Annotated in this window: 47 protein-coding genes, 1 pseudogene and 1 riboswitch; of the genes and pseudogenes, 23 read left to right on the forward strand and 25 right to left on the reverse strand. The window is 62.9% G+C overall.

All coding sequences use genetic code 11. The features are described from left to right. Positions 1 to 376 (forward strand): annotated as a pseudogene (locus AC1D0Z_RS03550) (hypothetical protein); the annotation flags it as partial. A 124-nt stretch (positions 377 to 500) separates the two neighbouring features. Here the strand turns inward: AC1D0Z_RS03550 and AC1D0Z_RS03555 are convergent. Together AC1D0Z_RS03555 and AC1D0Z_RS03560 are read right to left on the reverse strand one after the other, a co-directional pair. Next, complete coding sequence (locus AC1D0Z_RS03555) at positions 501 to 1,073, reverse strand: adenine phosphoribosyltransferase (protein ID WP_477656909.1); 573 nt, start codon at positions 1,071 to 1,073, stop codon at positions 501 to 503. Positions 1,074 to 1,267: 194 nt separating this feature from the next. After that, entirely contained in the window at positions 1,268 to 3,262 is a 1,995-nt protein-coding gene (locus AC1D0Z_RS03560) for a monovalent cation:proton antiporter family protein (protein ID WP_477656864.1), read from the reverse strand. 115 nt (positions 3,263 to 3,377) lie between these two features. Between AC1D0Z_RS03560 and AC1D0Z_RS03565 the strand changes: the two genes are divergently transcribed. Genes AC1D0Z_RS03565 through AC1D0Z_RS03580 form a run of 4 tightly spaced genes read left to right on the forward strand, consistent with a single transcriptional unit; the run spans position 3,378 to position 6,562 of the window. Further along, the gene (locus AC1D0Z_RS03565) at positions 3,378 to 4,370 is read left to right on the forward strand and encodes a KpsF/GutQ family sugar-phosphate isomerase (RefSeq protein ID WP_477656865.1); all 993 of its coding nucleotides are present in this window, start codon (positions 3,378 to 3,380) and stop codon (positions 4,368 to 4,370) included. Positions 4,371 to 4,412: 42 nt separating this feature from the next. Continuing rightward, complete coding sequence (locus AC1D0Z_RS03570; protein WP_477656866.1) at positions 4,413 to 5,009, forward strand: KdsC family phosphatase; 597 nt, start codon at positions 4,413 to 4,415, stop codon at positions 5,007 to 5,009. Beyond that, entirely contained in the window at positions 5,006 to 5,755 is a 750-nt protein-coding gene (gene lptC / locus AC1D0Z_RS03575; RefSeq protein WP_477656867.1) for an LPS export ABC transporter periplasmic protein LptC, read from the forward strand. Before AC1D0Z_RS03570 ends, lptC begins: the two co-directional genes overlap by 4 nt. 30 nt (positions 5,756 to 5,785) lie before the next feature. Further along, positions 5,786 to 6,562 (forward strand): SDR family oxidoreductase, encoded by a 777-nt coding sequence (locus tag AC1D0Z_RS03580; RefSeq protein ID WP_477656868.1) that lies wholly within the window; start codon positions 5,786 to 5,788, stop codon positions 6,560 to 6,562. Positions 6,563 to 6,712: 150 nt separating this feature from the next. Here AC1D0Z_RS03580 and AC1D0Z_RS03585 read toward each other — a convergent pair whose 3' ends face one another. From AC1D0Z_RS03585 to AC1D0Z_RS03600, 4 genes are all read right to left on the reverse strand, one after another. Next, positions 6,713 to 7,177 carry an RNA recognition motif domain-containing protein gene (locus tag AC1D0Z_RS03585; protein ID WP_477656869.1) on the reverse strand — a complete coding sequence of 155 codons (465 nt, stop codon included), beginning with the start codon at positions 7,175 to 7,177 and terminating at the stop codon, positions 6,713 to 6,715. A gap of 637 nt (positions 7,178 to 7,814) precedes the next feature. Next, positions 7,815 to 8,066 carry an anti-sigma factor family protein gene (locus tag AC1D0Z_RS03590; protein WP_477656870.1) on the reverse strand — a complete coding sequence of 84 codons (252 nt, stop codon included), beginning with the start codon at positions 8,064 to 8,066 and terminating at the stop codon, positions 7,815 to 7,817. A 14-nt stretch (positions 8,067 to 8,080) separates the two neighbouring features. Beyond that, the gene (locus tag AC1D0Z_RS03595) at positions 8,081 to 8,647 is read right to left on the reverse strand and encodes a sigma-70 family RNA polymerase sigma factor (RefSeq protein ID WP_477656871.1); all 567 of its coding nucleotides are present in this window, start codon (positions 8,645 to 8,647) and stop codon (positions 8,081 to 8,083) included. Positions 8,648 to 8,802: 155 nt separating this feature from the next. Continuing rightward, positions 8,803 to 10,005: an ammonium transporter gene (locus tag AC1D0Z_RS03600; protein ID WP_477656872.1), complete on the reverse strand. Its 1,203-nt coding sequence runs from the start codon at positions 10,003 to 10,005 to the stop codon at positions 8,803 to 8,805. Between the two features lie 150 nt (positions 10,006 to 10,155). Next, a riboswitch (yybP-ykoY riboswitch) is annotated at positions 10,156 to 10,342 on the forward strand. Between the two features lie 4 nt (positions 10,343 to 10,346). Here AC1D0Z_RS03600 and AC1D0Z_RS03605 point away from each other — a divergent pair. From AC1D0Z_RS03605 to otnI, 10 genes are all read left to right on the forward strand, one after another. Next, entirely contained in the window at positions 10,347 to 10,910 is a 564-nt protein-coding gene (locus AC1D0Z_RS03605) for a TMEM165/GDT1 family protein (protein ID WP_477656873.1), read from the forward strand. Positions 10,911 to 11,149: 239 nt separating this feature from the next. After that, complete coding sequence (metX, locus tag AC1D0Z_RS03610; protein ID WP_477656874.1) at positions 11,150 to 12,379, forward strand: homoserine O-acetyltransferase MetX; 1,230 nt, start codon at positions 11,150 to 11,152, stop codon at positions 12,377 to 12,379. After that, positions 12,376 to 12,984, forward strand: a complete 609-nt coding sequence (gene metW / locus AC1D0Z_RS03615; RefSeq protein WP_477656875.1) for a methionine biosynthesis protein MetW — start codon at positions 12,376 to 12,378, stop codon at positions 12,982 to 12,984. Before metX ends, metW begins: the two co-directional genes overlap by 4 nt. A 195-nt stretch (positions 12,985 to 13,179) precedes the next feature. Next, the gene (locus AC1D0Z_RS03620; protein WP_477656876.1) at positions 13,180 to 14,124 is read left to right on the forward strand and encodes a chromate resistance protein ChrB domain-containing protein; all 945 of its coding nucleotides are present in this window, start codon (positions 13,180 to 13,182) and stop codon (positions 14,122 to 14,124) included. Next, the gene (gene chrA / locus AC1D0Z_RS03625) at positions 14,121 to 15,470 is read left to right on the forward strand and encodes a chromate efflux transporter (RefSeq protein ID WP_477656877.1); all 1,350 of its coding nucleotides are present in this window, start codon (positions 14,121 to 14,123) and stop codon (positions 15,468 to 15,470) included. Before AC1D0Z_RS03620 ends, chrA begins: the two co-directional genes overlap by 4 nt. 11 nt (positions 15,471 to 15,481) lie before the next feature. Further along, positions 15,482 to 16,390: a Fe-Mn family superoxide dismutase gene (locus AC1D0Z_RS03630; protein WP_477656878.1), complete on the forward strand. Its 909-nt coding sequence runs from the start codon at positions 15,482 to 15,484 to the stop codon at positions 16,388 to 16,390. Positions 16,391 to 16,400: 10 nt separating this feature from the next. Beyond that, positions 16,401 to 17,327, forward strand: a complete 927-nt coding sequence (locus AC1D0Z_RS03635) for an amidohydrolase family protein (RefSeq protein WP_477656879.1) — start codon at positions 16,401 to 16,403, stop codon at positions 17,325 to 17,327. Positions 17,328 to 17,346: 19 nt separating this feature from the next. After that, positions 17,347 to 18,384 carry a Cj0069 family protein gene (locus AC1D0Z_RS03640; protein ID WP_477656880.1) on the forward strand — a complete coding sequence of 346 codons (1,038 nt, stop codon included), beginning with the start codon at positions 17,347 to 17,349 and terminating at the stop codon, positions 18,382 to 18,384. 129 nt (positions 18,385 to 18,513) lie between these two features. Next, entirely contained in the window at positions 18,514 to 20,388 is a 1,875-nt protein-coding gene (locus tag AC1D0Z_RS03645; protein WP_477656881.1) for a SulP family inorganic anion transporter, read from the forward strand. Positions 20,389 to 20,391: 3 nt separating this feature from the next. Beyond that, positions 20,392 to 21,225: a 2-oxo-tetronate isomerase gene (gene otnI, locus AC1D0Z_RS03650; RefSeq protein ID WP_477656882.1), complete on the forward strand. Its 834-nt coding sequence runs from the start codon at positions 20,392 to 20,394 to the stop codon at positions 21,223 to 21,225. Between the two features lie 15 nt (positions 21,226 to 21,240). On the opposite strand, the gene alkB is transcribed toward otnI, so the two are convergent. The 4 genes from alkB to AC1D0Z_RS03670 form a co-directional block, all read right to left on the reverse strand. After that, the gene (alkB, locus tag AC1D0Z_RS03655) at positions 21,241 to 21,894 is read right to left on the reverse strand and encodes a DNA oxidative demethylase AlkB (protein WP_477656883.1); all 654 of its coding nucleotides are present in this window, start codon (positions 21,892 to 21,894) and stop codon (positions 21,241 to 21,243) included. Positions 21,895 to 21,932: 38 nt separating this feature from the next. Next, positions 21,933 to 22,658, reverse strand: coding sequence for a 2OG-Fe(II) oxygenase (locus tag AC1D0Z_RS03660; RefSeq protein WP_477656884.1), 726 nt, complete (start codon positions 22,656 to 22,658; stop codon positions 21,933 to 21,935). A 98-nt stretch (positions 22,659 to 22,756) separates the two neighbouring features. Continuing rightward, positions 22,757 to 23,179 carry a Cu(I)-responsive transcriptional regulator gene (gene cueR / locus AC1D0Z_RS03665; protein ID WP_477656885.1) on the reverse strand — a complete coding sequence of 141 codons (423 nt, stop codon included), beginning with the start codon at positions 23,177 to 23,179 and terminating at the stop codon, positions 22,757 to 22,759. After that, positions 23,176 to 25,614, reverse strand: a complete 2,439-nt coding sequence (locus AC1D0Z_RS03670) for a heavy metal translocating P-type ATPase (protein WP_477656886.1) — start codon at positions 25,612 to 25,614, stop codon at positions 23,176 to 23,178. Before AC1D0Z_RS03670 ends, cueR begins: the two co-directional genes overlap by 4 nt. A gap of 161 nt (positions 25,615 to 25,775) precedes the next feature. On the opposite strand from AC1D0Z_RS03670, the gene AC1D0Z_RS03675 reads away from it, so the two are divergent. Together AC1D0Z_RS03675 and asd are read left to right on the forward strand one after the other, a co-directional pair. Then, complete coding sequence (locus AC1D0Z_RS03675) at positions 25,776 to 25,964, forward strand: heavy-metal-associated domain-containing protein (protein WP_477656887.1); 189 nt, start codon at positions 25,776 to 25,778, stop codon at positions 25,962 to 25,964. A gap of 73 nt (positions 25,965 to 26,037) precedes the next feature. After that, complete coding sequence (gene asd / locus AC1D0Z_RS03680) at positions 26,038 to 26,892, forward strand: archaetidylserine decarboxylase (protein ID WP_477656888.1); 855 nt, start codon at positions 26,038 to 26,040, stop codon at positions 26,890 to 26,892. Here asd and AC1D0Z_RS03685 read toward each other — a convergent pair. Continuing rightward, positions 26,883 to 27,740: a DUF72 domain-containing protein gene (locus tag AC1D0Z_RS03685; RefSeq protein ID WP_477656889.1), complete on the reverse strand. Its 858-nt coding sequence runs from the start codon at positions 27,738 to 27,740 to the stop codon at positions 26,883 to 26,885. The two genes, asd and AC1D0Z_RS03685, sit on opposite strands and share 10 nt — an antisense overlap. A 224-nt stretch (positions 27,741 to 27,964) precedes the next feature. On the opposite strand from AC1D0Z_RS03685, the gene AC1D0Z_RS03690 reads away from it, so the two are divergent. Beyond that, a complete protein-coding gene (locus tag AC1D0Z_RS03690; protein ID WP_477656890.1) occupies positions 27,965 to 29,440 on the forward strand; it encodes a M20 family metallopeptidase in 1,476 nt (491 codons plus the stop codon). Between the two features lie 88 nt (positions 29,441 to 29,528). Further along, positions 29,529 to 30,446, forward strand: a complete 918-nt coding sequence (locus AC1D0Z_RS03695; protein WP_477656891.1) for a lysophospholipase — start codon at positions 29,529 to 29,531, stop codon at positions 30,444 to 30,446. An 89-nt stretch (positions 30,447 to 30,535) separates the two neighbouring features. Here AC1D0Z_RS03695 and AC1D0Z_RS03700 read toward each other — a convergent pair whose 3' ends face one another. From AC1D0Z_RS03700 to AC1D0Z_RS03710, 3 genes are all read right to left on the reverse strand, one after another. Beyond that, positions 30,536 to 31,783, reverse strand: a complete 1,248-nt coding sequence (locus AC1D0Z_RS03700; RefSeq protein WP_477656892.1) for an MFS transporter — start codon at positions 31,781 to 31,783, stop codon at positions 30,536 to 30,538. Then, complete coding sequence (locus AC1D0Z_RS03705) at positions 31,780 to 32,538, reverse strand: 16S rRNA (uracil(1498)-N(3))-methyltransferase (RefSeq protein WP_477656893.1); 759 nt, start codon at positions 32,536 to 32,538, stop codon at positions 31,780 to 31,782. Before AC1D0Z_RS03705 ends, AC1D0Z_RS03700 begins: the two co-directional genes overlap by 4 nt. A gap of 99 nt (positions 32,539 to 32,637) precedes the next feature. Beyond that, a complete protein-coding gene (locus tag AC1D0Z_RS03710; RefSeq protein WP_477656894.1) occupies positions 32,638 to 33,819 on the reverse strand; it encodes an aminoglycoside phosphotransferase family protein in 1,182 nt (393 codons plus the stop codon). 117 nt (positions 33,820 to 33,936) lie between these two features. On the opposite strand from AC1D0Z_RS03710, the gene AC1D0Z_RS03715 reads away from it, so the two are divergent. The 3 genes from AC1D0Z_RS03715 to rsmA all read left to right on the forward strand — a co-directional run bounded on the left by AC1D0Z_RS03715 (position 33,937) and on the right by rsmA (position 38,653). After that, on the forward strand, positions 33,937 to 36,348 hold the full coding sequence (locus tag AC1D0Z_RS03715; RefSeq protein WP_477656895.1) for an LPS-assembly protein LptD: 2,412 nt from the start codon (positions 33,937 to 33,939) through the stop codon (positions 36,346 to 36,348). Continuing rightward, entirely contained in the window at positions 36,341 to 37,759 is a 1,419-nt protein-coding gene (locus tag AC1D0Z_RS03720) for a peptidylprolyl isomerase (RefSeq protein ID WP_477656896.1), read from the forward strand. The genes AC1D0Z_RS03715 and AC1D0Z_RS03720 overlap by 8 nt, the downstream gene beginning before the upstream one ends. A gap of 123 nt (positions 37,760 to 37,882) precedes the next feature. Beyond that, positions 37,883 to 38,653 carry a 16S rRNA (adenine(1518)-N(6)/adenine(1519)-N(6))-dimethyltransferase RsmA gene (rsmA, locus tag AC1D0Z_RS03725; protein ID WP_477656897.1) on the forward strand — a complete coding sequence of 257 codons (771 nt, stop codon included), beginning with the start codon at positions 37,883 to 37,885 and terminating at the stop codon, positions 38,651 to 38,653. 240 nt (positions 38,654 to 38,893) lie between these two features. Here rsmA and AC1D0Z_RS03730 read toward each other — a convergent pair whose 3' ends face one another. From AC1D0Z_RS03730 to AC1D0Z_RS03780, 11 genes are all read right to left on the reverse strand, one after another. Next, entirely contained in the window at positions 38,894 to 39,343 is a 450-nt protein-coding gene (locus tag AC1D0Z_RS03730; RefSeq protein ID WP_348050784.1) for a barstar family protein, read from the reverse strand. A gap of 55 nt (positions 39,344 to 39,398) precedes the next feature. Further along, positions 39,399 to 39,716, reverse strand: coding sequence for a guanyl-specific ribonuclease (locus tag AC1D0Z_RS03735; protein ID WP_477656898.1), 318 nt, complete (start codon positions 39,714 to 39,716; stop codon positions 39,399 to 39,401). Positions 39,717 to 39,971: 255 nt separating this feature from the next. Further along, positions 39,972 to 42,302: an NADP-dependent malic enzyme gene (locus AC1D0Z_RS03740; RefSeq protein ID WP_477656899.1), complete on the reverse strand. Its 2,331-nt coding sequence runs from the start codon at positions 42,300 to 42,302 to the stop codon at positions 39,972 to 39,974. 240 nt (positions 42,303 to 42,542) lie between these two features. Further along, on the reverse strand, positions 42,543 to 43,259 hold the full coding sequence (locus AC1D0Z_RS03745) for an ABC transporter ATP-binding protein (protein WP_477656900.1): 717 nt from the start codon (positions 43,257 to 43,259) through the stop codon (positions 42,543 to 42,545). Then, positions 43,252 to 44,043 (reverse strand): ABC transporter ATP-binding protein, encoded by a 792-nt coding sequence (locus tag AC1D0Z_RS03750; RefSeq protein ID WP_477656901.1) that lies wholly within the window; start codon positions 44,041 to 44,043, stop codon positions 43,252 to 43,254. Before AC1D0Z_RS03750 ends, AC1D0Z_RS03745 begins: the two co-directional genes overlap by 8 nt. Beyond that, positions 44,040 to 45,014 (reverse strand): branched-chain amino acid ABC transporter permease, encoded by a 975-nt coding sequence (locus AC1D0Z_RS03755; RefSeq protein WP_477656902.1) that lies wholly within the window; start codon positions 45,012 to 45,014, stop codon positions 44,040 to 44,042. The genes AC1D0Z_RS03750 and AC1D0Z_RS03755 overlap by 4 nt, the downstream gene beginning before the upstream one ends. Beyond that, a complete protein-coding gene (locus tag AC1D0Z_RS03760; RefSeq protein ID WP_477656903.1) occupies positions 45,015 to 45,887 on the reverse strand; it encodes a branched-chain amino acid ABC transporter permease in 873 nt (290 codons plus the stop codon). A 95-nt stretch (positions 45,888 to 45,982) separates the two neighbouring features. Further along, positions 45,983 to 47,155, reverse strand: a complete 1,173-nt coding sequence (locus AC1D0Z_RS03765; protein ID WP_477656904.1) for an ABC transporter substrate-binding protein — start codon at positions 47,153 to 47,155, stop codon at positions 45,983 to 45,985. Positions 47,156 to 47,411: 256 nt separating this feature from the next. Then, positions 47,412 to 48,398, reverse strand: a complete 987-nt coding sequence (locus AC1D0Z_RS03770; protein ID WP_477656905.1) for a PDR/VanB family oxidoreductase — start codon at positions 48,396 to 48,398, stop codon at positions 47,412 to 47,414. Positions 48,399 to 48,507: 109 nt separating this feature from the next. Further along, positions 48,508 to 49,302: a GntR family transcriptional regulator gene (locus AC1D0Z_RS03775; RefSeq protein WP_477656906.1), complete on the reverse strand. Its 795-nt coding sequence runs from the start codon at positions 49,300 to 49,302 to the stop codon at positions 48,508 to 48,510. A gap of 18 nt (positions 49,303 to 49,320) precedes the next feature. Beyond that, positions 49,321 to 50,415: an aromatic ring-hydroxylating dioxygenase subunit alpha gene (locus AC1D0Z_RS03780; RefSeq protein WP_477656907.1), complete on the reverse strand. Its 1,095-nt coding sequence runs from the start codon at positions 50,413 to 50,415 to the stop codon at positions 49,321 to 49,323. Positions 50,416 to 50,575: 160 nt separating this feature from the next. On the opposite strand from AC1D0Z_RS03780, the gene AC1D0Z_RS03785 reads away from it, so the two are divergent. After that, positions 50,576 to 51,562: 5-methyltetrahydropteroyltriglutamate--homocysteine S-methyltransferase (locus tag AC1D0Z_RS03785; RefSeq protein ID WP_477656908.1), on the forward strand; the 987-nt coding region annotated here is incomplete at its 3' end.

Consider the following 51,562-nt stretch of genomic DNA (forward strand, 5'->3'; position numbering starts at 1 on the left):
GTACTGGCGCCTGGATGAAATGGCGGGCGTGGCCAAACAGGCGGTGGCTCCTCCGCAGGCCCCGGTGGTGGCGCCGGCACCCGTGGCGCCGGTTGCACCGGCTGTACGCGCTGAAGCCAATGTGGAAAGCCGGGCTCCGGCAAAACCCGCGACGCCGCGCTATGAACCTATTCAGGCTGATGAAGTGGCTGCTTTCAAGCAAGCCCTGGTTGCTGCATCGGCGCAGGGCCCCGCAACTCCACCGGAAAAAGGGGTCAAGGTCCACAGCGGGCCGCGCTCGTACACGTTGTTGACTGGCTTTGAAGACACGGAAATGCCGCCGGAATTCAATACTTCGCCAGCGCTAAGCAGCACGCAATACGGCGATCTCAACTAAGCCAGGTTGCCTTGAGATATTCGATAAACAGGCCGTAAGCCCAATAAACATGAGCGCAAGCAGCTATAGATTTTATAGCAAAGCTGCTTTTCGCCTGGCGGGCTTCAAGCCCGGGATTTGCGGCTCAATGTCCCGAAAAATCAATCAAAGTGAACAGTGGCAGCCCCGCTGCCTGCAGTTTTTCTGACCCGCCGAGCTCGGGCAAATCAACAATCGCCGCTCCCTCGGTGACGGTAGCGCCCAGTTTTTCCAGCAGCCGTTTGCCGGCCATCATGGTGCCACCCGTCGCGATCAAATCGTCGATCAGCAATACCCGGTCACCCGGCTTGACGGCATCGGTGTGCAATTCCACGGTGGCGCTTCCATACTCGAGCTCATAGGTTTCCTGCACGGTTGTGAACGGCAGCTTGCCTTTTTTGCGAATCGGGACAAAGCCAACGTTCAACTCGTAGGCGACGACAGCGCCCAGGATGAACCCGCGCGCATCCAGCCCCGCCACCATGTCCGGCCGGAGGCTGCCGTCCATGTAGCGGTGCACAAAAGTGTCGATCAGCACGCGGAAAACCTTGGGGTTTTGCAGCAACGGCGTGATGTCCCGAAACTGCACGCCAGGCGCGGGCCAATCAGGCACCGTGCGGATATGGTTTTTCAGGTATTGGCTGACGGTCTGGTGAGTAAGGTTGTGCAGATCAGGCATGGTCATCCAGGATGGGTAGGGTTGGTTGTCCGTATTGTGCCGCCAGTACTTGCGACGAAAGCTTGAACACCGGCAAAACGTCCTCACCACCTCACCAATGCCCAGTTTCTGCTGCAAGCGCTGACGAAGCGTTGGCAATGTCATGGGGCCGCGCTCTTTGCGGCGGAGCGGGGTTGACCTTCGCAGCCAGCTGTTCAGGCGATGCGGCCGCGCAGGAGTTTTTCTTCTGCCATTGCCAACGCTTCGGGCTTGCCGGACAGTACCAGCGTATCACCGCCCTCCAGCAAGGTTTCCTCATTCGCAGGCACTGCCTTGCCATTGCCGCGTCGCAGGCTGACCACCCGCACACCGCCGCCCCCCAGTGCCAACGCGCTCAGGGGCTTGCCTGCAGCCCGGGCGCCCAGCGGCAAGGTGACGTTGGACAGGCGCTCCTGTTCCAGCTCGTTGACCGTGTCGTCGTCGGCGCCGCGAAAATAGCCGCGCAGCAGGTTATAGCGGGCGTCGCGCTGGTCCTGCACGACACGGATCACGCGGCGCATCGGCACGCCCACCAGGGCGAGTGCGTGGCTGGCCAGCATCAGGCTGCCTTCGATGGCTTCGGGCACAACCTCTGTTGCGCCGGCTGCCTGGAGTTTTTCCAGGTCATGGTCGTCCACCGTACGCACAATCACCGGTACCGTTGGCGCGTGGGCGCGTGTATTGGCCAGCACTTTGAGCGCGCTGGGTGTGTCCAGGTAAGTCACCACCACTGCGCTGGCGCGGGCCAGGCCTGCGGCCATCAGCGCCTGGAGCCGCACGGCATCGCCAAACACGACCGAGTCGCCTGCAGCTGCGGCCTGCCTTACCCGGTCTGGGTCCAGGTCAAGCGCCATGTACTGGATGCCTTCGCGTTCCAGCATGTGGCCCAGGTTCTGGCCGCAGCGGCCGTAGCCGCAAATGATCACGTGCTTGTTGGCATTGATGGACTTGCGCGCAATGGTGGTCATCTGCAGTGACTGCTGCAACCACTCGCTCGAAACCAGCTTCATCACAATGCGATTGCTGTACATGATGATGAATGGCGTCGCCAGCATGGACAGCACCATGCTGGCCAGAATGGGGTTTAACAGTGCGGGGGGCACCAGGTTGCTTTGCTGGGCCAGCGTGAGCAGCACAAAGCCGAATTCGCCCGCCTGGGCAAGGTACAGGCCGGTGCGCAGCGATACGCCGGCTGTTGCACCCAGCGAACGCGCCAGCGCGGTAACCAGCACCAGCTTGAAGAGTACAGGCAAGGTCGTCAGCAACAGCACCAGCGGCCATCGTTCCAGCACCAGCCGCCAATCCAGCAGCATGCCGATGCTGATGAAGAAGAGGCCCAGCAAGACATCGTGAAAGGGCCGGATGTCGGTTTCAACCTGGTGTTTGTATTCCGTCTCGGAAATCAGCATGCCGGCGATAAAGGCGCCCAGTGCCAGGCTCAGCCCGGCGCGTTCAGTCAGCCAGGCCAGCGCCAGCGTTACCAGCAGGAGGTTCAACACAAAGAGTTCTTCACTCTTGCGGCGGGCAACCAGGGTCAGCCACCAGCGCATGATGCGTTGCCCGCCGGTGAGCAACAAGCCAACCAGCAGGGCTGCTTTCAGTCCTGCGATGGCCAGCGCCATAAACAAGGTATCAGCAGGTGCCCCCAACGCCGGAATCAGCACCAGCAACGGTACAACGGCCAAGTCCTGAAACAGCAGCACGCCCATGACGCGCTTGCCGTGTTCGGACTCGAGTTCAAGCCGCTCCGATAGCAGCTTGACCACAATGGCGGTGCTGCTCATGGCGATGGCGCCGGACAGCGCCAGCGCAGTCTGCCAGCCCATCTTCCAGAGACCGGGGGCCATGCTGGCCAGGAACAGCGAACCCACCGTGGCCAGCACGATGGTCAGGGTAACCTGCAGCAGGCCAAGGCCGAAGACGTGGCGGCGCATGGAGCGCAGCTTGGGCAAATTGAATTCGAGCCCGATTACAAACATCAAAAACACCACGCCGAACTCACCCAGATGCCGGACACCGTCGGAATTTTGTGCCAGCGCCAATGCATTGGGCCCAATGACCACGCCGACGGCCAGGTAACCAAGCATGGGCGGCAGTTTGAGCGAGCGGCACGCGACCACGCCCAGCACGGCAGCCAGCAGGTACAACAAGGTCAGTTCAAGCGCGCTCATGCGCTGATGGTAGCCGAGGATATTGCAGGGCCAAGGCGATTTGCAGGTGGCAATTGCTCATCGACGCGACGATGTGCCGGCAGGAGGGGTTTGCCCGCCTCTATAGAATGCAGCCATGAGCCTTGACGCCGTGAATTTTGATGCCGAACAGGCGCTGAGCCTTGCCAGGAAGACTTTTGAAATAGAAGCCGCCGCAGTGCTCGGCCTGGCGGGACGGTTGGGCAGCGAGTTTGCCCAGGCTGTCGCACTGATGCTGGAATGCCGTGGTCGCGTGGTTGTCATGGGCATGGGAAAAAGCGGCCATATCGGCCGGAAAGTTGCCGCCACGCTCGCCTCCACCGGAACGCCTGCCATGTTCGTGCATCCGGCTGAGGCCAGCCACGGCGACCTGGGCATGATCAAGGCCATCGATGTGGTGCTCGCGATCTCCAACAGCGGGGAGAGTGCCGAGTTGACGATGATCCTGCCGGTGTTGAGCCGTCAGGGCGTCCCGATGGTGGCCATTACCGGGGGCATGCAGTCCACACTTGCCCGGCATGCACGGGTGACGCTCGACAGCAGCGTGGCGCAGGAAGCCTGTCCGCTTAACCTGGCACCCACTGCCAGCACAACCGCGCAGCTCGCCCTGGGTGATGCGCTGGCCGTGGCCCTGCTGGATGCGCGCGGTTTCAGGGAAGAAGATTTTGCCCGTTCCCACCCCGGAGGCGCGCTCGGCCGGAAGCTGCTGACGCACGTCCGGGATGTGATGCGCAGCGGCGACGCCGTTCCGCAGGTGCAGGTCGGCACCAGCTTTACCGACCTTATGCGTGAAATGAGCGCCAAGGGACTTGGAGCCTCCGCCGTGGTGGATGGCACCGGGCGAGTGCTGGGTATATTTACCGATGGCGACTTGCGCCGCCTGGTTGAAAAAGGCGCGGATCTGCGCAGCAGCAAGGCTGGTGACGTGATGCATGCCAATCCGCGCACGATACAGCCGGACTCGCTGGCCGTCGAGGCCGTTGCGCTGATGGAGCAGTATCGGATCACCAGCGTGCTGGTTGTGGACGGCGAAGGGGTGTTGTGCGGGGCGCTGAATACGAACGACCTGATGCGCGCCAAAGTAATATGACCTTTGCCTGCGTTATTGGGCCTGCGGCGAAACGATAAATAGATGGCTACTCCGACACTGAGCTTTCCGCCTGAAACGCTGTTGCGCGCGCAAGGCGTCAAGGTGGCTTTTTTTGACGTGGATGGCGTGCTCACGGATGGGGGCCTGTATTTTTCCGAGTACCCCGACGGTCATGAGCTTGCCTCCGCGTCCGGTGGTTACCGGGCCTCCGGTGAGATCCTCAAGCGCTTCAACACGCTGGATGGCCACGGCCTCAAGCTGCTTCAGAAAGCCGGTATTACCCCCGCCGTCATCACCGGGCGCGATAGCCATGTGCTGCGCGCGCGTTTGCAGGCGCTCGGTGTTACACACGCCCATTTCGGCACGGAGGACAAGCGCCCCGCCGCCGAGCTCATACTGGATGCCCTGGGTTTGGACTGGAGCGCTGCTGCGGCCATGGGTGACGACTGGCCTGACCTGCCTGTGATGTCCCGTGTGGCATTCAGTTGCGCGCCAGTCAATGCGCACGCAGAGGTTCGTGTGCTTGCCCATCACGTGACCCAATCGCCGGGCGGCCACGGCGCGGCACGCGAGTTTTGTGATGTGCTGCTGGTTGCCAGCGGGCGCTATGCCGGGCTGCTCCAGGAGTACACGCAATGAGCACCGCGGCGGTCAAGCGGGATGGTGCTATCGGGCATATGAGGAACCTGTGGCGGCGTTTTCTGCGCGTCTGGGACAGCATGGCCATTTACATGCCGCTGGTGATGATGGGCGTGTTGGCGCTCGGTACCTACTGGCTTGTGCGTAATACGCCGATCTTCAGCACACCGGAGGTGGCCAAAGAGGCCAGCCATGACGTGGACTACTTCATGCGCAAGTTCACGGTCAAGACTTTTGACGAAGGGGGCCAGCTCAAGAGCGAAATCTACGGAGCCGAGGCCCGGCATTTCGCCGACACCGACATTCTGGAAATTGACCAGGTTCGTATCCGCAGCATTGGTGTGGAAAAGCGTATCACGACGGCGACCGCCAACCGGGCCTACACCAACGGTGATGGGTCGGAAGTGCAGTTGACCGGTAACGCTGTGGTGGTCAGGGAAGCAAGCCAGGATGCAAGCGGCAAGGAAACACCGCGCATGGAATTTCGCGGCGAATTCCTTCACGCCTTCCTGAATGAAGAGCGTGTGAAGTCACACAAGCCGGTTTTGCTGATTCGCGGCACGGACCAGTTCACGGGTGACACCTTTGCCTATGACAACCTCGACCAGGTGGCCGACCTCAAAGGGCGTGTTCACGGCATCCTTGTCCCGCGTTCGGCTGCCAGCGCTGCGGGTGCCGGCACCTTACCGGTCCTCACGCCAGCAGCGCCTGCCAGGCCGGCGAGCAACGCACCGTCGCCCCGCTAGCGCGGCGTTCCTCAACCAAAGGCTGCCATCATGTCCAGACTCGTATTCATCACCGGTGCTTCCAGCGGCATCGGGCAGGCATTGGCACTGCGGTTCTATTCCGCAGGCTACCGCCTGGCACTGGTTGCACGCAGAACCGCCGAGGTCCAGGCTTGGTCGGAGGCCAATGGCATCAGTGCGGGCCGCTACCAGATCTACGGTGCCGATGTATCCGACATCGACAGCATCGTATCCGCCGGCGAGGCCTGCATCACGGCCCAAGGCGTGCCCGACGTGGTGATTGCGAACGCGGGTATCAGTATCGGCATGGACTCCGCCGTGCGTTCAGACCTCAAGGTCATGGCCCAGACTTTTGCGACCAACAACATTGGTGTTGCGGCCACCTTTCACCCATTTATATCCGGCATGGTGTCGCGAGGCACCGGCACACTGGTCGGCATTGGCAGCGTGGCGGGCATACGGGGCCTTCCTGGCCACGGCGCCTATTGCGCAAGCAAGGCTGCGGTTATCAGCTATTGCGAAAGTCTGCGTGGCGAGCTGCGTCCCAGCGGCGTGAAAGTGGTGACGATTTGCCCTGGCTACATCGACACGCCGCTGACCCGCGAAAACCGCTACGCCATGCCGTTTTTGATGAAGGCCGACACCTTTGCCGAAAAAGCATTCGCCACCATCCAGGCTGGGCGTAGCTACCGGGTGATTCCCTGGCAAATGGGTGTGGTGGCCAAGCTGTTGCGCTTGTTGCCCAATACGGTGTTCGACAAGGCTTTGTCTGGCCGCGCACGCAAACACCGCCAGGGCGAAAGCTGAGGGATGGATGCCTTGCGTTCTGCGCTATCAAAACAGGAGCTGCTTGCGCCCGTGAATTTGGGCGCTACAAAGCAAAAAGGCCCCAGAACCGAAGTTCTGAAGCCTTTTTAGCGCCTTCAACCAGTGGTTGAAGAGGGGGTTATGCAGGGCTTAGTAGCCGCCGCGTCCACCACCACCGCCGCCACCGGAACGGCCACCGCCGCTACCGCCGCCGCCGTAGGGGCTACGGAAACCGCCATCACTGCCGCCGCCACCGGAACGGCCACCGCCGCCACCATAGCCGCCGCCGCCGGAGCGATCACCGCCGCCGCCACCGTAGCCGCCACCACCGCCGCCGCCGAAGCCGCCGCTACGTGGAGGACGTGCCTCCATGGGACGTGCTTCGTTCACGACAACGCTACGGCCGCCCAGAGGCTGGCCGTTCATGCCGTTGATAGCTGCCTGGGCTTCTGCATCGCTGCCCATTTCGACAAAGCCAAAGCCTTTGGAGCGACCGGTGTCGCGTTCCATCATGACTTTAGCGCTGGTAACAGCGCCGAATTGGCCAAAAGATTGTTGCAGGTCTTCGTCACGCACCGAGTAAGGCAGGTTGCCGACGTATAGTTTGTTGCCCATGAAGGGACTCCTCTAAAACACAAAAACAAAAGCGATGGGGTCCCGAAAGCACAACAAATCTTGATACGTACCGCTGTAGCGCGCGAAACTGACCGATCACCTAACGTGTGCGAATAGTGACATTCGCACCAGCATATTATGCGTCAGTTATCAAAAAGACAACCAACTAGCGTTACTACCTAGTGCCCCGCAGCCCGCATAAACAGGGGCTCTCCGGGCTTGTTTACGATTTGGCTGCCAGCGTGTCGGCTGCCGGCGCGGCTGCAAAAGGTAATCCAAAGCACTTCTTATTGAAGATGGCTCAATGAAATACCGGCGGTGAAATTTTGGCGCCGCCTATGCTGGCGCTCAGAAACAAGGTTTATAAATGTCCTGAATTTATGGCCTTTATTAATAAGTTAGCACCTACTGCCATTGCTGTGTCGCTTCAAAAATGGGAACGGACGGGGAAAAGCCGTGTCCTGCATCTACCGCGTGATCGCCGCGAACCAGCTAATCCAGGATGCGCTCATTAAAGCCATAAGCAGGAGGCTTGGCGCGTGCGTGGAAGGCAAATAGTTACACAAAATTGCAATGATTCATCCCGCAGCGCGTCCGTTCGCTGAACGTATCGCCGTGTTCGCCTGCTGGCAGGCCATTACTTGGGCCGGGTATCGGGCGGCAATCCAGTAGAACCAGTCTCAGCAAGATCCGAATAGTTGCGCCACTGCTTCATCGCGGCACGCATGGTCAGGATCTGGTTCTCAAACTTCGGGCAGGCATCGCAAGCCAGGAGATGCAGCTTGAGCGCAAGATGGTCGGGCAAACGCAGGGTCTGGTCTTCCCGCGCGATCAGCAAGGCCGCAGCCTCTCGGCAAGTGCGTCTTAACAGGGTAATGCGGGGTTTCACGTGAAGGGACCGTATCAAGTGCTGTGTTTGCCAAACCAGTGGATATTCAGGCATTCCTGCAGGCGCAGGCGAGCCCGGTGCAACTGGACATAAAGGTTAGTCGGTGTGAGGGAAAGTTCCTTACAGACTTCCTGCGAGGAAAGCTCCAGCCACTCACGCATCAGGAACAGCCGTCCCAGTGCAGGCGGCAAGCGCTCCAGGCATGCGTCCAGTACCTGAAAGAACTGAACCTGCTGCAGGGTCTGGTCCGGATTGCCCCAGTCGTTAGGCTGCTCGGTGAAATGCCCATCGGCCTGGAAAGAAAGCCGGTCGAGCTCGTCACCGTCTTCCTCGCCGCGGGTATCCGGCACTGCCACCATGCGTGCATTGCTGCGGATCAGGTCAATGACCTTGTGCTTGAGAATGCCCACGAGCCACGTCTTGAGCTGGGAGCGGTTGCCGAAGGACTGCGGTTTGGACAACGCCGCCAGCAGTGTTTCCGACACGGCGTCCTCGGCCCATTCATCGTTGCGCAATTGCAGGCGCGCAAAGCGAAGGAGGTAGACGCGGTGTTCAACCAGCTGCTCTTCAAAGGTAACCATGGCAGAAGTCTAGCGGCAGGTGTGGCATCGTGCGTCGGTACACGGCGAAATTTTTGCCTGAGGCCGAAGCCGGTGCGCAGGAGAATGAAAACCGGCTGTAGCCCAATACCAGCAAGCGCCAGCAGCTATTAAATAAATAGCAAGAGCTGCGTGTGCTACCAGTTGACTTCGCGGTCGGGTGTGGCCCCGATGCGGTGGACAGACAAATCGGCGCCTTCAAATTCTTCTTCCTGGCTTAGACGGAGGCCCACTGTGGACCTCAAAATCCCATAAACAGCCAGGCCTGCCAGCGACGCCCAGGCCACACCCATTGCGCTGCCTATCAGCTGGGCGCCAAAGCTCACCCCTCCCAGGCCACCCAGCGCCTGGCTGCCGAAAAGGCCGGCCGCGATGCCGCCCCACAGGCCGCACAGCCCATGCAGCGGCCAGACGCCCAGCACGTCGTCAATTTTCCATTTGTTCTGCGTCAGTGTGAACATCACCACAAACACGCCACCGGCGATGCCGCCTGTTACCAGCGCGCCCAGCGGGTGCATCAGGTCTGAGCCTGCGCACACAGCCACCAAACCCGCCAGCGGGCCGTTGTGCACAAACCCCGGATCGTTTTTGCCGAAGGCCAGCGCTGCCAGCGTTCCGCCGACCATGGCCATCAGCGAATTGACGGCGACCAGGCCGGAGATTTTGTCGATGGTTTGCGCGCTCATCACGTTGAAGCCGAACCAGCCCACCGTCARWATCCAGGCACCCAGCGCCAGAAAAGGAATGTTSGAAGGCGGRTGSGCCGACACGGCGCCGTCCTTGCGGTATCGGTTGCTGCGCGCGCCCAGCARAATCACCGCCGGCAATGCGAGCCAGCCGCCCACCGCATGGACCACGATGGAACCCGCGAAATCATGGAACTCGGCACCGGTCAGCGCCTTGATCCAGGCCTGCACGCCGAAGTGCTGGTTCCAGACAATCCCCTCGAAGAATGGATACACGAAGCCCACAATGACGGCTGTGGCGATGAGCTGCGGATAAAAGCGCGCCCGCTCGGCGATGCCGCCTGAAATAATCGCCGGGATCGCTGCGGCAAAGGTCAGCAGGAAGAAGAACTTGACCAGTTCATAACCATTCCTGGCGGCCAGCTGTTCTGCGCCGACAAAGAAATGCGTGCCGTAGGCCACACCATAGCCCACCACGAAATACACGACGGTGGACACCGAGAAGTCCACCAGGATTTTGACCAGGGCATTGACCTGGTTCTTCTTGCGAACCGTGCCCAGTTCCAGAAAGGCAAAACCGGCATGCATGGCCAGCACCATGATGCCGCCCAGGAGGATGAACAAGGCATCTGAGCCCTGTTTTAGTGCTTCCATAAGTCCCTCTTGTGATGAAAATGCTGTTTATTGGTGCGATTTCCTAGAAAATCCCGAAATCGCACCAAAGACAAGCAAGAAATGCGCCCCAATCGTGCGGGATGGTGGTCGCGCGCACCATTTCAGCCGGAGCGCCCCTTTAGCTACGCACATATAATGGGGTCTGTCATTGGGGAGTAGCCAGCCTTTCAATCCTGAAAGGGGCTTGCGTCAACAGACTTGTTCCTGCGGAACATGGCGCAAGCGGTCTTCGGATCACGCGAGACCTTTGACTGCACAGCCTCCGCTTCAGGCCGGGGATGCCGTGCAGTCATGGGTTTTGTCCGGCCGGAGTCTTTTGAATGGAAGCTTTCCTCGTCTCCACGGGCATCGTCGCCCTCGCCGAAATGGGCGACAAGACGCAACTCCTGGCACTCGTACTCGCGGCCCGCTTCAAAAAGCCCTGGCCCATCGTCGCGGGCATCCTGATCGCTACCCTGGTCAATCACGCGCTGGCCGGCGCCGCCGGCGCTTGGGTCACCACCCTGATCGGGCCGCAAATGCTGCGCTGGATCTTGGGTGCCTCGTTCCTCGCCATGGCAGCCTGGATGCTGGTGCCCGACAGGCTCGACGCGCAAGAGGATGAAAAGCCGCCGCGCTACGGTGTGTTCTTCACCACCGTGCTGGTGTTCTTCCTGGCCGAGATGGGTGACAAGACACAGATCGCCACCGTCATGCTGGCCGCACGCTACGACGCCATCGCCAGCGTGGTCGCCGGTACCACCCTGGGCATGATGCTGGCCAATGCCCCGGTGGTCTGGCTGGGCGAGCGCGTGACGCGCCTGGTGCCACTGCGTGCCGTGCATATTGTCTCGGCGCTGATCTTTGCCGGGCTTGGGCTGGCAGCGCTGCTGATCAAGGCCTGAGCGGATGCATACAGAATTCTTAAACCCAGCATGAGACGCGGAACCGGCTTTGCCGGGCCGCAGGCGGGCGGCCCCCTCGGGGGGCAGGGAGTGACACGAAGTGCGCGACCGTGGAGGTATACTTCTTTCAGCGCCGATTTGCTCAGCTTGCGGGCGCTTAAAAAGTACAGCTAAAGACGACCTCCAGAAACCCGGACTCGCTTTAGCGATGCCGGGTTTTTTGTTTTGCAGGTGATTCCTTGACACTTATTGCCACCCCGCTCAGCATGCATTTTGTCGACGCGCTGCCGCTGCAGAGCGGCGCTTCGATACGCGCCTACGACCTGAGTTATGAAACCTATGGCGAACTCAACGCCGACAAATCCAACGCCGTCCTGATTTGCCACGCGCTCAATGCCTCACACCATGTGGCAGGCGTGTACCTGGACGCGCAGGGCCAGCCCATTGCCAAATCCGAAGGCTGGTGGGACACCATGATTGGCCCTGGCAAGCCAGTCGACACTGACCGCTTCTTCGTCATCGGTGTCAACAATTTAGGCTCCTGCTTCGGCTCCACCGGCCCCATGCAGCCCAATCCCGATACACAAGAGCTCTACGGCGCCGACTTCCCCGTCGTCACGGTGCAGGACTGGGTCAGCGCGCAAGCCCGCCTGCTCGACCGCCTGGGCATACAGACCCTGGCGGCCGTGATGGGCGGCAGCCTGGGCGGCATGCAGGCCCTGGCCTGGACGCTGCAATACCCGGACCGCGTGCGCCACGCCGTGGTGGTGGCCAGCGCGCCCAACCTTACCGCGGAAAACATCGCATTCAACGAAGTGGCCCGCCGTGCCATCGTGACCGACCCCGATTTCCACGGCGGCCATTTCTACCGCCACGGTGTGTTGCCTAAACGCGGCCTGCGCATCGCCCGCATGATCGGCCACATCACCTACCTGAGCGACGACGTGATGAATGAAAAATTCGGACGGCAGCTCAGGCAGGTGATTACCAACGTGGGCGCCAGTTTCTCCGCCGGGCCGCCCCAAGGAGAAAGCGTCCCCTCGGGGGGCAGCGCAGTACGCGAAGCGACAAGCGTGGGAGCTTATAAGTACACCACGCAGGACATCGAGTTCGAAATCGAAAGTTATCTACGCTACCAGGGCGACAAGTTCAGCGAATATTTTGACGCCAACACCTATCTGCTGATCACGCGGGCGCTCGACTACTTTGACCCCGCCCGTGCCTACGGCGGCAGCCTCACCAAGGCGCTGGCCCATGTGACGGCCAAGTTCCTGCTGGTGAGCTTCACCACCGACTGGCGCTTTTCCCCCGCGCGCAGCCGTGAAATCGTCAAGGCCCTGCTCGACAACCAGCGCGACGTGAGCTACGCCGAAATCGACGCGCCACACGGTCATGACGCGTTTTTGCTGGAGGATGAGCGCTATCTGGGTGTGGTGCGTTCCTACTTCCAGAGCAAGGTGGCCGCATGAATATCCCTGTCGAACTTAACGTGCCGCCTTCGCCCGACCTGCTATCGATCGCACGGCTGGTGCCGAATGGCTCCCGTGTGCTGGACCTGGGCTGCGGTACCGGCGAAATGCTCGACTACCTGATCCGCGAGCGCGGCTGTTCGGGCTACGGCGTGGAGATCAACGACGCCAACGTGCAGGCCTGCGTGGCGCGCGGCGTCAACGTTATCCAGCTCAACCTCGAAGAAGGCCTGGCGCTGTTCGGCGACAGCTCGTTCGATGTCGTGCTACAAATCGACACCCTGCAGCATCTGCACAATGCTGAAACCATGCTGCGCGAAACCGCGCGCGTGGGCCGTGCCGGCATCGTCGTGTTCCCCAATTTCGGCCATTGGCCGAATCGTCTGGCGGTTGCACGAGGCCGTATGCCCGTGACCAAGGTGCTGCCCTACCAGTGGTATGACACGCCGAACATTCGCGTCGGCACGCTACAGGACTTCGAAGCGCTGGCGCTGCAGAACCAGCTGGAGATCCTCGAGTCCTTCGGCCTGCAGGACGGCCGCGAAGTCCGCTTCTGGCCGAATGCCCGCGCCAGCCGCGCGGTGTTCAAGTTCAAGCGTGAGTAGCGCTGGCGCTGTCTGATCGCTAACGCGGCTTCGGCCAAAAGCAGAACCCGCAATTCCGCGCAATTCCGAATGGGTCGACCGAAATTCTGACCGGCACCGCGCGCCTTCAAATCGTGCTGGGGCATATTGCGACGTTTTCAGTACAAACGCAGCGCCCCTCTTGTAACGTTCATCACGTTGTGAGATGATTGCTTCATGACTGACTGGTTGATCCTTACCGCAACACTGCCGACCACCCCAAGTGGCCTGCGAGTCCGGGTGTGGCGCGCACTCAAAGCCACAGGAGCGGGCACGCTTCGGGAGGGGGTCTATGTCCTTCCGGCCACCGCGCCCTCCGCCCTAGCCCTCCGGGAACTCGCCAAGACCATTGCCGACGCTGGCGCAGACGCCTACCTGCTCGAATTGCGCGCGCGCGATGACGCCCAGGAACAGGCGTTCCGCGCCCTGTTCGACCGCTCCGAGCACTATGCGGAACTCGTGCAGGCCGTGAAGGATGCTCGCAAGAGTATTAGGGAGGCCAGCGAAGCGGAGCTCCACAAAACACTGCGCAGCCTTGAGCAGCAATTGCAGCAGGTCCAGGCAAGTGATTTCTTCCCGGGCAAGGAGAGCGCAGGGTGTGTTGAGGCCGTCTCGGCTTTGCGGCGTGAGATTGAACTGCACCTCTCGCCGGACGAGCCCTCGCCTACCAAGGCCGTTGTCCCCGCGCTTTCGATCAAGGACTACCAGGGCCGCACCTGGGCCACCCGCAAGCGCCCCTGGGTAGACCGCCTGGCCACAGCCTGGCTGGTCAGTCGCTTCATCGACAAATCCCCCAACTTCATCTGGCTGGCGGATCCGAAGAAGTACCCCAAACAGGCACTCGGCTACGACTTCGACGGAGCGGCTTTCACGCACGTGGGTGAGCTGGTGACCTTCGAGGTCGTCGCCAGGAGCTTCGGCCTTGACGAGAAGCCCGCCCTGGCGCGGCTTGGGCAGCTCGTGCATTACATCGACGTCGGAGGCGTTCCGCTCGACGAAGCGCCGGGCATCGAAATGATCGTTCGTGGCTTGCAAGCGCAGCACGCGGACGACGACCAGTTGCTTGAGGCGGCTTTCGCTTTTTTTGACACCCTGCATGCCGCTTTGAAGGCCGCCAAATGACCACTGATACCGCCGACCAGACAGCGCCCCAGCCCATCACCCGCGGGGAAGCACTCTCCTTCTGGCTGAAGCTGGGCTTTATCAGCTTCGGCGGGCCCGCAGGGCAGATTGCCATCATGCACGAGGAGCTCGTGGAGCGCCGGCGCTGGATCTCCGAGAACCGGTTCCTGCACGCCCTGAACTACTGCATGGTGCTGCCCGGCCCGGAGGCGCAGCAACTCGCAACCTACATTGGGTGGTTGATGCACCGGACGTGGGGCGGCATTGTCGCCGGCGGGCTGTTCGTTCTGCCGTCGTTGTTCCTCCTGGTTGCGTTGTCCTGGGTCTACATGGCTTTCGGCCATGTCCCGGCCATCTCGGGCCTGTTCTACGGCATCAAGCCCGCGGTCACCGCACTGGTCGTGCATGCCGCGTACCGGGTGGGTTCCCGCGCCCTGAAAAACGGCTGGTTATGGGGCATCGCGGCCGCGGCGTTTATTTCCATCTTTGCATTCAACGTACCGTTCCCGTTGATCGTGCTCGCGGCGGGCACCATCGGCTACTTCGGCGGGAAGTACGCACCCGACAAGTTCAAGACCGGCGGCCATGGCGCTTCCGCCAAGCAGTTCGGCCCGGCCCTGATCGATGACCACACGCCCACGCCCGCCCATGCGCTCTTCACCTGGAAGCGTGTCAGGCAAGTGCTGGTCGTCTGCCTGGGCCTGTGGGCGGCCGTCATTGCGGCACTTACTGCGGCATACGGCTGGGACGCGGTGCTCACGCAGATGGCGTGGTTCTTCACCAAGGCTGCGCTGCTGACCTTTGGCGGCGCCTATGCGGTGCTGCCCTACGTCTACCAGGGCGCGGTGGACAACTACCAATGGCTCACCGGCCTGCAGATGATCGACGGCCTGGCGCTCGGCGAGACCACGCCCGGTCCGCTGATCATGGTCGTCGCGTTCGTCGGCTTCGTCGGTGGCTGGACCAAGGCCATCTTCGGCCCCGAATCTCTGTTCCTGGCCGGTGCAGCTGCGGCGACCGTGGTCACCTTCTTCACCTTTTTGCCGTCGTTCTTCTTCATCCTGCTCGGCGGGCCTTTCATCGAGTCCACGCACGGCAACCTGAAGTTCACGGCCCCGCTGACCGGCATCACAGCTGCCGTGGTGGGCGTGATTTTGAACCTCGCGGTGTTCTTTGCCTACCACGTGCTCTGGCCGCAAGGCCTCTCGGGCCGCTTCGAGTGGGCCTCAGCCGTCATTGGAGTAGCGGCCGCCGTGGCGCTGTTCCGCTTCAAGGTTGGCGTCATTCCCGTCGTGCTGGTCTCCGGCGTCGTCGGGCTGGCGCTGCGGCTCAGCAACATTATTTAAAGATGGCACCCATGGACGCTCGAATTCACGATCTCTCCTTCGACCCTGCCGGCATGAACGGCCTTTCGGAGAAGCTGCTGCGCAGCCACCACCAAAACAACTACAGTGGCGCCGTCAAGCGGCTGAACGCCATCCGAGCCCGGTTGCGGGAGATGCCTTTCGCGACCGCAGCCGGCTTCGATCTGAATGGGCTCAAGCGGGAAGAACTCATCGCCACCAACTCGATGTTGCTGCACGAGCTGTACTTCGACTGCCTGGGTACCACCGGCGAGCCGCTGACACCGGCAGCGGTGCTTGCGCTGCAATCGAACTTCGGCAGCGTTGAACGATGGCGCGAGGAGTTCGTCGCCATGGGCAAGGCCCTGGCCGGTGGTTCCGGCTGGGTGCTGCTGGTATTCCAGCCGCGCGATGGAACCCTTGTGAACCAGTGGGCCGCGGACCACACGCACGCGGTGGCGGGTGGCATCCCCATCCTGGCGCTCGACATGTACGAGCACGCCTACCACCTGGATTTCGGCGCGGCCGCTGGCCAGTATGTCGACGCCTTCATGGAGAACATCAACTGGACGCGCGTGTACGAGCGCTACCAGGCCGCGGTGGAGGCTTCAAGCGAGCCGTTCGCCGCCACTGCGGACGATCTCGCCGGCGCCCATATTCTGGATGTCCGGCGGGCAGGCGTCTTCGACCAGGCGGATGCTCTCATCCCCGGCGCCGAGTGGCGAGACCCGGCTCACGTGAACGACTGGTCGGCGCAGCTGCCCAAGGACAAGCCCGTGATGGTTTATTGCGTTTACGGACACGAGGTCGGGCGATCCACCACCATGCGCCTGCGTGCCGCAGGGGTCAATGCCAGATTCCTGAGCGGCGGCATTGACGGCTGGAAAGCCGCAGGTCGGCCGCTCGCGACAAAGCAGACCTGAGGCGTGATCCATGGACGTGATCGACTTTCACTGCCACTTCGCCGGAACGTGCATTCCGGTCGATGCGTCCAGAGGCAATCCACCTGCCCAGAAGGAATTCTGGGACGGCGTAAGCAGGCGGCTGACGCAAGAAGATGCATTGCTTGCCTCGCTGCGGACGGCCGGCGTGACGGGCCGCGTTATCAACACGTCGCTCGAGTTCGTCTTGGCCCCAGGTGAGGAAGCGGATCTTGACACCATCCGAAAAATCAATGACTCGATGGCAGAGGTGACGCACCGCCACAGTGGTGTGTTGCACGGACTTGCCACCGTAGACGCCTACCGTGGTGAGGAGTCAGGCCGCGAATTGACGCGAGCCGTCAAGGAACTGGGCCTGAAAGGCGTGTTCATCGAAAGCGCAAAGGGAGATCTGTTGCCCGATGCGCCGGAGGCCAGGGCGACCTTTCTTGCGGCATCGGAGCTGGACGTCCCCGTCTTCCTGCATCCGGTGCCGGATGCGGCTCTGCGCCAGAAGTTCGGGCGCACAGGAAAGTTCAGCGAACGTCTTTCGCGCAGCGCGATCAACAGCGCCGCACTGCTTGCGATGGTGCACGCCGGCATGTTCGAAGAGATGCCCCACCTGAACGTGGTCGTCACTGCGCTTGCGCTTGGCGGCTTGATGGTCGGGGAATGCCTGGCGGATGGCGCGCGGATCGGCAAACACGCGTCGCCGCGGCGCAACGTCTACATCGACTCGACGGGCACGCACCCGGTCATGCTGCGTGCGGCCATCGACCTCGTCGGGGCGGACCATGTCGTTACCGGCACGGATTGGCCCGTGGTCACTGAAACGGATCTGCCGGCCCGGCTCAAAAGCCTGTTCGACCAGTGCGGCCTGGGCGAAGCCGACCGGGAGCTGATCGCCAGCGGAAATGCGCGGCGCTTGCTGCACGCGTAAGCCCTTCAAGGAGCTGATCATGTCCAGACCTTCCGTCGCATTGCTCTACCCCGGCGATCGCGCCATGCGGGACCGCGCGGATCCCGCTGAAAGCCGCTTTGCCGCCTTGTTCGAGGCGTTTGCGAGCGCCGGAGTCACCGCCGTCCCGGCCGTGTACAACGACGCCTTCGCCGAGGAAGTGGAGGCACAGTTGCGCGACTGCCGCCTTGCGCTGACCTGGTGCAACCCCATCGAAGGCGGACGAAGGCGGGATGTCCTGGACGCCATGCTGCGGCGGGTTGCCGACTCGGGGGTTGTGGTCAGCGCGCACCCCGAGACCATCCTGAAGCTGGGAACCAAAGACGTCTTGTTCCACACGCGCGATCTCCCGTTCGGCAGCGACGTTTGCCGGATCGAAAGCCTCAAACAGCTTGAGGCCGAATTGCCGGAACGGCTCCGCCAGGGCCCACGGGTGCTCAAGCAATACCGGGGACACAGCGGGATCGGTGTCTGGCGTGTGGAACTGGAGAGCCCCACCGGCACACCCGCATGCCTGCGTGTGCGCCACGCCCAGCGTGGCGGTGACGAGGAGCTGATGGAGCTTCCGGCGCTTCTGGCAAGACTGGCTCCGTACTTCGAGCCGACGAATGGCGGGCACATGATCGACCAGGCATGGCAAGCGCGCTTGGTGGAAGGCATGGTGCGCGCCTACCTGGTGGAGGATCGCGTCGAGGGGTTTGGGCACCAGTCGGTGAACGCGCTCTACCCTTCCAGGCCTGGGGAGCCGGCACCGTCGTCCGGCCCGAGGCTCTACTACGCCGCCGATCTCCCGCAGTTCCAGTTTCTGAAAGAACGGCTTGAGACCGGGTGGGTCGAGTTGCTTCGCGCACGCGTCGGCCTTTCTAGCGAGCAGCTTCCCTTCCTCTGGGATTGCGACTTCATGTTCGGTGAGCCCCTTGCCGATGGCTCTGAGCGCTTTGTGCTTTGCGAGATCAACGTCAGCAGCGTAGCGCCGTTCCCGGACTCCGCAATTCAGCCACTGGTTTTGGCTGTGCAACGTCGTCTGGAGCGGATTTGACCCAGGTGATCGCGGCTTCGGCCTCGGCGTGCCTGCTGCTGCGCCTGCCCGTCCTGGCTTGAACGGCATGCTCGCCGTGCTCGCCGGGAGCGGTCCTCACGCCCGGCGCGGTATGCTCAAGCCTTCGTGATGGAACCCTCAGCCGCCCACGCACCCCGGTCATCGATTCCGCTCCTGGAGCGCCTGTTCGGCGACTGGGTGCGCGAGGTCTCGCTCGCCACCGTGCGGGCCGACGCGATGGCCGGCCTGCTGGGCGCGGTGCTGGTGCTGCCGCAAGGCATTGCCTTCGCGACGCTGGCCGGCCTGCCGCCGGCCTACGGCCTTTACACCGCCGTGATTCCCTGCATCATCGCTGCGCTGTTCGGCTCCAGCCGGCACGTTATGTCGGGCCCTACCAACGCCAACTCTCTGGCCCTGTTCGCCATGCTCTCGCCGCTGGCCATGGCTTTCAGCCCGCTCTATATCCAGCTCGCGCTGGCCGTCACCGTGATGGTCGGCGTCATGCAGTGGCTGATAGGCGCGCTGCGCCTGGGCGTACTGGCCAACTTCATCTCCCCGGCCGTGCTCTTCGGCTTTACATCCGGCGCGGCGCTACTGATCGGCGTGCACGCGCTGCCCGACCTGCTGGGCCTGGCACCCGCGCCCGAACACAGCGCCGCCGCCGTGCTGGGGCACGTGCTCACGCATCTGGGTGCCGCCCAGCCGCTGGCGCTGGGCATCGCCGCCATCACGCTGGCCGTGGCGCTGCTGCTGCGCCGTCTGCGCCGCAACTGGCCTTACATGCTGATCGGTTTGGTGGTGGCCACCGCGCTGGCCTGGGCATGGAGCCGTTTCCTGCACCCGGAAGCCACGCCGTCGGCCTCGCTGCGAACTGTCGGGCAGATCCCTGTGCCCTGGCCGCGCTTTGAAGTGCCGCGCATCAGCTGGGCGCAGGCGGCCGACCTCATCGGCCTGGCCTTCGCGCTGACCATCGTCGCGCTGGGCCAGGCGATTTCAATTGCCAAGACCGTGGCGCTGCGCTCGGGCCAGCGCATAGATGCCAACCGCGAATTCCGCGGCCAGGGCCTGTCCAACATCGTCGGCGGGTTTTTCTCGAGCTATGTCTCCTGCGGCTCCATGAACCGCTCCATGCCCAATCTGGAAGCCGGTGCGCGCACGCCGCTGGCCTCTGTATTTTCGGCCCTGCTGCTGCTGGCGCTGGTGGCGGTCAGCGCGCCGTTGCTGGCGCAGATTCCCATGGCCGCGCTGGCGGCGCTGCTGGTGCTGGTGGCCCTCGCACTGCTCGACGCCGCGCGCTGGCGCCAGCTCTTCACTTTGAGCCGCAGCGATTTCGGCGTGGCGCTGGCCACCATGATGGCCACGGTCACCATACGGCTGGAGATTGCGATCCTGCTGGGCATGATTTTGTCGCTGATGTCCTTCCTCTACCGCACGTCCAAGCCCGCCATGCGCACCATGGGTTTTGACAGCCGCGGGCTGGACCGCCAGTTCGTGGTGATAGACAACTCGCCCGACGCGGGGCTGGAAGCCAAAAAAAATGCGAGCACTGATCGGCCCGAAGAAACGCCACGCGAAGTACTGCCTGAGTGCCCGCAACTCAAGCTGCTGCGCATGGAGGGCGAGGTCTACTTCGGCGCGACCCAGCACGTGGCCGACATCCTGCACGCACTGCGCACCCAGCCCCAGCCGCAAAAACACCTGCTGGTCATGGGCAAGAGCATGAACTTCATCGACCTGGCCGGCGCCGAGCTGTGGGAGGCCGAACTGGCCGCGCGTCGCGCCATGGGCGGTGACCTGTACTTTCACCGGCCGCGTCCCGAAGTCATCCGTATGTGGCGCAAGACCGGGTTCACCAGCGTGCTCGGCACGGAACACCAGTTCCCTGACAAGTTCACTGCGATCTCCACCATCTTCAACAAGCTGGACCCTGAAATTTGCCGGCGTTGCACCGCGCGGATATTCTGGGAATGCAAAACCGCACCCGGCCCCGACACTCCCGCCTGAACCATGCCCCAATTCGCAGCCAACCTCAGCTGGATGTACACCGAGCTTCCGATGGAGCAGCGTTTTGCCGCGGCCGCACGCGACGGCTTCAGGGCCGTGGAAATTCTCTCGCCTTACACCTGGACGCCGCAGGAGCTCAAAGCCATCCTGCAGCGGCACGGCCAGCAGCTGGTGTTGTTTAACGCGCCGCCGGGCGGCGTGGATCCCGCCGGTATCGAGAAAGCCTGGGCTTCCTCGCAAAAAGGTACGGCCTGCCTGCCCGGCCATGAGGCAGAGTTCCGCGCCGGCATCGCGATTGCTCTGGACTATGCACAGGCCCTGGGCTGCCCGCGCATCCACGTGATGGCCGGCATCTTGCCCGCCGGCATGGAGCGCGAGGCGGTGCAGCCTACCTACGTGAACAACCTGCGCGAGGCCGCCGAGCTGGCCGCCAGGGTGGGCGTGGACCTGCTGATCGAGCCCATCAACACGCGCGACATTCCGCGTTTCTTTTTGAACCGGCAAGACCACGCGCATGAAATCATCCGCGAAGTGGGCGCGGCCAACGTCAAGGTGCAGATGGATCTGTACCACTGCCAGGTCGTCGAAGGCGACCTGGCCATGAAGCTGCGCAAATACCTGCCCACGGGCCATGTCGGCCATCTGCAGATCGCGGGCGCGCCCGGCCGCAACGAGCCGGACGTCGGCGAAATCAACTACCCCTACCTTTTTGCACTGCTTGATGAACTCGGCTACAGCGGCTGGGTGGGATGTGAATACAAACCGCTGCGCGGCGCGCAAGCCGGTGCGACGCCAGCCGGGCTGGGCTGGTTGAAAAAAGTTCGCGAACGCGCCTGAGCGCGTTCGCGGTATTCAGCGTGCGCAGCGAAACGTCAAATTGATGCGCTGCCTGCCCAGGCGCGAATGCTCACCCTCGGCCAGCGGCGCCACGCCGTGATAGGCCAGCCGCGACGGGCCGCCCCACACCGCCACGTCGCCATGCTGCAAGCGGTAGCACACGGGCCTGTCGCCGCGGTTCAAACCGCCGAACAGGAACACCGCCGGCAGGCCCAGCGACACCGACACGATGGGCGCGTCCAGCGTGCCCTCGTCTTTGTCCTGGTGCAGCGAAAGCCGCGCGCCGGGTTCGTAGCGGTTGATCAGGCAGGCGTCGGGCCGGAAATTATGAAAGCCCGCTTCCGCCGCAGCGCGCAATGCCAGCTCGGCGAAGCAGCCCGGCATGGCCGGCCAGGGCTTGTCCGACAGCGGGTCCTTCGCGTCATAGCGGTAGCCGCTGCGGTCTGAGACCCAGCCCAGCGCACCGCAATTGCTCATCGCGACCGACATGGTGTAGCCGCCCGGCGTGACCAGGTGGCGAAATGGTGCGGCTGCAATCACGCTCTTCACCGCTTGCAGCAAGGCTTCATCCACATCAAGCGCAAAACCGCGCAGCAGCGCTGCGCCCGGTGCGATCACCTCGGGCGCGGCATAAGGTGGCAGCGCGTCATCAAAAAGCCCCAGACTCAAACCATCTCCTTGATTCCTTGCGTGCGCGGGCGGCCAGCTCACTGCGCATCATGAAAAATAATCCCCAGCGTGTGGCGATGGCCGCTGCGCACCGTGCTCACGCCGTGCCGCATGTTGACCCGGTAAAAACCCCGGCTGCCTTGCACCGGCCGATGGTGCACGGCGAACACCACGGCATCGCCCTGCGTGAGCGGCACCACCTCGGGCCGCGACTGCATGCGCGGGCGCTGCTCGGTCAGCACAAATTCGCCACCGGTGAAATCTTCCCCCGGGCGCGACAGCAGTACCGCAACCTGGAGGGGAAACACATGCTCGCCATACAGGTCCTGATGCAGGCAGTTGTAATCCCCGGGCCCATATTTCAAGAGCAGTGGCGTGGGGCGCTGCTGGCCGGCTTTGTGGCAGCGCGCCAGGAAATCCGCGTGGTCGGCCGGATAGCGGACGTCTATGCCCATGGCTTCGTTCCAGGCGTTGGCCACGCCGACCAGCCGCGGATAGAGCGACGCGCGCAGCCGGGCGACGATGTCGGGCAGTGGGTAGCTGAAGTACTGGTATTCGCCCTGGCCGAAGCCGTGGCGCTGCATCACCACGCGGCTACGGAAATGATGCGTGTCGGCGTACAAACCGGCCACGGCTTTACATTCCCGTGCGCTCAGCAATTGCGGTAGCACAGCGTTGCCATGGCTGTTCAGTGCGGCGGTGGTGGCGGCCCAGTCATCCGTGTCGGCGGGCAACAGAGAAAGTGTTCTGGAAAGAGGTGGCATGCGGCAGTCCGTGAGGCGATGGAAGCGCCATCAACACCCTCAGGATAAATCCGGCGGCTGGCTTTCGCTCGCCGTAATCGGACATTTCATTCAACGGTTTACGCTGCCAGCTCGCTCAGGATAGGGCAGTCGGGCCGGCTGTTGCCCTGGCAACAATGGGCCAGGTGGCCCAGAGTCTGCTTCATCGCCTCCATCTCGGCGATGCGGCGCTCCAGGTCGGCCACGTGGGCCAGGGCGATGCGCTTGACGTCCGCGCTGGCGCGGCGCTTGTTCTGCCACAGCTTGAGCAGCTCGGCGATCTCGGCCATGCTGAAACCCAGATCGCGGGCGCGGCGTATGAAGCGCAGCGTGTGCACCTCTTTCTCGCCGTACTGGCGGTAGCCCGCGTCGGTACGGTGCACTGTGGGCAGCAGGCCCAGCGACTCGTAGTGGCGGATCATCTTGGCCGATACACCCGATCGCGCGGCGGCCTGGCCGATGTTGAGCGGACCGATGTCAATGGTGCCTGTGGTGTCGGTCATGGGGTGTTTCCTTTCCAGCGGCGCAGCAGCAACGCGTTCATCACCACGCTGGCGCTGCTCAGCGCCATGGCGGCGCCGGCAATCACGGGGCTCAACAGGCCCAGCGCGGCCAGCGGGATGCCGACCACGTTGTAGACAAAGGCCCAGAACAGGTTCTGGCGTATCTTGGCGTAGGTGCGGCGCGAGATGTCGACGGCGCCGGCGACCAGCGCCGGGTCTCCGCGCATCAGCGTGATGCCGGCCGCGTGCATGGCCACGTCGGTGCCGGTAGACATCGCGATGCCCACGTCGGCGGCGGCCAGCGCCGGCGCATCGTTGATGCCGTCACCGACCATGGCGACGCGCCCGCCCTCTGCCTGCACGCCGGCCTTGAGTTGCCCGATGATGGCGGCCTTGTTCTCCGGCAGCACCTGGCTGTGCACGATGTCGATGCCGAGTTGCCGCGCCACGGTTTCCGCGCTGCCGCGGTTGTCGCCGGTCACCAGGGCGGTCTGTATGCCCAGTGCGTGCAGGCGGGCAATGGCGGCCCCCGCGCTGGCTTTGAGCGTGTCGCCGAAGGCCAGCAGCCCGAGCAGTTGGGGCGCACTGGAGACATCGGCGAGCCAGGACACGGTGCGGCCCTGGGCTTCGAGTTCCACGGCGCGGGCCTTCAGCGAGGTGAACGCGTCGAGGTCCAGGCCCAGCTCCTGCATGAAGCGCGGGCTTCCGAGCCGGAGTTCGCGGCCCGCCACCACGGCGGCCATGCCGCGTCCCGCCACGGCGCGCAGCTGCGTCGCGGCGGGGACCTTGAGCGACTGCTCCGCCGCGCGCCGCATCACGGCCTTGGCCAGCGTGTGTTCGCTGCCCGACTGGATCGCCGCGGCCCAGGCCAGCAGTTCATGGTTCGTGATGCCATGGGGCTCCAGCGCCACCAGCTCAGGTTTGCCTTCGGTCAATGTGCCGGTCTTGTCGAAAGCCACGACCCTGACGCTGTGCGCCACCTCCAGCGCCTCGGCGTCCTTGATCAGGATGCCCTGGCGGGCGGCGGTACCGGTGCCCACCATAATGGCGGTGGGCGTGGCCAGGCCCAGCGCGCACGGGCAGGCGATCACCAGCACGGCGACGGCGTTCAGGATGGCGGCTTCCCAGTTTTGCGTCGCCAGGCCCCAGCCCAGCAGCGTGATCAGGGCAATGCCTATGACCACGGGAACGAAGACTGCACTGACCTGGTCGACCAGCCGCTGTATCGGCGCTTTTTTGGCTTGCGCCGACTCCACCATGCGCACTATGCGGGCCAGCGTGGACTCCGCACCTATGGCCGTGGTGCGGACCACGACCAGGCCTTCGGCATTGACCGCGCCGCCGGTCACGTGATCGCCCGCGTGCTTCGCCACAGGCAGGCTTTCGCCGGTGATCAGGGACTCGTCGACCTGGGTGGCGCCTTCGACGACCTCGCCGTCCACCGCGATGCGTTCGCCGGGGCGCACCACGACCAAATCGCCGACCTGTATCTCCTGCAGGGCGACATCTTCATCTTTCCCGCCCCGGCGGCGGCGCGCGGTGTCAGGGCGCAGCGCCTGCAGCGCGCGTATCGCGGCGGTAGTCTGGTGCTTGGCGCGCGCTTCCATCCACTTGCCCAGCAGCACCAGCGTGATGACCACGGCCGAAGCCTCGAAATACAGGTGCGCCATACCGTGGCCGCCATGGCGCAGCAACTGGTAGACGCTCAGGCCGTAGGCCGCCGAGGTGCCCAGGGCGACCAGCAAGTCCATATTGCCGGTGCGGGCGCGCAAGGCCTTCCAGCCGGCACGGTAAAAGCGCGCGCCCAGCCAGAACTGCACCGGCGTGGCGAGCAGCCACTGCAGCCAGCCATCGAGCATCCAGTCCCTGCCGAAGAACGTGCCCACCATGGGCAGGGCCAGCGGCGCCGACAGGACGGCCGCCAGCGCGATGGGCCACCAGGGGGCGGCAGTTTTGCCCACGCGAGCGCCGGCAGCGGGGATTTCGCTCGCCTGGTAGCCGGCCTTGGCCACTGCCGCCACCAGCGCCGGCAGTATGGCGGCGTTGCCCGCCACGTTGACTTCGGCGGTTTCGGTCGCCAGGTTGACGCTGGCCGAGAGCACGCCTGGCACCTGCCTGAGGGCCTTTTCCACGCGCGAAACGCAGGAAGCGCAGGTCATGCCGTCAATCTTGAGTTGCAGGGATTGCTCAGCCACGCTGTAACCGGCTTTCGCGACGGCGGCCTTCAGCGTGTCCATGCCGACATCGGCGCGCGCCTTGAGGCTGGCCTGTTCGGTCGCAAAATTGACGCTGACGTCCTGGACGCCGGGGATATCGGCCAGCGAGCGTTCCACACGTGTCACGCAGGAGGCGCAGCTCATGCCCTGGACGGGAAAGCGCCACTCGGCCAGCGCGGCCGCGGCTGAAGGTGTTTTGAAGGAGGAGCTGGTGTTCATGAGGGGAAGTCTGAACCTTACCACCATGGGAGGGTCAAGCCCTCGCGACAATAGCCCCGGGCGCGGAGCGGGATTTGGCCGGGGTGGCTTGACCCTGCCCCCATGGGAAGGTTCAGACTCCACTCCTGTTCAAACCCTTTAACAAACCCAAGGAACCTTCGATGGAATTCAACATTCCCGCCATGAGCTGCGGCCACTGCGCCGGCGCCATCACCCAGGCCGTCAAGTCATTGGACCCGGCCGCGCAGGTCAGCGTAGACCTGGCTGCCAAAAAGGTCGTGGTGCAGTCTTCGCAAGACCGGCAGGCGGTGGCGGCGGCGCTCGCCGAAGCGGGTTATCCCGCACAGTAAGTCGCCTTCGGACGACGGCGGTGGCGTTTGGGCATCGATAGAATGGCCCTTCCTCCACCCTTCAAGCCGCCTAGTGTCCGACCGATTCGCCGTCCTCCCCCAGTACCTGTTTCCCAAGCAGGCGCTGACTTCCTTCGCCGGTTTCGTGGCCTCGCGCGAGCGCGGCTGGGTGACCACGGAAATCATCCGCCGCTTTGTCGCCAAGTACCGGGTCAACATGGACGAGGCGCTCAACCCGGACATCACCAGCTATCTCACCTTCAACGATTTCTTCACGCGCGCACTCAAGCCCGGCGCCCGCCCGCTGGCAAATGCCGAACTGATCTCGCCGGTGGACGGTGCCGTCAGCCAGTTCGGCGTGATCGAAAAAGACCAGATCTTCCAGGCCAAGGGCCACAGTTATTCCACCACCGCGCTGGTGGGCGGTGATGCGGCGCTGGCCGCGCACTACCAGGACGGCCACTTTGCCACCTTGTACCTGAGCCCCCGCGACTACCACCGCATCCACATGCCTTGCGACGGCCGGCTGGTGCGCATGGTGTACGTGCCGGGCGAGCTGTTTTCCGTCAACCCCGTCACCGCGCGCGGCGTGCCGGGGCTGTTCGCGCGCAATGAACGCGTGGTCTGCGTCTTCGAATCGGCGCGCGGGCCCTTTGTGCTGGTGCTCGTCGGCGCGACGATTGTCGGCAGCATGGCCACGGTGTGGCACGGCGTCGTCAACCCGCCGCGCGGCAAGGTGGTACGGCAATGGGACTACCCCGATGAGCCGACTTCCGCGATCCGCCTGAAGCAGGGCGAAGAAATGGGCCGCTTCCTGCTGGGCTCCACCGTCGTCATGCTGTTTCCCAAAGGGCCGCTGCGCTTCAACCCGGAGTGGGCGCCCGGCCGCGAAGTGCGGCTCGGCGAGGCCATGGCGTCTTACGCTTGATCTGCATGCGTAAAGCCCAGGCGGCTTAAAAACGCCATCGCCGCAGCCGGCGCCCTCTCCTTGGCGCCGTTGATGAAATACACAAACACGTCGCGCGGCTTGCCTTGCGATGGCGCATCCTCCAGCATCGGCAAGTCGGCCGGCGCGTCGCCTCCTGCCCATTGCCTTGCACGTTCAGCCCAGGCGTCCAGCGCGCCTTCCTCGTAGCCAGTTTCCAGGCCTGCGTCGCTCATCATCAGGCGGGCATAGGCAAAGTCGCCTGTGAGATCGGCGAAGGACGGGAATTTGTCGGCATCGGTAAATACGGTGGCCACCTTGTAACGACGCGCCAGCGCGAGGTAGTCGGGCGACATGAAACTTTCGTTGCGCACGTCGACTACGTGGCGCAGTGCCCGGCCGTCCACCTGCTTGGGCAGCAGCGCGAGGAAGGCCTCGAAATCCCCGGCTTCAAACACCTTGCCGGGCATGAACTGCCAGACGATGGGGCCCAGTTTGTCGCCCAGCTCGCTGATGCCGCTTTCCGTGAAGCGCTGGATGGACTCGCCGGCCTCGGCCAGCACGCGGCGGTTGGTGGCGTAGCGCGTGGCCTTGAGGGAAAACACAAAGCCGTCGGGTGTCTCGTCATGCCACTTCTTGAAACTGGCCGGCTTGAGCGTGCCGTAGTAGGTGCCGTTGACCTCGATGGCGCTCAGCCGGCGGCTCGCGTATTCGAGCTCGCGGCTGTGCGGCAGGCCGGGCGGGAAGAAGTTGTCGCGCCAGGGCTCATAGGTCCAGCCGCCTACACCCGCGCGGATGCGGGAATTGGCCGGTGCGGAAGGGTTTGTGGGGGTGCGGCTGGCTGGTGTCATGGCGGCTCCGTGGCGTGCTGGTCGCTGGTTCGTTCTCTTGTCCAAATCCCGTGGAGAACTGGAAATTTATCTTTGCTCCCGCCGGCCGTGGGCGCTGTAGGTCGAATTCTCCAATTGCGGGTCTTCCCCTGGCCGGTGGCGCGGTCTGTGTCGGAAGCGTACAGTAGCAGCTGCCGCGGCCAAAAGCCGCCCTGAAAGCCGACAATTTCCCTCGGAGCCCTCCCATGAACGCCCCCCTGCACCGCGAAATCCCCGCCAGCATCCTCAACGCCGCCCAGGCCCTTTCCCAAGTGACGGCCCAGTGGGACGGCGACATCGTCAAACAGATCACTGACTACATCGCCATTCCTGCCAAGTCCCCCACGTTCGACAGCGACTGGGCGCAGCACGGTTATATCGACACGGTGATGCGCAATGCGGCGGCCTGGGTCGAGGCGCAAAAAGTGGAGGGCCTGACACTCGAAATCGTGCGCCTTGAAGGCCGCACCCCTGTGTTGTTTTTCGAGATTCCGGCCACGCGCGCCGATTCGACGCAAACCGTGCTGATGTACGGCCACCTCGACAAGCAACCCGAATTCACCGGCTGGCGCAATGACTTGAGCCCCTGGACGGCGAAGTACGAGGACGGCAAGCTCTACGGCCGTGGCGCCGCCGACGACGGCTATGCCGTCTACGCCAGCATCGCCGCCGTTCAGGCGCTCAAAGCCCAGAACGTGCCGCACCCGCGCATCGTCGGCCTGATCGAAACCTGCGAGGAAAGCGGCTCTTACGATTTGCTGCCCTACGTCAACGCGCTGCGCGAGCGCCTCGGCGAAGTCGCGCTGGTGGTGTGCCTGGATTCCGGCGCGGGCAATTACGACCAGCTGTGGCTGACGACCAGCCTGCGCGGCAATGCAGCCGGCGTACTCAAGGTCGAAATCCTCACCGAAGGCGTGCACTCCGGCGACGCGAGCGGCCTCGTTCCATCGAGCTTTCGCATCATGCGCCAGGTGCTGGATCGCCTGGAGGACAGCAAGACGGGGCGCCTGTTGCCGCAGAGTTTTCATTGTGAGATTCCGGCCGATCGGCTGGCCCAGGCGCAGGCCACCGCCAAGATTCTTGGCGAAGAGATCTACAAGCGCTTTCCGTGGGCGCATTACGACTGCGAAGGCTCCAGTGCGTTTGCCTTGCCCACTACGACCGACCCCGTGGAAGCGCTGCTCAACCGCACCTGGCGTCCCACGTTGAGCGTGACGGGCGCCGAGGGCTTCCCGGCGCTCAAAGACGCCGGCAATGTGCTGCGGCCTTACACCGCATTCAAGCTCTCGCTGCGCTTTCCGCCGCTGATCGACGCCGGCGCCGCAGTGCAGGAGCTCAAGGCACTGCTGGAAGACAACGCGCCCTACCAGGCGAAGGTCACGTTTGAAAGCAACGGCGGCGCCACCGGCTGGAATGCGCCCAGTACCGTGCCGTGGTTTGAGAATGCGCTCAACGATGCATCGCAAAGTTTCTTTGGCGCGCCCTGCGGCACCATAGGCCAGGGCGGCACGATTCCATTGATGAGCATGCTGAGCAAGGGCTTTCCGAAGGCGCAGATGATGGTTTGCGGCGTACTGGGCCCCAAGAGCAATGCCCATGGGCCCAACGAATTCCTCAACGTGCCCTATGCCAAAAAGCTGACAGCGGCCGTCGCCCATGTCATGGCCCGCGTCCCCGGTTGAGTTCGGTGAAAGGCATTTTTCCTGACCGCGCTTTGCCGGTTGCACATTTTCCAGCCGGGTTTGCAGCCAGGGCTTGGGCCGTCGTGTCATGCATTCCACGGTCCTAGCACCATTTACGGCCCGTGACGGTGAAAACCTGGCGCTCTATGAGTGGCCGCTGGACACCTGGGCTAACGAAATGGGCCAGCGTGCGCTGCCGCCGCGCGCCGTGGTGCTGCTGGTTCACGGCCTGGGTGAGCACGCCAGCCGCTATGAGCACGTGGCAAGCCGTCTGCTCGACTGGGGATTTGCCGTTCGTGCCTATGACCAGCGCGGCCATGGCGAGTCAGGCGGCCCGCGGGGCGGCTTGCCCAATGAGACCGCACTGCTTGACGATCTTGCCGAAGTGATCGACGACACGCGGTTGCGCTGCCAGCGCTTGCTGGAGGCGCCTGCCTCGGCCGGGCACGCGCCGGAGCTGCCGCTGGTTTTGCTGGGCCATAGCCTGGGCGGGCTGGTGGCAAGCGGCCTGGTGGCATTGAAAATCCGGCGGGTGGAAGGCCTCGTGATGTCATCGCCGGCCCTGGATGCGGGGCTGAGCATCGTGCAAAAACTGCTGCTGGCGGTCATGCCCAGGCTGGCGCCGGACCTGTGTATCAACAACGGGCTGGACACGCGCTATCTTTCCCATGACCCTGAAGTCGTGAAAAAGTATCTGGCCGACCGGCAGGTGCACCGCAAGATTTCCACGCGCCTGGGCAAGTTCATTGCGACAGCAGGCCCCGCGACAGTCGCTGCCGCTGCCGGCTGGACCACCCCCACCCTGCTCATGTATGCGGGCGCCGACCGCCTGGTCAATCCGGCCGGAAGCCGCGCCTTTGCTGAAAACGCCGCCAATTCGCCTGCCGTCAAAGGCGGAACCGTGACAACGCGCTGCTTTGACGGGCTTTACCATGAGCTCTTCAATGAAGCTGATCCGGAGCCGGTCTTTGATACGCTCAAGGCCTGGCTGGATGCCCGGTTTTAGATAAAACAGCCACAGGGCTTGCTGGTTGTGCGCAAGCAGCTATAAAATTCGTAGCACACACGTTGCGCCAGCGAAGCCTGCGATGAACCTCAGGCGGTTCGGGATCTGCGCCGATCCAGCGCAAGCCACGCCAGCGCGCACGCGGTCAACCCCAGCGGCAGCAGTGACCCCAGGTTCAACAGCGTCCAGCCTTGTGTGGTGACCAGCACACCGGAAGCCAGCGAAGAGATCGCCAGGACGGCAAAAATGCAGAAATTGAGCGCGCCTTGTGCCTTGTCCTTTTCTTCGGGGCGGTAAGCCGTGAGCGCAAGCGTGGTGCTGCCGGTGAAGAGGAAGTTCCAGCCCAGCCCCAGCAAAAAGAGCGCAGCGAGAAACTGCTGGAGCTCCACACCGGAGAGCGCGATAAGCACGCACACGACATTAAGGGCCAATCCCACCGCCATGATGGGCAAGGTGCCAAAGCGCCGGATCAGGTGGCCGGTGAAAAAGCCGGGCGCGAACATGCCGATCACATGCCATTCCAGCACCAGCGCCACGCTGGAAAACGGCAGGCCGCAAACCTGCATGGCGATGGGCGTGGCGGCCATCAAGAGGTTCATCACGCCAAAGCCCAGCGCGCCGGCCGCCGCAGCCACGATGAAGACCGGTTGCCGCATGATCTCTGAAAGTGGCCTTCCTTCATGCGCCCCCACGCTCGTCACTGCGTGTACTGCGCTGCCCCCCGAGGGGGCTGGCCTTGCTTGGGGCGGCCCGGCGCGGCGGCCGTGGCTGCCGATTTCTGGCGGTGGAAACTGGATGAAGGCCAGCAGCGTCATTGACAGCAGCGCCACGCCGGCCAGCGCGAGGTAGGCGCCGGCGAAAGGGGTGGCGGTCAGTTCCCGGGTACGGGCCGCGAGGTTGGGCCCGGCCACCGCACCCAGCAGGCCGCCGGCCATCACCAGTGAAATGGCTTTCTCGCGAAACGCCGGCAGGGCCAGTTCAGCGGCGGCAAAGCGGTAGAGCTGGGCATTGGCAGCGTAATAGCCCGCCACCACCGTGGCCGCCACCAGCAGCCAGAAGTTTTTGCTGTAAGCCGCATAGCAGCACACCAGGGCCGACGCCACCGCCACCAGCAGGCCGAGCTGGAATGAGGTCTTGCGCCCAAAGCGTCTTTGCGTGTGCGCCACCACCGAGGTCGACAACGCACCGCCGACCACATAGCCCATGACAGGCAAGGTTGCCATCCAGCCCAGCGGCGCCAGATTCAGGCCGACGAGGCCGTTGATGGCAATGAACGTGACGTTGTTGGTGAGGAACAAACCCTGGCAAATGGCCAGCAGCCAGAGGTTGCGGTTCACGGACGGGCTCCGTTCAGGGTCAGCAGCGACAGGCAGGCCAGGGGCGCCGTTTCGGCCCGCAGCACGCGGGGCCCGAGGGTGACAGGCATAAAACCGGCGGCCACGGCGGCTTTTTCTTCCGCCGGGCTGAGCCCTCCCTCCGGGCCGCTTAGAAAGACCAGGGCGCCGCTGCCGGGGGCTGCCTGGGCCAGCGGCTGCGCGCCGTCCTGCAGCGAAAGCAACAGGCGGGCTTCGCCAGCCGCCGCGTCCGGCATATTTTTCAGCCAGTCGGCCAGGCTGGCCACGTCGTGGATCAGCGGCACACGGCTGCGGCCGCATTGCTCACAGGCGGCGATGGCCACGCCGCGCCAGTGCGACAGTTTTTTATCGGCGCGCTCGCCCTTGATGCGCAGCACGCTGCGCTCGCTCATCAGGGGCTGGATGCTGGCGGCGCCCAGTTCGGCGGCTTTTTCAATCAGCCAGTCCATGCGTTCGTTGGCGGGCATAGCGACGGCCAGGTGGATGGCCCGGTCCGCTTCACGCGTTGTCGCGGTGTAGGCCCCGACCAGGACTTCCACGTCGCTGCGGCCCATGCGCTGGACGGTGGCGTCAAACTCTCCCTCGCTGCCGGGCTGCCCGTCTCCCTGGCCGTTGAATAGCGTCAGTGAATCGCCGGGCTGCATGCGCAGGACCTGGACATGCCGCGCAGTCGACGGCGGCAGGCTGATGGTGCTGCCCGGCACCAGGGCAATGTCAGCGAAAAATCGCGCGGTCATGGTGCGGATGCAGGAGGATGCAAGGTTGGAAAGGCGTGAATGCTATAAATTTAATAGCTGCTTGCGCACAACCAGCGGGCGTTGCAGCCTGATTTTGCATCAAAACGTGTAACCCACGCGGGTTTCGTTGCCTTCAATCTCGTCGAGCAACACCATCAGCGGCCCCAGTTGCCGGTACCGCGCGGCGGTATTGCGGGCGTATCGGATGAAGCGCGGCGTGTCGGCCAGGTATTTGGGTTTGCCGTCGCGCAGCGTAAGGCGCGCGAAGATGCCCAGCACCTTGAGGTGGCGCTGCAGGCCCATCCATTCCAGGGCCCGGTAAAACTCGCCGAAGTCATCGCCCACCGGCAGGCCGGCCTTGCGGGCCTTTTGCCAGTAGCGCACGGTGATGTCGAGCACAAAATCCTCTTCCCAAGTCAGGAAGGCATCGCGCATCAGGCTGGCGATGTCATAGGTGATGGGGCCGTAGACGGCGTCCTGAAAATCCAGTACGCCCAAAGGTGGAGCCCCCACGCTTGTCGCTTCGCGTACTGCGCTGCCCCCCGAGAGGGCTAATTTCCCTAGGGGCGGCCCGTCGGAAAATTGCATGCCCCCTGCGTTGCTGGGCCGGGTGATCATGAGATTGCGCGGCATGAAGTCACGATGCACAAATACCCGGGCGCTATCGAGCGAGTTCAGGTTGCTGGCCTTGATCTGTTCGAAGATGACGTTCAGTTTGTCCTGCAGGCCGGTGTCCAGCGCCAGCCCGCGGTGTTTGGCCACGTACCAGTCGGGGAAAAGCGAGAGCTCGCGCGACAGCAGTGCGTCGTCATAGGGAGGAAGTACACCGGGCTGCGAGGCGAGTTGCCAGCGCACCAGGACGTCCACCGCATGGGCATACAACTCGTAGTGCTCCGGCGTCGGGCTGGCAATGGCATTCACCTCGGCTGGCGGCGCGATGGCGTCCATCATGGTCTGCGCACCCAGGTCGCTTAACAGCATGAAGCCCAGTGCTTCGTCCCACGCCAGTACGCGCGGTGCATTCAGGCCGGCATCGCTCATCAGGCCAGCCACCTTGACGAACGGTTTGCAGTCTTCCTGTGCCGGGGGGGCATCCATGACAATGCAACTGCCCTTACCCGTGGCTGAGTCGACCCGGAAGTAGCGGCGAAAACTTGCGTCAGCGGATGCCGGCCTGACGGTGCTGGCCTGCAGGTTGTGCTGTGAAGCCGTGGCCGCCAGCCAGGCTTCGAAGGCGATGGCCCGTGCCGGATCGGCCCACGCGATGGAAGGGGTGGTCATGCTTTTGCAGTCCCTGCCGGGCTTGCAGGAGCCTGCCGGTTCGACGTTGTGGGAACGGAGTAGAGGGTCATGGATAATCAGGCCTGATTTTACAAACGGGTTTATCTCACATAAACGATGCGCCGCGCATCCCCCTCCCCTTTTATTCTCTCGCCGATAGCTCAGGCTGTCTCCACGCTGGTGGTTTGCGCAGCGCTGGGGGTGATGGGTTCCGGGACGGCGCACGCCCAGACCGCGGCCACCGCACCCGCAGGCGACAGCCCCACACTCAAGTCTTCGCCACAGCTGGCAGAGCAGGTGTCCAGCGACCCGCAGGACAAGGGGCCTACATTTGTCTTTGGCGACCGCATTACGGGACGCCCCGATCTGGAGACCGTGATTGACGGCAATGCGGAACTGCGCCGCGGCTCTACCGCCATCCGCGCTGACCGTATCGAGTACTACCAGCCCGAAGACCAGCTTAAAAGCCGCGGCAATGTCCGTATCAACCGCGCCGGCAACAGGTTTGAAGGCCCCGAACTCGAGCTCAAGCTGGACCGGTTTGAAGGCTTCTTCACCACGCCCACTTACCGCTTCCTCAGCAATGGAGGCAACGGCCAGGCAGAGCGGGTCGATTTCATTGATGAAAACAACCTGGCGGCGCAGCGCGCCAGCTATACCACCTGTGAGCGCAATGACGAGGCCAGCTGGAAGCCCTCGTGGGTATTGAGCGCCACGAGCTTCGAGTTTGACCTGGAACGCGAGGTTGGCGTTGCCACCGGGGCGGTTGTGCGCTTCAAGGATGTGCCCATTTTGGGCTTTCCCAAATTCAGTTTTCCGTTGAGCGACAAACGCAAGTCGGGCCTCCTGCCGCCCACTATCGGCATGGGATCGGAAAACGGCTTTGAGTACCGCCAGCCCTATTATTTTGATATCGCGCCGAACCGGGACGCGACGTTCTCGCCCACCCTGATGACCAAGCGCGGCGTGGACCTGGCCGGTGAGTTTCGCTATCTGGAGCCGAAGTACAAGGGGGAATTGCGCGGAAATTTCCTTCCTGGAGACAGGCTGCGCAGCCGCGACCGCTGGTCTTACGGTTATCAGCATATCGGGGCCCTTAGCACGGGCTTGTCCTCCGTGGGCGACCTTGCCGTCAATCTGAATGTGAACCGGGTCAGCGATAACGACTATTGGCGCGACTTTTCAGCTGTCAAGGGCGCTACGACGGATCGTCTTTTGGCCCAGGATGCGATCGTGTCCTGGAATCGGGGATTCTTTTCTTCGTCCGTGCGAACGCTCAAGTGGCAGACCCTGCAGGATGTCACATCGCCCATCATCCCGCCTTACGACCGCCTGCCTCAATTCACGGCCGGCTATAACCGTGTGGATGCGCCCGTGCTGGGGCTGGGCAATGGATTCGACTGGTCTGTGGAAGGTGACTTCACCCGCTTTTCGGCAGACAGCCGGCTGACGAGCCAGCCCAACAGCGACAGGGCGTTCACCCGGCTGCAATTGAGCCGCCCATGGTTGTTGCCGGGCGGATATATCACCCCCAAAGTGCAGTTGCACGCCACGAGCTACAAATTTGATTCGGCGCTGCCCAATGGCATGACGACGACATCGCGCGTTGTACCCACCTTCAGCCTGGACAGCGGCATTCAGTTTGAGCGAAACGCCAGCTTCCTGGGACGAAGCTTCACGCAGACCCTGGAACCGCGCGCCTTTTATGTCCGCACACCCTTTCGCGACCAGAGCTTCCTGCCCAACTACGACTCGGCGTCCAATGACTACAACTTTGCGACGGTTTTTACCGAGAATGCCTTTGGCGGCAGTGACCGTATTTCAGACGCCAATCTGCTGACCCTGGGCGTCACCTCGCGCCTGCTGGATCCATCGACCGGTGCCGAAGCCGTGCGTGTCGGCGTTGCGCAGCGTTTTCGCTTTGAAGACCAGAGGGTGACTTTGCCGGGTGTATTGCCGGTCACCGACCGCATCAGCGACTTGCTGGTCGGTGCCTCCGTCAACTGGGTACCGCAATGGTCTTTTGACACGACGGTCCAGTACAACCCGAAGGCCAGGCAGTCCGAAAGGGCATCGATCGGTGTGCGTTACAACCCCAGCAATTACCACGTCATCAGCGCTGCATTCAGGCGCCAGCGCAACGTCAGTGAGCAAATTGACGTGGGCTGGCAGTGGCCCATCAACGATCTGTGGGGCGACAAGGGAAAAGACCTGGGTGCGGGGCAAGGCCAGGGGGGTGGCCGCTACTATGCCGTCGGCCGCCTGAACTACAGCATGCTGGATAAAAAACTGGTCGATTCCATCATCGGTGTGGAATACGATGGTTGCTGCTGGATAGGCCGCGTTGTGCTTCAGCGCTCCCAGACAGGCACGGGAAGCGCGAGTACGCGCATTCTGTTCCAGCTTGAGCTGGTCGGGTTTTCACGCCTCGGCTCCAACCCCCTGGAAACCCTGAAATCCAATGTTCCGCGTTACCAGTATCTGCGTGAAAATACCATTGCACCAAGCCGCTTTACCACTTATGACTAATAACCGTGCTGTTTCAGAACCTCATTTCAACCCGGCTCAGGCCGTCGTAACGGCCCTTGCGTTGTCGATGGTGCTGATGGGGGGGGCACAGGCCCAGGGGTTGCGGCCATCCGGGGCATTGCGCTTGCCTGATGCTGCCACCGGCTCCCGGATTGCACCAGCACAAGGAGGTGCGCAACGGCAGGCTGACTTCATTGTTGCAGTGGTTAACTCCGAGCCCATTACCAATAACGAGGTTCGCAGCAAGCTGATTCGTACTGAGCAACAAATGCTTCAGATGGGCGCGACTGTGCCACCTCGCAGCGAACTGGTCGGCCAGATTCTTGAGCGCATGATCAGCGACAAGGCGCAGCTGCAAATGGCGCGCACTTCGGGCCTTCGGGTGGATGAGAATGCCGTCGAAGCTGCGGTCCAGACAGTCGCCAGCCAGAACCAGATTACCGTTGACGAACTGCGCAGCCGCCTGAAGGCCGACAGGATCGACTATGCCCAGTTCCGCTCGGAATTGAGAGACGAGCTTTTGGTCAGCCGCCTGCGTCAGCGCGAGCTGGAAGCGCGTGCGACGGTGACGGAGCAGGACGTCGACCAATTTCTGCGCGACCAGGACGGCGGTACCCCATCGTCTTCGGTGGCGCTGAATCTCGCTGAAATTCTTGTGGCCGTGCCGGAAAATGCCACACCCGATCAGGTCGCAGCGCTGCAGGCCAAGGCCCAGCAGGTGATGGACCGTGCCCGTAACGGTGCCGACTTCACTGCCTTGGCTGCAGAAGTTTCGGCATCTCCCACACGCACCTCAGGCGGCCTGATGGGGCTGCGGACCGCGGATCGTTATCCGGATCTCTTCGTTGAGGCGACAAGTAAATTGCAGGCCGGGGGGTTGGCGGGGCCAGTCCGAAGCGGGGCGGGATTTCATATCCTGAAGGTCATTGAAAAGCGGCAAGGCGGCATGCCGGGCATGATGGTCGTGCAAACCCATGCCAGGCATATCCTGCTCAGATTGACGCCCCAGGTCAGCGAAGCCGCCGCGGTTGAAAAGCTGGCAGGTTTCAAGCGGCGAATCCAGGCCGGTCAGGCTGATTTTGCGGCACTTGCCCGTGAAAATAGCGACGACGCTTCGGCCAAAGAAGGCGGGGACCTCGGCTGGGCGAGCGCCGGCATGTTTGTGCCAGAGTTCGAGAAGGTCATGAACGGCCTGGCCCCTAACCAGATATCGGATCCGCTGGTATCCCGCTTTGGGGTTCACCTTATTCAGGTACTGGAGCGCCGCGAAACGCAGCTGTCGCAGCGCGAACAGCGGGAGATGGCGCGCGGCGTTCTGCGCGAGAAAAAACAAAACGAAGCCTATGCACTGTGGGCCCAGGAGATTCGGGGCCGTGCCTATGTGGAGTACCGTGATCCACCGCAGCTGTGATGCCCGCCTTGGGCCTTGCTTGCGGCCCCATACGCACTGCACGGGTACCAGTTTCGGGGTGATCCTTCAAAAAAACGGCAGTCTTGTTTGCATGCAGTCTGGCGGCTTTGGGCCGTCCCCGATGTGAAACATATTCCACGCAAAYGCTTTGGCCAGCATTTCCTGACGGACCAGGGAATCATCGAGGGAATTGTGCAGGCGATTGCTCCACGCCCAGGACAGGCGATGGTGGAGATCGGACCTGGGTTRGCGGCTCTCACCCAGCCCCTGGTGGAGCGGGTCGGACATTTAACGGTCATCGAGCTGGACCGCGATCTTGCACGCCAGCTGCGGCTGCATCCCCAGCTTGCCGTCGTGGAGTCCGATGTGTTGAAGGTGGATGTCCGTCAACTGGCGCGGACGGCGTGTGCCGATGGGCAAAAACTTCGGATCGTCGGAAACCTTCCCTACAACATCTCTACGCCTATCCTGTTTCACTTGCTCGATGCCGTGGAGGTCATTGAAGACCAGCACTTCATGCTGCAGAAGGAAGTGATTGACCGAATGGTGGCAGTGCCTGCCACCAGCGAGTACGGCCGGCTCAGCGTGATGCTGCAATGGCGCTATGCAATGGAAAACGTGCTGTTTGTGCCGCCGCACAGCTTTGATCCACCGCCGCGTGTAGACAGCGCGGTAGTGCGCATGGTGCCGCATGCTGCGCCGGTGACGCTGGACGTCAAGCTCCTCAGCGAGCTGGTGCAGGTGGCCTTTAGCCAGCGCCGAAAACTGCTGCGCCACACGCTGGGGCAATGGCTGGCAGCACGCGGCTTTGGCGGGGTCTTTGACATACAGCGGCGAGCCGAGGAAGTTCCGGTGGCCGAATACATCGCCTTGGCGCAGGCACTGCAAGCGTGAGCCGCAGGTATTCTCCATAAAAAAAACCCGTCAGAGACGGGTTTTTTATGGGCATTCGAAATGCCGCGTATTTGCTTCAAGCAGCTGCGAGCCAGTAACCCGCATTAAACGGACTGCTCATGCGCAGCGCCAGTGGCGACACGTCTACCAATTTGTCGGTAGGCATGATTTCTTCGCCTTCTGCGACTGCTTGCTGGGCCTCATTCGCCCGATCCCCTTGGCCGATGTCTGGGGAGCGGGCTACAGAAAAGAATAGAAACATCTGAACGGTATCTTGCGATCCGCCCAGTAATCAGAGGCATCCCGGAAGATGTCGAGCAACTGCTCGCGCGCTTCCTTGTCAAACTTGGCGTTGGCCGGAATCTGCTCGAGCACGACGATGAAGCCGGGCTGCGGGCCTGACTTGTGGACCAGGTCCGTCATGCAGTCGTACAGCGCGTCGAAGTTCTTGCCGAAATGGGCCGGAAAGGTGTACTGCGCTGCAATCATGTCCAGTACGTCCTGCTTGCTCTGGGCGTTGCCCAGGTTGGCGTACAGGAAATGCTGGTTCAGGTGCGTCGCGGCATCCTGCAGGTCCTGCACCCGGAAGGCCCGTATGGACTGAACGATATTGGGACGCACGCCTCGCAAGGGCGTTTCACCGTCCTTGCGCAAAGGCGTTTCGTTGTCCCGACGAAGTGGTGTATCCATCTCCGCTACTCTTTCTCTTAAGTCAAAAACTCAAAAATAACGACCACAGTTCAATTTATTGAACGATTCTGCGAAAACTCGCATAGTGGTCGTCGGTGTAATAACAGGCATCCGGTGCGACAGGTTTCAAGCCACCACAAACGATGCGCCGGGCTCCCCGGCTGCGTTCACCGGGCGTTCTGACGGTGTATTCACGGTAATAACCGCGACTTTGAGCCGGCAGCAGGCGTTCCCGGTTTCCGAACACCACGCCGTCCTTTTCATGCTTGAAAGGCCCGCCTTGGTAAATCAGCACCATCATGTCGCGTCCTTGGGGCGGTAGCTGGACTGCCGCTATGGTCCCGATCGGAACCGGGCCTTTTGCCTGCACCATGCTGGGGATTGACCCAGCCAGCCCGGTTGCCCAAATCAGCAACATGGCCGTTTTGGCCGCCCACCCATTGCGCAACATGAAAAAACCTTTTCTCGAATCTCAGAGCCACCCGCCGATTTTTCGGGTTAACCCTTAAATTTCAAGAGAGGTAGTTTGCCGCATGTGGCCAAAAAACGCAAGTGGATGCTGAAAATTTAGGCAGTAAAGGCAGAGGTTATTGGTGAACTAAGTTAGTACTTGCTGTCTAATTACGGCTTATCGCCCCGCATTTGCGTCCGCGACCGTGAGCGCTGTCATGTTGACAATACGGCGCACTGTCGCTGTGGCGGTCAGGATGTGCATGGGCTTGTTCGCACCCAGCAAGACCGGGCCGATGGCGATATTGCCGCCCGCTGCGGTTTTCAGGAGGTTGTATGAAATATTGGCTGCATCAATATTGGGCAGCACCAGCAGATTGGCCTCCCCCGTCAAGGTGCTGTTCGGCATGATGAGTGCGCGGGCATCCGCGTCCAGCGCCATGTCGCCATGCATTTCGCCGTCAACCTCGAGCCATGGCGCCTTTTCGCGCAGCAATTCCAGCGTGCGGCGCATCTTCAATGAGCTGGGCAGGTTGGAGGAGCCAAAGTTGGAGTGCGACAGCAGGGCCGCTTTGGGCTTGATGCCGAAGCGCATCATTTCTTCAGCTGCCATGGTGGTGATCTCGGCGAGCTGCTCGGCTGTCGGGTCGCAATTGACGTGCGTATCAAGCAGGAATACCTGGCGATTAGGCAGCAGCAGACCGTTCATGCAGGCATAGGTATTGACGCCTTCGCGCTTGCCGATGACCTGGTCGAGGTAGTCCAGGTGATGAGCCGTCGTGCCCCAGGTACCGCAGATCAATCCATCCACGTCGCCCTTATGCAGCAGCATGCCGGCGATCAGCGTCAAGCGGCGGCGCATTTCGATCTTGGCGATCTGCACGGTGACACCGCGGCGCTCCATCAGGCGGTGATAGGTTTGCCAGAAATCGCGGTAGCGGTGATCCTGCTCGACATTGACCACGTCGTAGTCGAGCTCCTCTTTCAGGCGCAGGCCAAATTTTTCAATGCGCTGCGCAATGATGGCGGGGCGGCCAATCAGTGTCGGACGCGCGAGCCCTTCGTCCACCACGATCTGGCAGGCGCGCAGTACACGCTCCTCTTCGCCCTCGGCGTAGGCAACGCGCTTGCGGCTGGCGGCCTTGGCGGCAGCAAAAATCGGTTTCATCACCGTACCAGAGGCATAGACGAAACTCTGAAGCCTTTCACGGTAGGCGTTCATATCCTGGATCGGCCGCAGGGCCACGCCGCTGTCGGCTGCCGCTTGGGCCACCGCAGGCGCGATTTTCATCATGAGGCGTGGATCAAAGGGCTTGGGAATCAGGTATTCAGGCCCGAACGCGAGCTTTTCGCCCACATAGGCGGCCGCCACGACTTCACTCTGCTCGGCTTGGGCCAGTTCGGCAATCGCATGCACGGCCGCGATTTCCATCTCAACCGTGATGGTGGAGGCGCCGGCATCCAGCGCGCCGCGAAAAATATAGGGGAAGCACAGGACGTTGTTGACCTGATTGGGGTAATCGGTGCGGCCAGTTGCCATGATGGCGTCGTCACGCACAGTCCGGACGTCTTCAGGCGTGATCTCCGGGTTGGGGTTGGCCAGCGCCAGGATGATGGGCTTGGCAGCCATTTTCGCGACCATGTCCTTCTTGAGGACGCCACCGGCGGACAGCCCCAGAAAGATGTCTGCGCCGGCGATGACGTCAGCGAGAGTGCGTGCGTCGGTCTTTTGTGCGAACTGGATCTTGTCCTCGTCCATCAGCTCAGTGCGGCCTTCATAGACCACGCCCGCCAGGTCGGTCACAAACACGTTTTCGCGCTGGATGCCCAGCTTGAGCAGCAGGTTCAGGCAGGCCAGCGCCGCCGCGCCCGCGCCGGACGTCACCAGCTTCACCTGGCCAGGGCCCTTGCCAACAATCTTCAGGGCATTCAGAACAGCGGCTCCTACGGTGATGGCCGTGCCGTGCTGGTCGTCGTGGAACACCGGGATCTTCATGCGTTTGCGCAGCTCGCGCTCCACATAAAAGCAGTCCGGCGCCTTGATGTCTTCAAGGTTGATCGCGCCGAAGGTGGGTTCCAGCGAGGCAATGATGTCGACCAGCTTCGCTGGGTCTTTTTCGTCAATCTCGATGTCGAATACGTCCACGCCAGCGAACTTCTTGAAAAGCACGCCCTTGCCTTCCATCACGGGCTTGGCGGCGAGTGGACCGATGTCGCCCAGGCCGAGGACGGCGGTGCCATTGGTGACCACAGCCACCAGGTTGCCACGGCTGGTGTATTTGAACGCGTTGTTCGGATCCTTGACGATTTCTTCGCAAGGTGCCGCGACACCGGGGGAATAAGCCAGGGCCAGGTCGCGCTGGTTGGTCAGTTGTTTGGTCGCTGCGATGGCGATCTTGCCCGGAGTTGGAAACTCGTGGTATTCAAGTGCGGCGCGGCGGAGTTCGGCGCGTTTTTCCTCGCGGTTGGCTTCATTGCCATTGGGCGTCGCGGTCGGGGGTGTCGGCATCAGCAGGGTCTCCAGCGGAAACGGTCGGGGCGACCGTCAATTTCTTGTAAGGTCTGCGATTGTAGGCCGTTGAAGGGGAAAACCCTAGTAAGTGAATCTACGCAAAAAGGTGCTTCGCTTTTGACTTTTCAGCACAGAAAGTCATTTGCGGCCAAGCTCATTCACGATGGCGGCGCGAAGGCGGGTTTTGAGCACTTTAAGCGGGAAATATGGAAACGAACTGGCTGGGGAAGCCGCCTTTCAGCGTGCCACGCCGAGCAATTGGTCCAGGCGTTCGGGCTGTTCCCGCAAGGCCTGGGCTGTTCCCGCGTGGACCACCGTGCCGCGGTCCAGCACCACGGCGCTGTCGGAAATCGCGAGGATGGCCTGAGGATGCTGCTCCACAATGATGGCGCTCAGGCCCTCTTCGCGCGTGATGCGGCGTATGGCCCGCAGCAACTCTTCCACGATGATGGGGGCGAGGCCTTCCAGGGGCTCGTCGAGCAGCAACAGCTTCGGGTTGAGCACCAGCGCCCGGCCCACGGCCAGCATTTGTTGCTCGCCGCCCGACAGCTGGGTGCCCAGGTTTCCTTTACGCTCGGCCAGGCGCGGAAACATCCCGTAAACGCCCTCAGGATTCCATTTGCCCGGGCGCGCCACCGCCGTGAGGTTCTCGTGTACCGTCAGCGACTTGAAAATATTGCGCTCTTGCGGTACCCAGCCTATGCCCGCCGCCGCGCGTTCATGCGAAGGCAACCGGTGCAACGCGACCATGGCTACGCCCGCGCCGAAAGAGATGGATCCGCCGTGCTGACGCGTCGCGCCTGCCAGCGTGTTGATCAGCGTGGTTTTGCCCGTGCCGTTGCGGCCTAGCAGCGCGAGCGTCTGGCCCTCGCCCAGCGCGAACGACACCTCGTGCAGCACCACGGCCTCGCCGTAACCGGCGCGCAGTTTCTCGACTTTGAGGAGCTCAGCCATGGGCCATCCCCTCGCCATGTTCCTCTCCATGGCCCAGATAGACTGCCCTGACCTGCGGGTCGGCCGCGATTTCCTCAGGGGTTCCTTCGGTCAACACCGTGCCGTTGACCAGCACCGTCATGGTGGTGGCAAAACTGAACACCAGGTCCATGTCGTGCTCGATCAGCAGTACCGACACGTCAGCTGGCAGCGCGGCCACGGTTTGCAGCAGCTCTTCGCGTTCGCCTGCCGGGACGCCCGCCACCGGCTCGTCAAGCAGCAGCACGCGCGGTTCGCAGGCCAATGCTACGGCGATCTCCAGCAGGCGGCGCTTGCCGTAGGCCAGCACGCGGGTCGGCTGGTCCATCACTCCTGTCAGGTGAAACTGTTCCAGCAACTGTTCGCAGCGCTCGGCCACGGGCCGGTTGCGCCCCAGTGCCTGCCACCATTTGGCGCCGAGCCCCGCCTGCTGCGACACGGCCAGCGCAAGCGTTTCCAGCGGCGTAAGCGAGTCGAAGAGCTGGTTGATCTGGAAGGTGCGCACCATGCCGCGCTTGACGCGCTGGTGCGGCGCCAGCCGTGTGATGTCTTCGCCGTCGAGGAGGATGCGGCCCTCGGTCGGCTGCAGCACGCCCGTCAGCAGGTTGACCAGCGTGGTCTTGCCTGCGCCGTTCGGGCCGATCAAGGCATGGCGTGCGCCGCGGCGCAGGTTCAGGCTCACATTATGGGTCGCCGCAATGCCGCCGAAGCGCATCACCAGGCCCTGTGCGGACAATACCGCTTCGCTGTGCGGCTCTGCGTTCATGGCCGGTCTCCGCGCCAGCGCTGCGGCCCCCAGGTCCACGGCCGGACCAGCCGTTCACGCCCCACCAGCACCAGCACCACCAGGAAGAGGCCGATCCAGAAGGTCCAGTACTGCGGCGTGATGGACGAGAGTGCATCCTGCATCAGCTTGAACACGATCGCCCCGGCCACGCCGCCATACAGCCAGCCGGCGCCGCCCACCACCAGGATGAGCAGTACGTCGGCCGAACGGTGGAATTCAAACAGGTCGAGCGAGGCAAAGCCGGTGGTCTGCGTGAGCAGTGCGCCGGCCGCGCCGGCCACTCCGGCCGCCACTGTGTAGACCACCGCCAGCCGCGAAGCGACGGGAATGCCGATGGCCATGGCGCGCAGGCGGTTGTCGCGTATCGCCTTGAGCGTCGCACCCAGCGGCGAATGCACCAGGCGGCGCATCAGCACAAACAAGACGAGCAACACCGCCAGTGAGTAATAAGCGGCCGTGCGTCCCGAGAGGTCGAATTCAAAACGGCCCAGCAGCGGCCCCATGACCACGCCCTGCAGGCCGTCGGCGCCGCCGGTCAACCAGTCCAGCTTGTTGGCCAGTTCCAGCAGGATGAGCGCCACGCCCAGCGTCACCATGAGCCGCGTCAGGTCGCTGCCGCGCAGGATGGTGAGCGAACACACGGCGCCCAGCAGCGTGGCGGTGGCGATGCCCACGGCCAGGCCCACCAGCGGGTCGGGCATGACCAGCTTGGCGAACAGCGCGGCGGCATAACCCCCTATGCCGAAGAAAGCCGCATGGCCCAGCGAGACAATGCCGGTGTAACCCAGCACCAGGTCCAGCGACACCGCGAACAGCGCAACGATGGCGATCTCGTTGATGATGGATGCATGGCTGGGCATCAGCACCGGTGCAGCGAAGGCGGCGAGCCAGAGCACCGGTTCCCAGAGCTTCCAGCGGCTGCTTTTGAGCAGGGACGTTTGAATGTTCATTTATCTGCCGCCCTTGCGCACAAAGAGGCCCTGGGGCCGCCAGATCAGAATCACGATCATCAGGCTGTAAACGATGAAGGCGCCCAGCTTGGGGATGTAGTACTTGCCCGCCACGTCGGCAATGCCCAGCAGCAGCGCGGCCAGCAGTGGCCCGGTGATCGATGTGGTGCCGCCCACGGCCACCACGATCAGGAAATAAATCATGAACTTGAGCGGAAAGCCCGGATCCAGCCCCAGCACCTCGGCGCCCAGCGCGCCGCCCAGGCCGGCCAGGCCTGAGCCGATGGCGAAGGTCGAGAGAAACACGATATTGACGTTGATGCCCAGGCCGGCCGCGACACGCTGGTCGTCCACCGACGCGCGCAGCCGGCTGCCGAAGCGCGTGCGCGTCAGCACGTATTGCAGGCCCACTGTCAGTCCAGCACATACCGCGATGATGAACAGCCGGTAGTGGCCCATGCCCAGCGTCCAGGCGCCGCTGCCGAGTTCGGTGCGGCCCTTGAGCCATTGGGGCAGCTGCACGATCTGCTGCGTCGAGCCGACGAAGTAGTCCACGCTGGCCACCGCCATGAACACCAGGCCAATCGAAAAAAGCACCTGGTCCAGGTGCGGCTTGTTGTAGAGCGGCCGGTACAGCGTGCGCTCCAGCACCGCGCCCAGCAGCGCTGAACCGATGAAGGCCAGCGGCAGGCACAGCAAGAAAGGCACGCCAAAGTGCTGCATCAGCAGCACGGTGATGTAGCCGCCGGCCATCGCGAAAGCACCGTGCGCGAGGTTGATGAAATTCATCAGGCCCATGGTCACCGCCAGGCCCACCGCCAGGATGAACAGCAGCATGCCGTAAGCAATACCGTCGAAGAGGATCGTGAGCATTTATCTTCGCAAGGAACGGCGCGGAACCGGCTTTGCCGGGCCGCAGAGGTTGCCCCCAGCAGGGGGGAGGCGCCGCGAAGCGGCGCTTCGGGGGGTTACTTGTTCTTCCCGGGATCCTTGACGTCCTTGATCACGTCAAATTCCACGTTGTAGAGCTGGCCGTCCTTCTTTTCAACCTTGCGCAGGTAGACGTCCTGCACGATGTCGCGCGTCTGTGCGTCGATAAAGATCTTGCCCCGTGGGCTTTCAAACAGCTGGCCTTTCATGGCTTCGAGCAATGCGTCGCCACCGCCCTGCCCCTTGCTGGTTTTGAGCGCCTCGTAAATCACCCGCATGCCGTCATAGCCGCCCACGGCCATGAAGTTCGGGCGCAGGCCCTTGTTGGCTTTGGCAAAGGCTTCCACAAATTTCTTGTTCATGGCCGAGGGGTGCGCCGCCGAGTAGTGGTGCGAGGTGACCACGCCGATCGCGCCGTCACCCATGTCGTTGAGCTGGTCGTCGTCCGTCACATCGCCAGTGGCGATCAGCCGGATGCCGGCCTTGTCCAGGCCGCGCTCGAGGAACTGCTTCATCACCGCAGCGCCGGCGCCGGAAGGCACAAAGACAAAGAGCGCGTCGGGTTTGTTGTCCCGCACCTTCTGCAGGAAGGGCGCGAAGTCGGGGTTGCGCAGCGGCACGCGCAGCGCGTCGGTCACCTGGCCGCCGTTGAAGGTCAGGCGATCCTTGAAGAATTTTTCCGCATCAATGCCGGGGCCGTAGTCGGACACCAACGTAACCACTTTCTTGATGCCGTTCTTGGGCGCCCAGTCAGCCAGCGCGACCGAAACCTGCGGCAGCGTGAAGCTGCTGCGCACGATGTAAGGCGAAGCCTGCGTAATGCTGGACGTTGCCGCGGCCATCACCACCATGGGTGTCTTGGACTGCGTTGCGATGGGCGCGGTGGCCAGGGCAGAGGGCGTGATGCCGAAGCCCGCCAGCACGTTGACCTTGTCGTTGACTACCAGCTCCTGTGCCAGCCGACGCGTGGTGTCCGGCAGCGAGGTGTCGTCCTTCACGATCAGCTGGATTTTTTTGCCCGCCACGCTGTCGCCGTTTTGCGCCATGTAAAGCCGCACGGCCGCCTCAATCTGCCGGCCCGTGGTGGCCTGCTGGCCGGTCATCGGCAGGATCAGGCCGATCTTGAAGGTGTTGTCCTGGGCCAGTGCGGGAGCGGCGGCAAGTGCCGCGGCCGACAGCGCGGCGGCGGTGAGGAAGGTACGTTTTTTCATGCTTGTCTCCTGGATGGTTTTCAGTTCTTTGCTGCTGCGTCAAACGCGGCGGAGTTCAGGTTGCCGGCATCCGCCCCGTAAAACGGTGCGAGTCTAGTATGAGTGCGATATCAGCACAAATGTTCGATATGTGAACATATCACCTGCCCTCCATGGCTTCATTGTGTGGGTTAGTGTTCGCGGGGTTGCCGTTGGTTCATGGTCGATTGCGCGATCATCGCGCGCATGACCTGGTGATCGCACACAAGTTGTCCTCTCAGGCGTCGGGCCGGTAGGAAGAGTCCAGCGTCACCGAACCGACCACGCGCGAGACACAGGCGCACAGCCGCGTGTTCTCCTTTTTCTCGTGCTCGCTCAAAAATACGTCGCGGTGGTCGATCTCGCCGTCCAGCGCCAGCACGTCCAGGGTGCACAGGCCGCATTCGCCGCGCTTGCAGTCGAAGACGGCCTGCACCCCCGCCTGCTCCAGCGCGTCCAGCAGGCTGCAGTCGGCCGGCACCGTAATGTCCAGTGCGTGGCGGGGGATATGCACCCTGAAGGCCTGCGGTGCAAAGCGACCGCTGTTGCCGAAAGTTTCATAGCGCAGGTCGGTCGCCGGCCGGCCCGAGGCCTCCCAGGCTTGGCGCGCGGCATCCAGCATGGGTACAGGGCCGCAGACATACATTTGCGCGCCGGCCGGCAACGCCGCGATCTCGGCGGCGAAATCGATGCGTGCGTCGACGGCCGCCTGCAAATGTTCGCCCAGGCAGGCACGCAATGCCTGGCCRTACGCCAGTTCGGCTTCGCTGCGCACGCCGTACAGCATGCGCAGGGAGCGGCCCGACTGCGCGCAGCGCCCGGCCAGTGCCTGCGCCATGCCCAGCAGCGGCGTGATACCTATGCCGCCGGCCACCAGCAGGTAAGCCGGCGCGTTGAAGTCGAGCGGGAAATGGTTGCGCGGCCCGCTCACCTGCAGCCGGTCGCCGACGGCCAGCCGCCACATCGCGCGCGAACCGCCGCGGCCGTCGTCCAGGCGCTTCACCGCAATGCAATAACTTTGCCCGTCGGGTTCACCGACCAGCGAGTAAGAGCGCAGCTCCGGCTTGCCGTCCACCAGCAGTTGCACCTGCAGGTGGCTGCCGGGGTCGTGGCGCTGCACGGTGGCTGCGTCATCCGTGGGCCGGATGCGGAACTCGCGCACGGTGGGCGTGAGGTCCTCAAAAGATTCAATGACCGCATCGGTCCAGCTGGAGGTGGCTTTCATTCAGTTTTCCGTGATCTCTTCAATTCGAGGGCCGCCGTGGAACCGGCTTTGCCGGGCCACTGGTGGCGCCCCTTGGGGGGAGGCGGCCGCAGGCCGCTTCGGGGGGACGTCATTTCTTTCGTATTAAACGCACGCCGGGCATCTGGTCCAGGTTGTGGCTGGCCACGGCGGCGCGCAGGTTGCGCTGGGCCAGGCGCGAGTGTTCGCGCATGATGGCCTCAGCGCGCGAGCCCTCGCGTTGCTCTATGGCGTCGAGCACCTGGCGGTGCTGGTCCTGCGCCACGACCAGCATGTCGCGCGCGCCCGGGGAATTGGCCTGCACCACCACAAAACCCGAAGGCGACGCAAAAGGCAGGCTGAACACGCGTTCGAGTTCCTTGGCAATCACGCTGCTGCCGGCCATTTCACCGAGCAGTTCATGAAACCGCTCGTTCAGCGCGACGTAGGAGGAGAAGGCCTCATCGTCCAGCGCAGGCTGGCTGAGCACTGCATCAATCTTGCCCAGGCATTCGCGGGCTTCGTTCAATACCACGGTGGGTGCACCACGTTCGGCCGCCAGCCTGGCCGACAGGCCTTCAACGGTGCCGCGCAACTCAATGGCTTCGGATACGTCGCGTTCGGAAAACGTACGCACGGCGTAGCCCCCGTTGGGCAGCGATTCCAGCAGGCCCTCCTGCTCGAGCCGCATCAATGCCGCGCGGATAGGTGTGCGGGAAAAGCCAAGTTTCTCGACGATCGACAGCTCGGCAATGCGGGCGCCCCCCGGCAACTCGCCGGCCAGGATCATCTCGCGGAGCTGCAGCTGCGCCCGCACCTGTGCGCTTTCAAGGCTATTTTGGCCTGCAGCCCTTTCTGGATGAGCGCCAGCAGCTATTGAATTGATAGCATTTGTTGTGGTTGGCATGGGGAGTTGGTTTCCGGCTCAGGCCGCCAGGCGGATGGCGATGACGGGTGCCGGCGGTTTTTCCAGCGCGATCATGCGGTCTATCAGGCGCCGCGCCCACATGGAGCCGGCATCGATGTTGAGGTTGTAAAACTGGTGGTCCGGGTGTTCGTCGATGGCGATTTGCTGGGCCTCCAGCACGTGCTCGTCCTCGCGGAAGATGCCGGCCACGCCCTCGCGCAGCCGGTGCGTCAGGCGTTGTTCACCCAGGCAGTAGTTGCGTGCGAAAGCCCAGAAGTAGTGGCAGCTGCCGTCTGTTTCCGGCGTTACCRTGTTCAGCACAAAACCATTGACGCCCTTGCTGCGGTCGCCCGGCTGGCCGTCCCTGGGCGGTGCGCCCGACCCGGCTTCGGCTACGCCGACGTCGATGTTCACGGTGCAGGGCGCTTCGAATTTGATGATTTGCCAGCGGTCCACCTTGCCCTTGTAACCGCGCGCATGCTCGATCTGTCCGGCCCAGAAAGGCGGTGCATCGATGTTCTCCATCCAGCGCGTCACGGTGGCCGTGCGGTCGCCATGCGTGGCCACAAAGGGCGCTTCGGCCACCGCGCGCTGGCCGATGCTGGAGCCGTGCACAAAGGTTTCATGGGTCAGGTCCATCAGGTTGTCCACCACGAGGCGGTAATCGCACTTCACGGTGATCAGCTTGCCGTCGCCGGCCCAAGCCGCGTCGTCGTTCCAGTGCATGTCGGGCACCAGCGCCGGGTCCGCCTTGGCCGGGTCGCCGGGCCAGATCCAGACAAAGCGGTGCTTTTCCACCACCGGGAACGCGCGCACGCAGGCCGAAGGGTTCAGCGTTTCCTGGCTGGGCATGTGGGTGCAGCGTCCGTGCGCGTTGTAAACCAGGCCGTGGTAACCGCAGGTCACCTCATCGCCGCTCAGCGTTCCCATGGACAGTGGCAGCAACCGGTGCCAGCAAGCGTCCTCCAGCACGGCAACCTGGCCGTCGGTGCGGCGGAACATGACTACCTTCTGTTTGCAAATCGTGCGCGCCAGCAGCGTGCGCCCAACTTCCACGTCATAGGCGGCGGCATACCAGGCGTTCAGGGGAAAAGTCGATTCTGGGGCATTCATGGATACTCAATGTATACATAAATTGCCGAAAAGCCAAGAAAAACAGGAAAATTCAGGGTAAATGCGGAGTTTATGTATTCATGAGGGGGTGATTTTGCTGGAATACGATGAGGGCTTGCAGCTGTGAAATCCTGATTTGCCAACTACGGAGACTTTCCCAATGACCGCCAAATTACCCGCCCGTTACGACCACGTCGGCAGCTTTCTACGCCCGCAGTACCTGCTGGAAGCCCGCGAACAAAAAGCCAAGGGCCAGATCACGCCCGAACAGCTGCGCAAGGTCGAAGACCAGGCCATCACCGAGATCGTGAAGTTCCAGGAAGACGTGGGCCTGAAAAGCATCACCGACGGCGAATTCCGCCGCACCTACTTCCACATCGATTTCCTGGAGCAGATCGGCGGCGTAAAAACCGACATCCCGGTCACCATCCAGCGGCCCGACGGCACCATGGAACTGGCGCCACCCGTGATGCGCGTGATTGACAAGGTGCGCCATGTGAAAGACATCCAGCTCGCCGACTTCCAGTACCTCAAAAGCCAGGTCAGCGCCGGCAACACGCCCAAGGTCACCATTCCCTCGCCCACCATGCTGCACTTTCGCGGTGGCCGCGCCGGCATCAGCAAAGAGGCCTATCCCGAGCTCGACCCGGCCTTTTACGATGACGTGGCAAAAGCCTATGGCGACGAGCTGCGCAGCCTGGCCGCGGCGGGCTGTACCTACGTGCAGATGGACGACACCAACCTGGCCTACCTCTGCGACGAGAAGATGCGCGAAGCGGCGCGCCAGCGCGGCGACGACCCCAACGAGCTGCCGCACCGCTACGCGAAATTCATCAACAAGGTGGTCGCGCACAAGCCCGCGGGCATGACGCTGGCCATGCACCTGTGCCGCGGCAACTTCAAGAGCACGCACGCCGCGGCTGGCAACTACGAGCCGGTGGCCGAGGCGCTGCTCAAGGAGATGGACCTGGACGCCTACTTCCTCGAATACGACGACAGCCGCAGCGGCGACTTCAAGCCCCTGCGCTACCTGCCCAAGGGCAAGACGGTGGTGCTGGGCCTGGTCACCACCAAGTTCGGCGAGATGGAAAGCAAGGATGACCTCAAACGCCGCATCGAGGACGCCGCCAGATACGCACCGCTGGAG

The sequence above is a fragment of the Polaromonas sp. P1_E3 genome, from assembly GCF_056405935.1.

Excerpts from the sequence above, each read along its gene's own strand:
- AC1D0Z_RS03660 (WP_477656884.1), bottom strand. The coding sequence starts at position 22,658 with ATGCCACCTCTTTCCAGAACACTTTCTCTGTTGCCCGCCGACACGGAT.
- AC1D0Z_RS03585 (WP_477656869.1), bottom strand. The coding sequence starts at position 7,177 with ATGGGCAACAAACTATACGTCGGCAACCTGCCTTACTCGGTGCGTGAC.
- AC1D0Z_RS03760 (WP_477656903.1), bottom strand. The coding sequence starts at position 45,887 with ATGCTCACGATCCTCTTCGACGGTATTGCTTACGGCATGCTGCTGTTC.
- otnI (WP_477656882.1), top strand. The coding sequence starts at position 20,392 with ATGCCCCAATTCGCAGCCAACCTCAGCTGGATGTACACCGAGCTTCCG.
- AC1D0Z_RS03630 (WP_477656878.1), top strand. The coding sequence starts at position 15,482 with ATGGACGCTCGAATTCACGATCTCTCCTTCGACCCTGCCGGCATGAAC.
- AC1D0Z_RS03620 (WP_477656876.1), top strand. The coding sequence starts at position 13,180 with ATGACTGACTGGTTGATCCTTACCGCAACACTGCCGACCACCCCAAGT.
- AC1D0Z_RS03715 (WP_477656895.1), top strand. The coding sequence starts at position 33,937 with ATGCGCCGCGCATCCCCCTCCCCTTTTATTCTCTCGCCGATAGCTCAG.
- AC1D0Z_RS03595 (WP_477656871.1), bottom strand. The coding sequence starts at position 8,647 with ATGGTTACCTTTGAAGAGCAGCTGGTTGAACACCGCGTCTACCTCCTT.
- AC1D0Z_RS03670 (WP_477656886.1), bottom strand. The coding sequence starts at position 25,614 with ATGAACACCAGCTCCTCCTTCAAAACACCTTCAGCCGCGGCCGCGCTG.
- AC1D0Z_RS03695 (WP_477656891.1), top strand. The coding sequence starts at position 29,529 with ATGCATTCCACGGTCCTAGCACCATTTACGGCCCGTGACGGTGAAAAC.
- cueR (WP_477656885.1), bottom strand. The coding sequence starts at position 23,179 with ATGACCGACACCACAGGCACCATTGACATCGGTCCGCTCAACATCGGC.
- AC1D0Z_RS03675 (WP_477656887.1), top strand. The coding sequence starts at position 25,776 with ATGGAATTCAACATTCCCGCCATGAGCTGCGGCCACTGCGCCGGCGCC.
- chrA (WP_477656877.1), top strand. The coding sequence starts at position 14,121 with ATGACCACTGATACCGCCGACCAGACAGCGCCCCAGCCCATCACCCGC.
- AC1D0Z_RS03775 (WP_477656906.1), bottom strand. The coding sequence starts at position 49,302 with ATGCCAACCACAACAAATGCTATCAATTCAATAGCTGCTGGCGCTCAT.
- AC1D0Z_RS03720 (WP_477656896.1), top strand. The coding sequence starts at position 36,341 with ATGACTAATAACCGTGCTGTTTCAGAACCTCATTTCAACCCGGCTCAG.
- AC1D0Z_RS03685 (WP_477656889.1), bottom strand. The coding sequence starts at position 27,740 with ATGACACCAGCCAGCCGCACCCCCACAAACCCTTCCGCACCGGCCAAT.
- AC1D0Z_RS03635 (WP_477656879.1), top strand. The coding sequence starts at position 16,401 with ATGGACGTGATCGACTTTCACTGCCACTTCGCCGGAACGTGCATTCCG.
- AC1D0Z_RS03645 (WP_477656881.1), top strand. The coding sequence starts at position 18,514 with ATGGAACCCTCAGCCGCCCACGCACCCCGGTCATCGATTCCGCTCCTG.
- AC1D0Z_RS03705 (WP_477656893.1), bottom strand. The coding sequence starts at position 32,538 with ATGACCGCGCGATTTTTCGCTGACATTGCCCTGGTGCCGGGCAGCACC.
- AC1D0Z_RS03690 (WP_477656890.1), top strand. The coding sequence starts at position 27,965 with ATGAACGCCCCCCTGCACCGCGAAATCCCCGCCAGCATCCTCAACGCC.
- AC1D0Z_RS03605 (WP_477656873.1), top strand. The coding sequence starts at position 10,347 with ATGGAAGCTTTCCTCGTCTCCACGGGCATCGTCGCCCTCGCCGAAATG.
- AC1D0Z_RS03745 (WP_477656900.1), bottom strand. The coding sequence starts at position 43,259 with ATGGCTGAGCTCCTCAAAGTCGAGAAACTGCGCGCCGGTTACGGCGAG.
- metW (WP_477656875.1), top strand. The coding sequence starts at position 12,376 with ATGAATATCCCTGTCGAACTTAACGTGCCGCCTTCGCCCGACCTGCTA.
- AC1D0Z_RS03640 (WP_477656880.1), top strand. The coding sequence starts at position 17,347 with ATGTCCAGACCTTCCGTCGCATTGCTCTACCCCGGCGATCGCGCCATG.
- AC1D0Z_RS03560 (WP_477656864.1), bottom strand. The coding sequence starts at position 3,262 with ATGAGCGCGCTTGAACTGACCTTGTTGTACCTGCTGGCTGCCGTGCTG.
- AC1D0Z_RS03765 (WP_477656904.1), bottom strand. The coding sequence starts at position 47,155 with ATGAAAAAACGTACCTTCCTCACCGCCGCCGCGCTGTCGGCCGCGGCA.
- AC1D0Z_RS03755 (WP_477656902.1), bottom strand. The coding sequence starts at position 45,014 with ATGAACATTCAAACGTCCCTGCTCAAAAGCAGCCGCTGGAAGCTCTGG.
- AC1D0Z_RS03565 (WP_477656865.1), top strand. The coding sequence starts at position 3,378 with ATGAGCCTTGACGCCGTGAATTTTGATGCCGAACAGGCGCTGAGCCTT.
- lptC (WP_477656867.1), top strand. The coding sequence starts at position 5,006 with ATGAGCACCGCGGCGGTCAAGCGGGATGGTGCTATCGGGCATATGAGG.
- AC1D0Z_RS03735 (WP_477656898.1), bottom strand. The coding sequence starts at position 39,716 with ATGGTGCAGGCAAAAGGCCCGGTTCCGATCGGGACCATAGCGGCAGTC.
- AC1D0Z_RS03555 (WP_477656909.1), bottom strand. The coding sequence starts at position 1,073 with ATGCCTGATCTGCACAACCTTACTCACCAGACCGTCAGCCAATACCTG.
- AC1D0Z_RS03730 (WP_348050784.1), bottom strand. The coding sequence starts at position 39,343 with ATGGATACACCACTTCGTCGGGACAACGAAACGCCTTTGCGCAAGGAC.
- AC1D0Z_RS03580 (WP_477656868.1), top strand. The coding sequence starts at position 5,786 with ATGTCCAGACTCGTATTCATCACCGGTGCTTCCAGCGGCATCGGGCAG.
- AC1D0Z_RS03740 (WP_477656899.1), bottom strand. The coding sequence starts at position 42,302 with ATGCCGACACCCCCGACCGCGACGCCCAATGGCAATGAAGCCAACCGC.
- AC1D0Z_RS03710 (WP_477656894.1), bottom strand. The coding sequence starts at position 33,819 with ATGACCACCCCTTCCATCGCGTGGGCCGATCCGGCACGGGCCATCGCC.
- AC1D0Z_RS03750 (WP_477656901.1), bottom strand. The coding sequence starts at position 44,043 with ATGAACGCAGAGCCGCACAGCGAAGCGGTATTGTCCGCACAGGGCCTG.
- AC1D0Z_RS03570 (WP_477656866.1), top strand. The coding sequence starts at position 4,413 with ATGGCTACTCCGACACTGAGCTTTCCGCCTGAAACGCTGTTGCGCGCG.